Source organism: Streptomyces sp. S063, assembly GCF_002832675.1.
Taxonomy (GTDB): Bacteria; Actinomycetota; Actinomycetes; order Streptomycetales; family Streptomycetaceae; genus Streptomyces; species Streptomyces sindenensis.
Window position 1 is genome coordinate 228,286 of sequence record NZ_CP021707.1, and the last position, 54,384, is coordinate 282,669.

The 54,384-nt window shown below is 71.5% G+C and carries 49 protein-coding genes and 14 pseudogenes (1 of these 63 only partly in view); 28 read left to right on the top strand and 35 right to left on the bottom strand.

Annotated features, from left to right (window positions below):
* Positions 1-388 precede the first annotated feature (388 nt).
* The 13 genes and pseudogenes from CCZ36_RS35365 to CCZ36_RS01085 form a co-directional block, all read right to left on the bottom strand.
* A pseudogene (locus CCZ36_RS35365) lies at positions 389-1,204 on the bottom strand (DNA polymerase Y family protein); the annotation flags it as partial.
* A 5-nt stretch (positions 1,205-1,209) separates the two neighbouring features.
* Positions 1,210-4,707: pseudogene (dnaE, locus tag CCZ36_RS01020) on the bottom strand (DNA polymerase III subunit alpha).
* Between the two features lie 234 nt (positions 4,708-4,941).
* Entirely contained in the window at positions 4,942-5,421 is a 480-nt protein-coding gene (locus tag CCZ36_RS01025) for a hypothetical protein (protein ID WP_128816866.1), read from the bottom strand.
* 49 nt (positions 5,422-5,470) lie between these two features.
* A complete protein-coding gene (locus CCZ36_RS01030) occupies positions 5,471-5,881 on the bottom strand; it encodes a gas vesicle protein K (RefSeq protein ID WP_069741961.1) in 411 nt (136 codons plus the stop codon).
* Positions 5,882-5,936: 55 nt separating this feature from the next.
* On the bottom strand, positions 5,937-6,149 hold the full coding sequence (locus tag CCZ36_RS01035; RefSeq protein WP_128816867.1) for a gas vesicle protein: 213 nt from the start codon (positions 6,147-6,149) through the stop codon (positions 5,937-5,939).
* A pseudogene (locus CCZ36_RS36840) lies at positions 6,146-6,992 on the bottom strand (GvpL/GvpF family gas vesicle protein). The gene CCZ36_RS01035 and the pseudogene CCZ36_RS36840 overlap by 4 nt, the downstream one beginning before the upstream one ends.
* Entirely contained in the window at positions 6,989-7,441 is a 453-nt protein-coding gene (locus CCZ36_RS01055) for a gas vesicle protein (protein WP_069735140.1), read from the bottom strand. The pseudogene CCZ36_RS36840 and the gene CCZ36_RS01055 overlap by 4 nt, the downstream one beginning before the upstream one ends.
* A 53-nt stretch (positions 7,442-7,494) precedes the next feature.
* Entirely contained in the window at positions 7,495-8,688 is a 1,194-nt protein-coding gene (locus tag CCZ36_RS01060; RefSeq protein ID WP_128816870.1) for an SRPBCC family protein, read from the bottom strand.
* On the bottom strand, positions 8,681-9,250 hold the full coding sequence (locus tag CCZ36_RS01065; protein WP_069735142.1) for a hypothetical protein: 570 nt from the start codon (positions 9,248-9,250) through the stop codon (positions 8,681-8,683). The genes CCZ36_RS01060 and CCZ36_RS01065 overlap by 8 nt, the downstream gene beginning before the upstream one ends.
* 51 nt (positions 9,251-9,301) lie before the next feature.
* A complete protein-coding gene (locus CCZ36_RS01070) occupies positions 9,302-9,559 on the bottom strand; it encodes a gas vesicle protein GvpG (protein WP_128816871.1) in 258 nt (85 codons plus the stop codon).
* A gap of 53 nt (positions 9,560-9,612) precedes the next feature.
* Positions 9,613-10,323, bottom strand: coding sequence for a GvpL/GvpF family gas vesicle protein (locus CCZ36_RS01075; protein ID WP_128816872.1), 711 nt, complete (start codon positions 10,321-10,323; stop codon positions 9,613-9,615).
* A 2-nt stretch (positions 10,324-10,325) separates the two neighbouring features.
* Complete coding sequence (locus CCZ36_RS01080) at positions 10,326-10,760, bottom strand: gas vesicle structural protein GvpA (RefSeq protein ID WP_069735145.1); 435 nt, start codon at positions 10,758-10,760, stop codon at positions 10,326-10,328.
* A 57-nt stretch (positions 10,761-10,817) separates the two neighbouring features.
* Complete coding sequence (locus tag CCZ36_RS01085; protein ID WP_069735146.1) at positions 10,818-11,117, bottom strand: gas vesicle protein GvpO; 300 nt, start codon at positions 11,115-11,117, stop codon at positions 10,818-10,820.
* Positions 11,118-11,305: 188 nt separating this feature from the next.
* Here CCZ36_RS01085 and CCZ36_RS01090 point away from each other — a divergent pair, with 188 nt between their 5' ends.
* Positions 11,306-11,593: a GlsB/YeaQ/YmgE family stress response membrane protein gene (locus CCZ36_RS01090; RefSeq protein WP_069735147.1), complete on the top strand. Its 288-nt coding sequence runs from the start codon at positions 11,306-11,308 to the stop codon at positions 11,591-11,593.
* Positions 11,594-11,615: 22 nt separating this feature from the next.
* On the opposite strand, the gene CCZ36_RS01095 is transcribed toward CCZ36_RS01090, so the two are convergent.
* Complete coding sequence (locus tag CCZ36_RS01095; RefSeq protein ID WP_128816873.1) at positions 11,616-12,734, bottom strand: YihY/virulence factor BrkB family protein; 1,119 nt, start codon at positions 12,732-12,734, stop codon at positions 11,616-11,618.
* Between the two features lie 134 nt (positions 12,735-12,868).
* Between CCZ36_RS01095 and CCZ36_RS01100 the strand changes: the two genes are divergently transcribed.
* From CCZ36_RS01100 to CCZ36_RS01155, 12 genes are all read left to right on the top strand, one after another.
* The gene (locus tag CCZ36_RS01100) at positions 12,869-13,189 is read left to right on the top strand and encodes a gas vesicle protein GvpO (protein ID WP_069741967.1); all 321 of its coding nucleotides are present in this window, start codon (positions 12,869-12,871) and stop codon (positions 13,187-13,189) included.
* A gap of 37 nt (positions 13,190-13,226) precedes the next feature.
* A complete protein-coding gene (gene gvpJ / locus CCZ36_RS01105) occupies positions 13,227-13,682 on the top strand; it encodes a gas vesicle protein GvpJ (RefSeq protein ID WP_128816874.1) in 456 nt (151 codons plus the stop codon).
* Positions 13,683-13,684: 2 nt separating this feature from the next.
* On the top strand, positions 13,685-14,443 hold the full coding sequence (locus CCZ36_RS01110; protein ID WP_128816875.1) for a GvpL/GvpF family gas vesicle protein: 759 nt from the start codon (positions 13,685-13,687) through the stop codon (positions 14,441-14,443).
* 2 nt (positions 14,444-14,445) lie between these two features.
* Positions 14,446-14,700 (top strand): gas vesicle protein GvpG, encoded by a 255-nt coding sequence (locus CCZ36_RS01115; RefSeq protein ID WP_128816876.1) that lies wholly within the window; start codon positions 14,446-14,448, stop codon positions 14,698-14,700.
* 5 nt (positions 14,701-14,705) lie between these two features.
* Complete coding sequence (locus CCZ36_RS01120) at positions 14,706-15,578, top strand: histone protein (RefSeq protein ID WP_128816877.1); 873 nt, start codon at positions 14,706-14,708, stop codon at positions 15,576-15,578.
* 5 nt (positions 15,579-15,583) lie between these two features.
* Positions 15,584-16,645, top strand: a complete 1,062-nt coding sequence (locus CCZ36_RS01125) for an SRPBCC family protein (protein WP_128816878.1) — start codon at positions 15,584-15,586, stop codon at positions 16,643-16,645.
* Positions 16,642-16,989, top strand: coding sequence for a gas vesicle protein (locus tag CCZ36_RS01130; protein WP_128816879.1), 348 nt, complete (start codon positions 16,642-16,644; stop codon positions 16,987-16,989). The genes CCZ36_RS01125 and CCZ36_RS01130 overlap by 4 nt, the downstream gene beginning before the upstream one ends.
* Positions 16,986-17,816 (top strand): GvpL/GvpF family gas vesicle protein, encoded by an 831-nt coding sequence (locus CCZ36_RS01135; protein WP_069735151.1) that lies wholly within the window; start codon positions 16,986-16,988, stop codon positions 17,814-17,816. Before CCZ36_RS01130 ends, CCZ36_RS01135 begins: the two co-directional genes overlap by 4 nt.
* A gap of 2 nt (positions 17,817-17,818) precedes the next feature.
* Positions 17,819-18,046, top strand: a complete 228-nt coding sequence (locus tag CCZ36_RS01140) for a gas vesicle protein (protein WP_030084767.1) — start codon at positions 17,819-17,821, stop codon at positions 18,044-18,046.
* On the top strand, positions 18,043-18,321 hold the full coding sequence (locus CCZ36_RS01145) for a gas vesicle protein K (RefSeq protein ID WP_030807560.1): 279 nt from the start codon (positions 18,043-18,045) through the stop codon (positions 18,319-18,321). Before CCZ36_RS01140 ends, CCZ36_RS01145 begins: the two co-directional genes overlap by 4 nt.
* 129 nt (positions 18,322-18,450) lie before the next feature.
* Entirely contained in the window at positions 18,451-18,936 is a 486-nt protein-coding gene (locus tag CCZ36_RS01150; RefSeq protein ID WP_069735152.1) for an Asp23/Gls24 family envelope stress response protein, read from the top strand.
* A gap of 35 nt (positions 18,937-18,971) precedes the next feature.
* Positions 18,972-19,907 carry an SDR family oxidoreductase gene (locus tag CCZ36_RS01155; RefSeq protein ID WP_069735153.1) on the top strand — a complete coding sequence of 312 codons (936 nt, stop codon included), beginning with the start codon at positions 18,972-18,974 and terminating at the stop codon, positions 19,905-19,907.
* A gap of 44 nt (positions 19,908-19,951) precedes the next feature.
* Here CCZ36_RS01155 and CCZ36_RS01160 read toward each other — a convergent pair whose 3' ends face one another.
* The 3 genes from CCZ36_RS01160 to CCZ36_RS01170 form a co-directional block, all read right to left on the bottom strand.
* On the bottom strand, positions 19,952-21,598 hold the full coding sequence (locus CCZ36_RS01160) for a phytoene desaturase family protein (RefSeq protein WP_128816880.1): 1,647 nt from the start codon (positions 21,596-21,598) through the stop codon (positions 19,952-19,954).
* Positions 21,599-21,674: 76 nt separating this feature from the next.
* A complete protein-coding gene (locus tag CCZ36_RS01165) occupies positions 21,675-22,139 on the bottom strand; it encodes an SRPBCC family protein (RefSeq protein ID WP_069735155.1) in 465 nt (154 codons plus the stop codon).
* 67 nt (positions 22,140-22,206) lie between these two features.
* Positions 22,207-23,181 (bottom strand): TIGR03557 family F420-dependent LLM class oxidoreductase, encoded by a 975-nt coding sequence (locus tag CCZ36_RS01170; protein WP_069735156.1) that lies wholly within the window; start codon positions 23,179-23,181, stop codon positions 22,207-22,209.
* A gap of 369 nt (positions 23,182-23,550) precedes the next feature.
* Here CCZ36_RS01170 and CCZ36_RS01180 point away from each other — a divergent pair.
* Positions 23,551-24,287: pseudogene (locus CCZ36_RS01180) on the top strand (VOC family protein).
* Between the two features lie 430 nt (positions 24,288-24,717).
* Here the strand turns inward: CCZ36_RS01180 and CCZ36_RS34640 are convergent.
* Positions 24,718-24,873, bottom strand: coding sequence for a DUF6131 family protein (locus CCZ36_RS34640; RefSeq protein WP_164873468.1), 156 nt, complete (start codon positions 24,871-24,873; stop codon positions 24,718-24,720).
* Between the two features lie 198 nt (positions 24,874-25,071).
* Here CCZ36_RS34640 and CCZ36_RS01185 point away from each other — a divergent pair, with 198 nt between their 5' ends.
* Entirely contained in the window at positions 25,072-26,061 is a 990-nt protein-coding gene (locus CCZ36_RS01185; protein WP_128816881.1) for an SDR family NAD(P)-dependent oxidoreductase, read from the top strand.
* A gap of 385 nt (positions 26,062-26,446) precedes the next feature.
* Here the strand turns inward: CCZ36_RS01185 and snpA are convergent, their stop codons facing one another.
* The 3 genes from snpA to CCZ36_RS01200 form a co-directional block, all read right to left on the bottom strand.
* Positions 26,447-27,097, bottom strand: a complete 651-nt coding sequence (gene snpA / locus CCZ36_RS01190; protein ID WP_069735159.1) for a snapalysin — start codon at positions 27,095-27,097, stop codon at positions 26,447-26,449.
* A gap of 1,092 nt (positions 27,098-28,189) precedes the next feature.
* Complete coding sequence (locus tag CCZ36_RS35010; RefSeq protein ID WP_206515703.1) at positions 28,190-28,417, bottom strand: hypothetical protein; 228 nt, start codon at positions 28,415-28,417, stop codon at positions 28,190-28,192.
* Entirely contained in the window at positions 28,414-29,979 is a 1,566-nt protein-coding gene (locus CCZ36_RS01200) for an FAD-dependent oxidoreductase (RefSeq protein ID WP_069735161.1), read from the bottom strand. Before CCZ36_RS01200 ends, CCZ36_RS35010 begins: the two co-directional genes overlap by 4 nt.
* 188 nt (positions 29,980-30,167) lie before the next feature.
* Between CCZ36_RS01200 and CCZ36_RS01205 the strand changes: the two genes are divergently transcribed.
* Positions 30,168-30,368 (top strand): hypothetical protein, encoded by a 201-nt coding sequence (locus CCZ36_RS01205; protein ID WP_069735271.1) that lies wholly within the window; start codon positions 30,168-30,170, stop codon positions 30,366-30,368.
* A 565-nt stretch (positions 30,369-30,933) separates the two neighbouring features.
* Here the strand turns inward: CCZ36_RS01205 and CCZ36_RS01215 are convergent.
* The 6 genes and pseudogenes from CCZ36_RS01215 to CCZ36_RS01240 form a co-directional block, all read right to left on the bottom strand.
* Positions 30,934-31,743, bottom strand: coding sequence for an SDR family oxidoreductase (locus CCZ36_RS01215; protein ID WP_128816882.1), 810 nt, complete (start codon positions 31,741-31,743; stop codon positions 30,934-30,936).
* 75 nt (positions 31,744-31,818) lie between these two features.
* Positions 31,819-32,931 (bottom strand): FUSC family protein, encoded by a 1,113-nt coding sequence (locus CCZ36_RS01220; protein WP_128816883.1) that lies wholly within the window; start codon positions 32,929-32,931, stop codon positions 31,819-31,821.
* Between the two features lie 89 nt (positions 32,932-33,020).
* Positions 33,021-33,128 (bottom strand): annotated as a pseudogene (locus tag CCZ36_RS36845) (RNA polymerase sigma factor SigF); the annotation flags it as partial.
* Between the two features lie 258 nt (positions 33,129-33,386).
* A pseudogene (locus CCZ36_RS01230) lies at positions 33,387-34,522 on the bottom strand (amidinotransferase).
* Positions 34,523-34,864: 342 nt separating this feature from the next.
* On the bottom strand, positions 34,865-35,512 hold the full coding sequence (locus CCZ36_RS01235) for a class F sortase (protein WP_128816884.1): 648 nt from the start codon (positions 35,510-35,512) through the stop codon (positions 34,865-34,867).
* Between the two features lie 52 nt (positions 35,513-35,564).
* Positions 35,565-36,190: pseudogene (locus CCZ36_RS01240) on the bottom strand (hypothetical protein).
* A gap of 437 nt (positions 36,191-36,627) precedes the next feature.
* Between CCZ36_RS01240 and CCZ36_RS01250 the strand changes: the two are divergent.
* From CCZ36_RS01250 to ligD, 3 genes and pseudogenes are all read left to right on the top strand, one after another.
* Positions 36,628-36,717: a hypothetical protein gene (locus tag CCZ36_RS01250; RefSeq protein WP_237302567.1), complete on the top strand. Its 90-nt coding sequence runs from the start codon at positions 36,628-36,630 to the stop codon at positions 36,715-36,717.
* A 246-nt stretch (positions 36,718-36,963) separates the two neighbouring features.
* Positions 36,964-37,898 (top strand): annotated as a pseudogene (gene ku, locus CCZ36_RS01255) (non-homologous end joining protein Ku).
* A gap of 43 nt (positions 37,899-37,941) precedes the next feature.
* Positions 37,942-38,873 (top strand): annotated as a pseudogene (ligD, locus tag CCZ36_RS01260) (non-homologous end-joining DNA ligase).
* A 118-nt stretch (positions 38,874-38,991) separates the two neighbouring features.
* Here the strand turns inward: ligD and CCZ36_RS01265 are convergent.
* Positions 38,992-39,501, bottom strand: coding sequence for an SRPBCC family protein (locus tag CCZ36_RS01265; RefSeq protein ID WP_128816885.1), 510 nt, complete (start codon positions 39,499-39,501; stop codon positions 38,992-38,994).
* On the bottom strand, positions 39,498-39,875 hold the full coding sequence (locus CCZ36_RS01270) for an ArsR/SmtB family transcription factor (RefSeq protein ID WP_069735170.1): 378 nt from the start codon (positions 39,873-39,875) through the stop codon (positions 39,498-39,500). The genes CCZ36_RS01265 and CCZ36_RS01270 overlap by 4 nt, the downstream gene beginning before the upstream one ends.
* A gap of 322 nt (positions 39,876-40,197) precedes the next feature.
* On the opposite strand from CCZ36_RS01270, the pseudogene dhaK reads away from it, so the two are divergent.
* The 4 genes and pseudogenes from dhaK to CCZ36_RS01290 all read left to right on the top strand — a co-directional run bounded on the left by dhaK (position 40,198) and on the right by CCZ36_RS01290 (position 42,909).
* Positions 40,198-41,189 (top strand): annotated as a pseudogene (gene dhaK / locus CCZ36_RS01275) (dihydroxyacetone kinase subunit DhaK).
* A 42-nt stretch (positions 41,190-41,231) separates the two neighbouring features.
* Entirely contained in the window at positions 41,232-41,849 is a 618-nt protein-coding gene (dhaL, locus tag CCZ36_RS01280) for a dihydroxyacetone kinase subunit DhaL (RefSeq protein ID WP_069735171.1), read from the top strand.
* Complete coding sequence (locus CCZ36_RS01285) at positions 41,846-42,256, top strand: PTS-dependent dihydroxyacetone kinase phosphotransferase subunit DhaM (protein ID WP_010061674.1); 411 nt, start codon at positions 41,846-41,848, stop codon at positions 42,254-42,256. Before dhaL ends, CCZ36_RS01285 begins: the two co-directional genes overlap by 4 nt.
* A gap of 144 nt (positions 42,257-42,400) precedes the next feature.
* Positions 42,401-42,909 (top strand): annotated as a pseudogene (locus CCZ36_RS01290) (NUDIX domain-containing protein).
* Here CCZ36_RS01290 and abc-f read toward each other — a convergent pair.
* The 6 genes and pseudogenes from abc-f to CCZ36_RS01320 all read right to left on the bottom strand — a co-directional run.
* Complete coding sequence (gene abc-f, locus CCZ36_RS01295) at positions 42,873-44,609, bottom strand: ribosomal protection-like ABC-F family protein (protein ID WP_128816886.1); 1,737 nt, start codon at positions 44,607-44,609, stop codon at positions 42,873-42,875. The pseudogene CCZ36_RS01290 and the gene abc-f overlap by 37 nt on opposite strands.
* Before the next feature lie 355 nt (positions 44,610-44,964).
* A complete protein-coding gene (locus tag CCZ36_RS01300; RefSeq protein WP_128816887.1) occupies positions 44,965-46,005 on the bottom strand; it encodes an NAD(P)-dependent alcohol dehydrogenase in 1,041 nt (346 codons plus the stop codon).
* Between the two features lie 109 nt (positions 46,006-46,114).
* A pseudogene (locus tag CCZ36_RS01305) lies at positions 46,115-46,929 on the bottom strand (SDR family NAD(P)-dependent oxidoreductase).
* A complete protein-coding gene (locus CCZ36_RS01310; protein ID WP_128816888.1) occupies positions 46,926-47,585 on the bottom strand; it encodes a TetR family transcriptional regulator in 660 nt (219 codons plus the stop codon). Before CCZ36_RS01310 ends, CCZ36_RS01305 begins: the two are co-directional and overlap by 4 nt.
* 113 nt (positions 47,586-47,698) lie before the next feature.
* Entirely contained in the window at positions 47,699-48,883 is a 1,185-nt protein-coding gene (locus CCZ36_RS01315; RefSeq protein ID WP_128816889.1) for a PP2C family protein-serine/threonine phosphatase, read from the bottom strand.
* Positions 48,884-49,056: 173 nt separating this feature from the next.
* Positions 49,057-49,387, bottom strand: a pseudogene (locus CCZ36_RS01320) (GNAT family N-acetyltransferase); the annotation flags it as partial.
* 514 nt (positions 49,388-49,901) lie between these two features.
* On the opposite strand from CCZ36_RS01320, the gene CCZ36_RS01325 reads away from it, so the two are divergent.
* The 5 genes and pseudogenes from CCZ36_RS01325 to CCZ36_RS01345 all read left to right on the top strand — a co-directional run.
* The gene (locus tag CCZ36_RS01325) at positions 49,902-50,774 is read left to right on the top strand and encodes an RNA polymerase sigma factor SigF (protein WP_069735178.1); all 873 of its coding nucleotides are present in this window, start codon (positions 49,902-49,904) and stop codon (positions 50,772-50,774) included.
* 143 nt (positions 50,775-50,917) lie between these two features.
* A complete protein-coding gene (locus CCZ36_RS01330; protein WP_128816890.1) occupies positions 50,918-51,847 on the top strand; it encodes a TetR/AcrR family transcriptional regulator in 930 nt (309 codons plus the stop codon).
* Positions 51,848-51,925: 78 nt separating this feature from the next.
* Positions 51,926-52,818: pseudogene (locus tag CCZ36_RS01335) on the top strand (3-keto-5-aminohexanoate cleavage protein).
* Positions 52,819-52,919: 101 nt separating this feature from the next.
* On the top strand, positions 52,920-53,879 hold the full coding sequence (locus CCZ36_RS01340) for a 3-hydroxyacyl-CoA dehydrogenase NAD-binding domain-containing protein (RefSeq protein WP_128819380.1): 960 nt from the start codon (positions 52,920-52,922) through the stop codon (positions 53,877-53,879).
* On the top strand, positions 53,876-54,384 hold the 5' portion of the coding sequence (locus CCZ36_RS01345) for a thioesterase family protein (protein ID WP_443069782.1). Its footprint extends 61 nt past the window's final position; only the first 509 of its 570 coding nucleotides appear in the window; its start codon is at positions 53,876-53,878; its stop codon lies beyond the right edge, outside the window. Before CCZ36_RS01340 ends, CCZ36_RS01345 begins: the two co-directional genes overlap by 4 nt.

Genomic DNA, 54,384 nt, shown 5'->3' on the forward strand with positions numbered 1-54,384 from the left:
CCGGCGGGGCGGCCCTCACTCGGCGTCCAGGTCCCGGCGGCGGAAGCCCGCCTGTCCCGGCGCGATCGGTCCGGCCGCGACGGCGGTCGGGGCGAGCAGCGGGGCCCCGGCCAGGGGGGCGGCCGGGAGTTGGGGCACATGGCCGCAGGGTGACAGGTATCCCGTTGTCACCGGCCCCACGGACACCGCCGGTCCGGCATGGTGTGCCCGGACGCCTCCGCTCACCGCATCCCGCGGTACTGGCGGGCCGTACCGCGCCCGCCCCGAAGCGGGCCCGGGCGCGGTCGGCCGCGGCCTCGATGCGGTGGGCCCGGTCGTCGTCGGGGCCCAAGGTCAGCTGTCGGGAGGCGGAGGCGGCGTCGACGAGTTCGCCCGCGCGCAGGGCCAGCGAGCGGACCCGGGCGCGCTGGAGTCCCAGAGCGCCGTGCAGCGTGTGGGCCGTGGCGCGGAGTCGGGGGGTGTGTGCGGTGGCCTCGGACAGGGTGCGGCTGCGGGTGATCGACGCGTGCCCCGTACGGTCGGCGTACTGGACGGTCAGGGTCAGCACCCGGCAGGTCTGCCGCTCGTCGCGGAGGCGGGCGCCGAGCTGTTCGGTCAGGTGGGTCAGGGCGGCCTGCCGGCGGGCGGCGTCGGACTCGTCGCGTTCGAAGCGGTGTTCGGCGTCGACCGTGCGGGGCGGGGCGCCGGGAGCGACGCGGGTGAGGTCGATGCCGGCCGCGCGGTCGCGCAGTTCGCGCCCGGAGGCCGCGCCCAGGATGCGCTGGAGGGTGAGCAGCGGGGTGGCCGCGATCCGGTCGGCGGTGCGCAGTCCGTACGAGGCCAGGGTGCGGGCGGTGGCCGGGCCGACGCCGGGCAGCGCGGAGGCGGGGAGCCCGGCGAGGAACCGGGTGACGGCCTCGGGGTCGTCCGGGACCGTGCGGATGGCGCCGGGCTCCCCCCGGTGGGCGGCGAGCCGGGCGAGCAGCGGGTTGGGGCCGATGCCGACCGTCACGTCGAGGCCGTGGAGCGCGGCCGCGCGCATCCGGATCAGGGCCGCGAGCCCGGCGGCGTCGCGGTCGAAGTAGCGGGTGCTCCCCGACACGTCGGCGAGGGCCGCGTCCGGCGGCAGGGCCTGGGCGACGGGGGTGAACTCGCCGACCATGTCGAGGAGTCGGCGGTAGACGGGGTCCGGCTGCGGGTCGCCGAAGTGGAGGTAGAGGATCATCCCGGTCACCCCGCGCTTCCGGGGCTCGCGTGGTGGAAGGACCGCCCGTCGAGCGCGTCGAGGGCGGGCAGGCCGGCCGAGGCGGGTGCGCCGGGCGGCTGGAGGTCGGCCCAGGGGTGCAGGGCGTAGCCGTTCGGCTGGATGAGGGTGCGGCGGGGCGCGGATCGGCGCGGGGCGGAATCGGCGCGGGTGAGCCGGTCGGCGACGGCGGCGGGGCCGCCCTCTCGGTACAGGTCGATCAGCTCGGCCAGGTTCCAGGCGGCCGTGCCGGTGATGCTGAAGGCGCGGGGCGGACGGCGGGCAAGGGTGCCGCGTACGAGCAGCAGGCTGCTGTGGAACACCGTATGGGCGCAACGCCCGTGGCTGTCCTCGAAGAACGCCAGGTCGGACAGGCCGGTGGGGTCGTCCAGGGTGGCGAAGATGACCCGCTTGCCGGAGCGGATCGGCGGGTCTGGGTGGCGACCTTGACGCCGGCGACGAGCACGGTGGAACCGTGCCGGAGGCCCGCCAGATCGGCGGCGGGGGTCGCGCCGATGTCGGCGAGCAGGGAGCGGTGCTCGTCGAGGAGGTGGGGGAGATGTCCATGCCGAGGACGTCGAGTTCGGCGGCGAGCTGTTCGGACGCGTCCATGGCCGGCAGACCCGTGACGGCGTCGGCCGCGTTGTCGTCCTCCGCCCCGGGGGCGTTCTCCGCACTGCCCGCGTCCTGTGCACTCCCCACCTCCGCCATGGGGAGCTGACCGGCGGCGGATCCGCCCGCGCCGCGCCCCGCGCGGTGCAGCTCGGCGACCTTCAGCAACAGCTCGCGGCGGGTCCCGAACGCGCTCAACGCGCCGACCCGGGCGAGGCGTTCGGCCAGCGGGCGGCTGGGCCGGGCGCGCTGCCAGAAATCCTCGACCGAGGCGTACGGCTGCCCGGCCACGATGCGTCCGCTCTCGGCCTCGGTGATGCCGCGCACCTGCGCGAGACCGATCCGCACCCCCCATTTACCAGACACCAGTTCGATTATGTGTGCGACCTGGGAACGGTTGACGTCGGGCAGCAGCAACGGCACCCCGTGGCGCCGGGCGTCCGCCGCCAGGACCCGCTTGTGATACATCCCCGGGTCGTGCGTGAGCAGCCCCGCGAGCAGGGCCGCCATCCGGTGGGCCTTGAGCCAGCTCGACTGGTAGGCGGGCTGCGCGAAGGCAGCGGCGTGCGCCTTGGCGAAGCCGAAGCTGCCGAAGTTCTCCAGGGTCTTCCACACGTCCCGTACGACCTGGACCGAGTAGCCGCGCCCGCGCGCCCGGTCGGCGAACCAGGCGCGGACCCGGCCCTGCCGCTCGGGAACGGACAGGGCGCGGCGGGCCTCGTCCGCCATGCCCCGGTCGCAGCCGGTCATCGTCGCCATGATCTGGATCACCTGCTCGTGGTAGACCACCTGCCCCTCGGTCTCCGCCAGGATCTCCCGCAGGTCGCGGTGCGCGTAACGGGTTCCGCCCCCGCTTTCCCTGGCCTTGATCAACGGTTCCACCATGGCGGCCGCGACCGGTCCGGGCCGGAACAGGCTGATGTCGAGCGCCAGGTCGCCGAACGACCGCGGCCGCAGGTTCCGCACCAGCTCCCGCTGTCCGGGACTCTCCAGCTGGAAGGTGCCCAGAGTGTCCCCGGAGGAGATCAGGTCGTACGTGGCCGGGTCGTCCGGCGGCACCTGTGCGGGATCGTCCAGGTCGACGGGTTCACCGGTGACGCGTTCGATCTCGGCGGCCGCGTGGGCGAGCGCCGACTGCATCCGTACGCCGATGACATCGATCTTGGGGTGTCCGGTGTCCTCGATGTCCTCCTTGTCGAACTGGGACATGGCGATGTTCTCCACGGTGGTCGGCGCCATCGGGGTACGCCGCCCCAGCGCCGCGTCGGAGACGAGCAGCCCGCACGGGTGCATCGCCGCCTCGAACGGCAGCTCGTCGAGCGCCTCCACCAGCTCCCAGAGCCGGCCGTGGTCCTCGGCGGCGACCTCGCGCAGCTCCGGCAGCTCGGCGAGGGCGGCCCGCACGTCCTTGGCCCGGATGTGCGGGAACGCCTTGCCCAGCCGGGCCGCCCGGTCCGGGGCCATGCCGCGGGCGCGGGCCACGACCTCGATCGCCCCGCGTGCCCGGTACGTCTTGTAGACGGCGAGCGTCGCCACCCGGTCGGCCCCGAACCGCCCCCGTACCGCCTGGTAGACCTCCAGGCGGCGGGCCGACTCGACGTCCAGGTCGATATCGGGCAGGGCGGAGCGGTGCTCGGACAGGAAGCGCTCCATCACCAGGCCGTGCGCCACCGGGTCGACCGGGCTGATCCCCAGCAGATGCGTGACCAGCGAGCCCACGCCCGAGCCGCGCGCGGCCACCCGGATGCCGAGCCGCCGGGCCTGTGCCGCGACCTCGGCGACGGTCAGGAAGTATCCGGCGAAGCCGTGCCCGGCGATGATCCGCAACTCGTCCTCCAGCCGGTCCCAGCGCTCCCCCTCTCGGTGGTAGCCGCGGCCGAGCATGCCCGCCGCGCACCGGTCCGCGAGCGCCCGGTCCGCCGTATCGGCGCTCGCGCCGACGAGCTCGGGCTCGGGCAGGTTCAGCCGGCCGAGCCCGAACGCGCCGCCCGGATCGACCACGCAGGCCTCGGCCGTCTCCTCGGTGGCCGCGAGCAGCCGCCGCGCGTCCTCGCTCCGGCCGCCCGCGGCCTCCGCGATCCGCCCGGCGACCCGCTCCATCTCCCCGCTGTCCTTCAGCCACCGCTGCCCGGTGTCGAGCCGGGACGCGTCACGGGCGTCGATCGGTACCAGCAGACGGGCGGAGTCCAGGATGTCGGCGACCTCGCCCCGGTCCGGGTCGGCGTAGCGCACGGCGTTGGTGAGCACCGGGGTCACCTGCTGCTCGGTGGCGAAGCCCAGCATGCGCGCGGCCAGCCGCAGCGATCCCGGGCCGGTGCCGGACCGCCCGTGCCAGGACGTCGCGATGCGCAACGACCGGCCGAACCGGGTCCGCCAGGGGCCCAGCAGGGTCGCGGCCCGGTCCGGCCGCCCCGCGGCCAGCGCCTGCCCCACCTCGGAGTCCGCCCCCAGGAGGACGAACAGCTCGTCGTCCGGACAGGACAGGTCCTCCCAGGTGACGCCCTGGTCCGATGCCGCCGTCACCAGCCGGCACAGCTCGGCCCAGCCGCGTTCGGTGCGGGCCAGGAACACCGCGCGCTGCGGTGCCTCGGCGACGAACGCACCGCCCCGGAGGGAGCGGTCCGCTGCCGTTTCACCGGCCCGGGGTCGGACGCCGGCATGCCGGGCACCGCAAGATCGACGCCGAACAGCGGCCGGATCCCGGCCTCCGCACACGCCTTGGCGAAGCGCACCGCGCCCGCCAGGGAGTCCCGGTCGGTCAGCGCCAGGGCGTCGAGGCCCCGCTCGGCGGCCCGCTCGGCCAGTGCGGACGGGTGGCTGGCCCCGTACCGCAGCGAATAGCCGCTCGCAGCATGGAGGTGCGTAAACGACATACACACCTCCTGTTGCCCATGACCCCCCTTTACGGATCTCTGCCATCTCATCCGATTCATCAGGATGAGGAAGAAGCACTCTACCCCCATGTTCGCATATTCGTTCGAATCGAGGGCGTGGAGGCAGGGCGGACGGGAAAGGCAGGTGCCTGGACGTGGGGCGGGGCCGGAGAAGATCTTCTCCGGCCCCGCCCCACGTCCAGGCACCTGCCCGGCGTTCTTCCGTTTCCGCTGTCAGATCCGTCCGCGCGCCAGTCGGGTCAGGGGGCCCGTCGGAGGCTTCGCGGTCGAACGTCCGATGGCGAACGCCGCTCCGGCGACACCGGCCACACCCGCCGCGGCTCCGGCGGCGACCGCCTTCCGGTGCTTGACGACCGCCCAGGCCGTGGTGGCCGCACTCGCGGCCTTGGCCGCGTTGGCGGTCACGGCCTGCTGCCCGCTCTGGAGCCCGGCGGCCGCGGCACGGCCGACCCGCCGGGTGGTCTCGCCGGCCGACCGCGCGCTGTCCGAAGCCGCGTCCTTGGCGCTCCCGGCCGTGTCCTTGGCGCCCTCGGCCGCGGACAGCGCCTCGTCGGCCTTCGTGTCGGCCTGCTTGCCGGCCTTCTCCGCGGTGGCGCCGGCCGTCTTGCGGGCCGAGGCGGCCGACTTGCGGGCGGTGGCGGTCCTCCCCTTGCTCGGGGTGGAGTTCTTTGCGTCCTTGTCGTCAGTGGTCATGGCCTCCTCCTTGCCTTGCGTCGTGTGATGAAACCTGGGCCCGCGCCGTTCAGGCGCCGTTGTGCGGCAGCAGTGAACCGAGCGGCCCGAGGTCGAGATTGAGGTCGTCCATCGTGAGGTCGTAGCGGTCGCACAGTTCCGTCATGCGTTCGTGCAGGATCATCAGTGTCATCCCGATCCGCTCCTCCTGGAGCTCGCTCAGGTCGCCCTGGTCGACGCGGTGGATCGCGGTGCGCTCCATCAGCTGGCGGAGCAGCTCGACGATGGTGAGCACCAGCTTGACGAGGTCCCGCTCCACGGTGTCCGGATCGGTGTGCAGACGCTGGGCCGCCGCCGAGGTGTGGTGGTCGTCCGGCCGCGCGGGGCTGAGCCCGAACGCCTGCGCCGCGGCACGCGCCACCTCCTCGGCCGCGAGGGCAGGCACGCCCGCCGGGCCTCGCGCTCGGTCGTCCTCGGTCATCGGGTTCCCCTCCTCGCCGGGTTGCTTCGCTCGGGTGCGTAACCGGTGAACGGCCTCACCACGGCCCCGGCTCCTCACCGGTGATCGACCGGATCACCGCTCGCAGGTTGATGTGGACCAGGTCCACGTCGGCGATGGACAGGACGAGGTCCCCGGTGAGGACGGCCCCGCCGTTCAGCAGGCGGTCCAGGAGGTCGATCAGCGCGACGGGCGGGCCGCCCCGGGGCTCGCTCTCGCCGAGAACGCCGCCGATGAAGTCCGTGCTCACCGTGGGCCACCGCCGTCCGCACCCTCCGCCGTGACGGCGGTCGCGAAGGAGTAGGGCGCCCACGGTCCTGTCACCTCGACCGCCACCCCGGGTACGTCCTCGGCCAGTGCGGAGAGCTCCCGGCGGAACCGCTCCGTGTGCTCTCGGGGACGAGATAGGCCTCGTTGGCGACGTTCACCCCGGGCCGGGAGGCGAGTTGCCCCTGCTGCGGGCGGTGCACCGCCCGTGAGGCGGCCACTCCCTCCGCGAGTCGCGCGGCACGGGCTGCCAGTTCGGATGCCGCCCGGTAGGTGTCCTGGCTGTCGCGCTGTTGTGCCTGACGCTGCCGCAGATAGGCGCGGCCCGCCCCGGCACCCGACGGTGTCACCGCGGCCGGCGCCGGGGCGGCGGCCGCGCGGGGATCGGCGTAGACCTTCACCCCAGCTCCACGTGCCCCTCCAGGCGGCTCAACAGCTCCCGGAATTCGCTGCGTTGCCTGACCATCATGTCGGCCACCCGGGTGTCGTCCAGATAGACCGTGGCCAGCCGCATCGGCAGCACGGAGGTCTCCGCGAACGCGGCGTCCACCACCGCGTGGTGGGCCCGGGCCACCGCTTCGAGCCGGTCCAGGTCCTCCATCTGCGCGGTCAGGCCCTGCTGGCTGAACGTGTCCGACGGCACGCCGGAGACGAGGGCGCACAGCCCGCCCCCCTCGACAGGGCGCAGGGGCCGGCCGTCCACTCCCGGCAGCCGGGCGGCGAGTCCGTCCAGGGCGGGGCCCTCACGGCCGACCGCGTAGACGTAACTCATCTCCCCGGCGCCCCCGCCCGGGGCGCCGACAGGTGCGTCCCATTCGGTGTTCATCGTCGCTCCTCCTCGGCGGGGGCCGCCTGGGCGTCGGCCGCGGCGGAGCCCGGAAGCCCGGCGGCCGACCGCAGACGGGCCAGCTCGGCACGCAGTTGCTCGTTCTCCTCGGCCAGCGCGTCCCTTCCGGCGCCGGCCTCGGCCTCCCGCGCGGGGTGGCTCCCGGTCCCCTGCGCGGGGCGGGCCCGTGAGGAGAGGGAGGGGTCGTGCTCCCACCAGTCGATGCCCATCTCCTTGGCCTTGTCCACGGAGGCGACGAGCAGGCGGAGCTTGATGGTGAGCAGTTCGATGTCGAGCAGGTTGATCTGGATGTCACCGGCGATGACGATGCCCTTGTCCAGCACCCTTTCCAGGATGTCGGCGAGGTTGGCCGACGAGCCCTGCTGCCCGTATGCCGGGCCGGCCCCCCGGGGCGGGGCCGGCATACGGCCGGCGAGTGAATCGGACACGGTCTCTCACGCCTTTCCGTACGGTGTGGGTGCGGGTCTGTGCACGGGCCCGGTCACCGGTCGGCGCCGGCCGTACGGCGTCGGGAGCGGGGGGCCGGAGGCTCCTCCTCCGTCTCGTCGCCCGCCTCTTCGTCGTCGTACTCTTCCTCGGCGTCCTCGTCCGCGGGCTCCTCCAGCTCGTCCACCGGCTTGTCGTCCTCAAGGACCTCGGCGTCCTCGGCCCCGGGCTCGTCCTCGGCGTCCTCGTCGACGAACTCCTCGTCCTGCGGCTCTTCGTCCTCGTACGCGAGGTCGTCGTCCTCGGAATCGTCGCCCTCGGGGTCGTCGTCCTCGTCGCGGGGCTGCTCGTCCTCGTACGCGTCGTCGGGCGGGCCGTCGTCGGGCTCGGTGCCCTCGTCGTTCTGGGCCTCCTCCTCTTCGAGCGCCTCGTCGTGCCCGACGACGACCTCTCCGTCACGGATCTCGCCCCGCCAGCTGTCGGTCGCCTCGCCGCGCATCATGATGAACTTGCGGTAGAGCTTGAGGTCGAGCCGGGCGCGACGGCCCTGGGCCCGCCAGATGTTGCCGGTCTTCTCGAACAGCCCCTTGGGGAAGTACTCGAGGACCAGCAGGACGCGGGTCAGGTCGTCGGTGATCGCGTGGAAGGTGACCACGCCCTTGACGGTGCCCTTGGCGCCTTCGGTGGTCCAGGTGATGCGTTCGTCGGGCACCTGCTCGGTGACGTTCGCCTTCCAGCTGCGGGTCGACTTGGCGACCTTCACCTTCCAGTTGCTGGTGGTGTCGTCGGCCTTCTCCACGCTCACGACACCCTTGGCGAACGAGCTGAACTCCTGGAACTGGCTCCACTGGTCGTACGCCTCGCGGACCGGCACACCGACGTCGATGTCCTCGACGATGGTGACGCTCTTGGACTTCCCTCCGCCGGACTTGCGCCCCTTGCCGAACAATCCCTTGACCTTGTCCTTGACGGTGTCCTTGAGGTGGGAGGCACCCGCGCTCAGGGCCGCCTGTCCGGGGGATTTGCCTTCGCCGAGAGCCTGGCCGCCCTTGGCCAGGCCCTTGAGGGCGCCGCCCCCGCTGCCCGGCTCCGCGAGCTTGGACACCGAGTCGCCGAGACGGTGCCCCAGCTGGGTCACCGCGTGCTCGGCACGGGCCCGGACGTAGTTCTGCAGTTCTTCCTTGAGCCGGTCGGTGGCCGGGTTCTTGACCACGTCGTCCTTGAGACCGCCGAGTGTGGATTCAGGCATCGTCGCCTCCCCGGGCCTTGCGGCCGCCGGATGCGGCGGTCTTGCGTGCGGCACCGGTGCTCTTGCGCGCGGAGGCGGAGGTCTTGCCCGCTCCCCCGGACCGGCCGCCGCCCGACGAGGACCGGCTCTTCGAAGCGGGCTTGGAGCCGGACGCAGCGGTCTTGCGAGGGGCCCGCTTGCGCTTCTCGCCCTCGCCCGAATCCCCTTCGTCCCGGCCCGCCCCGGCTTCGTCGTCATCGTCCGGTTCCTCTTCGTCGGCCTCGGGGCCCGACTCGAGCGCCCGGGTGCGCTGCTGGAGCGAGTCGGCCAGGCTGCCGGCCCGCTGTGTGACGGCCTTGGTGGCCGCGGTCCTGGTGGCGTCCACCAGTTCCTTGCGCACCTGGTCGTTCAGGGACCCCAGGACCGGAGAGTTGGCCAGCGTCCTGCCGAGCTGCCGGGGGTCCAGATCGAACTTCTTGCCGACGAGGAACATCCCGAACCCCAGGGCGAGTTTGGCCTTCTTCGTGCGGCCCAGCAGGTATCCCCCCACCAGAGCGGCGCCTATCTTGGCGTTCTTCGTCATGTGCGATGCACCTCTGATCTTCCCCCGGACACGTGTGGTTGCGGCTGATGGTCACGGCGCCTGCCGTGCGTTCTGTCGGTACTCCTCGATCTCGTCGAGCCGGTCGAGCAACTCGTCCTCGTGGCGGTCGAACTCCTCGGCGTCGATGAGGCCGTTGTTCAGGTCCTGCTCCAGCTGCGCGAGCCGGGCTCGTACCGGCTCGGGGTCGTAGTACTCCTCCTCGGCGGCGTGCACGACCTGTTCAAGGACCCAGACCGTTCCCCGTACGGGGGCCAGTGGCAAGGTCAGAAGGTCGCTGATGAGGCCCATGGCCGGGTCACCTCCGCTCCGTGAGTCCTCGGCGTGAGTCCTCGGCCCGGCGGTCAGACGAAGCTGTACGGCGGCAGCGGCCCCGTCAGGGTGAAGGAGTACGCGTCGCCGCGCTCCTCCGCCTCGCGCTGGACCGCGGCCACGAAGGCGTCGGTCTCCGCCCGAGGCACGAGAAAGGACAGGTTGAGGAACTGCTGCGGGGCGGGCTCGGCGTGCGAGCTGTGGGTGGCGGCGTCTGCCAGCCGGGCGGCGACGTCCTCCGCCTCGCGCTGACCGCGAGCGGTCACCTCGCGCGCCACCAGCTCCCCCAGGGCGACCCGGTCGTCGTGGCTGCCCTGGGCGCGCGTCCGTTCGTTGAGCTGCCGGATCTCGTCGGACTCGGTCATGATCTCCCGGAGGAGGTCGTCCTCGTCGCGGCCGGCCTTGAGGTTGTACTCCACCCGGCCGTCCAGTTGTGCGAGCCGCTCCCGGTACGCGTCCGCCTCACGGTCCAGGGCTGCGATGACCTCGTCGTCACCGGGGCCCACCAGACCGAACCTCATGGGCAGGGTCGCACCGCCCGCCATCAGCGCCTCCAGGACGTTCTGATGGGCCATGACATCGCGTCGCTTGGCACGGAGCCCGTCAGGCGCCTCGCTGACCACCGCGGCCAGCAGGTCGGTGCGCAGGGTGCGCAGCTCCGAGGGCGGGTCCCCCACGCCGTGCAGTCCGTTGAGGGGCAGCGGGTGGTCAGCGCCGGTGATGGCGTAGATGTAGGTGGGCACCGTTACTCCTCGCCTCGCTGGGACTGCCGACTGGACGTCGACTTACGGGCCGGGCGCTTGCGGGGCTCCTCCTCGGGCTCCTCGCGCTTGCCCTGCAACGACTCGCTGAAAGCCTCGACGGCACCGGTGAGCGCACCCTTGGACTTGCCCTTGGCACCGTTCTCCGTCATGTCACCGACCAGATCGGTGAGCTGACTCGGCGCCTTGCGGCCGGACTCCAGATCGAGCCGGTTGCAGGCCTCGGCGAATCGCAGATAGGTGTCGACACTGGCGACGACCACCCGCACATCGATTTTGAGAATTTCGATACCGACCAGGGAGACGCGAACGAACGCGTCGATGACGAGCCCTCGGTCGAGTATGAGTTCAAGAACGTCGTAGAGATTTCCCGAGCCGCTCCCACCGGACGTCGCATTGCTCTGCTGGACGAGTGTCATGGGGAACTCCTTTCGGTGATCTTCGTTGCGTCTGACGAGTTACGTCGACGACGGAATTCAGCGACGATCGATCTGGCCCCTGGCATAGCGGCGCAGCCGCTCGTAGGACAACAGCTTTCCCTGTGGGTCGAGTTGAACCCGGTAGGAGGCCATCACGCTCATGGTGTCCGGCACCCTCTCCAGCTCGACCACTTCCACGTCCGCCGACCAGCCGTCGTCGGTGGCCTTCATCGCGGAAACAGATCCCGGCTCGCACTGGAGCAATTCCGTGAGCTGCGCAGAGGCCTGCCGCATGGCGGTAGGAACGTCGACGCGCTTTCCGTCGTGCTCTTCATCGGTCTTCTTCTCTGTGCTCATCCTTCACCTGTCACCGGGGAAAACCGCTTGCTGATCGGTCTCCGTCGTCCATGGCTGACATTCGCCTGCCCCTGCGATCCGGACGTATGCGCGAACGGAGCGGTCAATGGTGGCGACGCGCACGTCGGGCACCGCATTTCGGGGTACGCGGAGCGGACACGTCCGCCACGAACACGAAGGAGTCGGCCATGGAAATCTCCGGACTCGTCAGCGCCCTGGTCATCGGGTCGGCGGTCGGCCTGCTGGGGCGCCTCGTCCTGCCCGGCCGGCAGCACATCGGCGTCCTGTGGACGCTTGTCGTCGGCATGGCCGCGGCGCTTCTGGGCTCGCTGCTGGCATCCGTACTGGGGGTGGGCGCCACGGGCGGCGTCGACTGGATCGAGTGGCTCATCCAGATCGTCCTGGCCTGCCTGGGCGTGGCCGCCCTGGACCGCGCCCTGGCAGGGACCGAACGCCGCCCGTGGAGGCGCGCCTGACGCCCACGGGCGCGTCGCGCGTTCAGTCGGTCCGCAGGTCGCTGGCGGGGCCTGTCCCACCCATGGCCCTACGGTCCTCGTCGGTCCACGCACGGGTGTCGCGAGGTTCGACGTAGGGCTCCTCGAACGGCGGGTGGCCGCCCAGGATGGCGCGCTCGCGGGCCATCTCCGCGTCGAACTCCAGACCCAGCAGGATCGCCAGGTTGGTGATCCACAGCCAGACCAGGAAGACGATGACGCCGGCCAGCGCTCCGTACGTCTTGTTGTACGAGCCGAAGTTGGCGACGTAGAACGCGAACCCGGTGGAGGCGGCCATCCAGATCAGCAGCGCCAGAGCACTGCCCAGGGAGCCGAAGGCGAAGCCACGCCCCTTGGCGTTCGGGGCCGCCCAGTACAGGACCGCCAGTATGACGGCCACGCAGACGACGAGGGCGGGCCACTTGGCGATCGACCAGATCAGGAGTGCCGTGTCGCCGATGCCCAGCAGGGCGCCGAGCTCACGGGCGATTCCCCCGGTCAGCACCACCATCAGAGCGCAGGCGCAGGCAAGGATCATGAGCACCAGGGTGAGCCCGACGCGTACCGGCAACACCTTCCACAGCGGGCGGCCCTCGGGCAGGTCGTAGACCGAGTTCGCCGCACGCATGAAGGCCGCCACATAGCCCGAGGCGACCCACAGCGCCCCCAGCAGGCCGACGATCGCCAGCACCGAACCGGTGCCGCCGCTGCCCTCCAACTGGGTGATGGCGCTCGTCATCACGTCCTTGGCGGCTCCCGGCGCCAGCTTCTCGACGTTGTCCAGCGCCTTCCGCGTGGTCGACTCCCCCGCGATCCCGAGGAGCGAGACCAGCACCAGGAGAGCCGGGAAGAGCGACAGAATTCCGTAGTACGTGAGCCCCGCGGCCCGGTCGGTCAGCTCGTCGCGCTGAAACTCCTTCGCCGTCCGTTTGAGGACCGCCCACCACGACGCCCTGCCCAGTTCGGTCGGCGCGTCCGGCGCGTCGCGCTCCACCTGGGCCTCTGGCCCGTTCGGCTCGTTCGACCCACTCCTGTCCCCTTCCTCCGTCGGCTCCGTCCCCCCGCGGCCGCCCGGGGCCGGCCCGTGCGGGGAATCCTGCTCACTGCGCTGTTCGTCGGCCATGGACGGCGGCTACCCCCGACAGCGTCGTTATGCAGGCTCGCCGGGCTTTCCGCCGGGAACAGGCCCTGCGGCACGTGTCACGACACCGGTCCGCCCAAGATGCGGCGCGGGCGAATGTGACGAGACTGGGCGCTATGGCAGACCAACGTTCGGCGCGGGCGACCAGCCCGACCAGGGCCCGGAAGAAGACCGCGCCCAAGAAGGGGCCCGAGCACGCTGCTCGCGCCGCCTGCCAGAGCCTGGAGGGGCTGATCGGCCATCGCGCCGAAGGCGTCTCCGCGGTCCGGCGTTCGGACGACGACGGCTGGTGCGTGGTCGTGGACGTTCTCGAGGTGCCCCGGATCCCGGACACGACGAGCCTGCTCGCCTCCTACGAGGTGCAGCTGGACAAGGCCGGAGAGCTCCAGGAGTACCGCCGGATCCGTCGCTACCGGCGCGGTGCCGCAGACGAGTGATCCGAGACCGTCCGAACAGCTGGAAGGACCCACCCCCATGGCAACGACCACCACGACCTACGCCGACGAGGTCGCTCCGTGCCCGCCCCGGGCCGGCACCTTGTACGACGTGCTGGAGCTCATTCTCGACCGGGGCATGGTGATCGACGTATTCGTCCGGGTCTCCCTGGTCGGCATCGAGATCATCAAGATCGATGCCCGCATAGTCGTGGCCAGCGTGGACACCTACCTCCGCTTCGCCGAGGCGTGCAACCGGCTCGACCTCGAACGGGACTCCGGCAGCACGACCGTCCCCGAGCTGCTCAGCGGCGGTGTGGCGAAGTCCGTCGGCAAGCGCAAGGTGCGCAAGGCCGCGGAGTCGATGGGCGATTCCCTGCGCAAGGCGGTGGGACACGACGACGAGGCGGACGAAGAGGACGAGCGCCCGAAGAAGCGTCGCGCCCCGGCCCGCAGCGGCAGCGGCGCAAGCCGGCGCCGCCGAGCGGAGGCCTGAGCATGGACGGCGACGGACTGTACGTCTACGCGGTGGTCGGCGAGGGAATCGAGCTCCCCGCAGGGGCGGGCGGCGTGGGCGATCCCCCCGCCGTCCTGCGCGTCATCGGTACGGGGAGGATCGCCGCGGTCGTCAGTGACGCCCCGGCCCGGCTGCGCGCACGGCGACGGGATCTGCTGGCGCACCAGGACCTGCTGATGGATCTGGCGGACAGCGGCCCCGTTCTGCCGATGCGTTTCGGCATGGTGGCGCCGGACGAGGACGCTCTCCTCGCCCAGCTGGCCCTGGCGGAGACGAGTCACCTCGCCACCCTGAAGAACCTCGACGGGCACGTCGAGGTCAACGTCAAGGCCCTGCCCGCACAGGACTCCCTCGCCGACGTGGTGGCCGAGGACGCCGCCGTACGGCGGTTGCGTGACGCGGCACGCAGACGACCCGGTTATGAGGCCAGCGTCCGGCTGGGCGAGGCAGTGGCCTCCGCCCTGGCGCGACGTGCGGCCGAAGCGGGCAAAGCGGTGTTGCGCGAGCTCGCTCCGCTGGCTCGCGCGGTCGCTGCGGGGCCCGACGTCCAGGGGTGTGCGCTGAACACGTCCTTCCTCGTCCCGCGCGGCCACAGCGAACGGTTCCGTACGACGGCAGAACGGCTCGCCGGTGCACGCCGGAGCCATGTCGACATCCGTATCGCGGGTCCGCTGCCCTGCTACAGCTTCGTCGGTGACTCGGGCGCCCCGCACCGGCGGGCAGCGATGACCGGAGGCTGACGATGGGACTGATCTCCGGGCTCCTGCTCCTGCCGCTCGCTCCGGCGCGCGGCGTGGTGTGGATCGCGGAGAAGCTCCAGGAGACCGCCGAGCGCGAGTTGTACGACCCCGGCGTGATCCGTGCGCAGCTCGCCGAACTCAACCGCGATCTCGACGACGAACTCATCGATCTCGAAGAGTTCGAAGCGGCGGAGGAGAAGCTGCTCGACCGGCTCCACGCCGCTCAGAAGCGCTGCGACGTCGACGACAGAAGGTGACAGACATGGATGACCAGGCCAAGGTGGCGCTGGCAGCCGCCGTAGTGGGCGGGTACGTGCTGGGCCGGACGAAGAAGGGCCGGCTCGCGCTGAGCGTCGCGACCTATCTGGCGGGACGGCGATTCGGGCTCGAACCCCGGCAGCTGGCGGCCGAGGGGATGCGCCGGCTCGGAGAGGTGCCCCAGTTCGCGGAGTTGCAGGAACAACTGAGGGGCGAGGTTCTGGACGCCGGACGCCAGGCCGTGACCGCTGCCGCCAACCGGGGCATGAGCTCGCTCGCGGACGCCATCGGCGACCGCACGCTGCGCCTCGGTCAGGCCCCCGAGGAGGACGAGGCCGACGAGGCCGAGCTTGAGGGGGAGTACGAGAGGGAAGAGGGCGAGCCGGAGGGCGAGGAAGAAGAGTTCGAGGACGAGGAGTACGAGGAGGAGCCGGAAGAGGAGGACGAGCCCGAAGAGGAGGAAGAGGAAGAGGAACAGGACGAGGACGAGGACGAGCAAGAGGACGAGGGCCAGGACGACACGGAGGAGGAAGCCACGGCTCCGCGAGCGCGCCGCAAGAAGGCGTCTGCCGCCTCCGCCAAGAAGACCTCGCCCCGGAAGTCCGCTCCGGCGAAGAAGACCGCGACCAAGAAGACCGCCCCCGCCAAGAAGTCCGCCCCGGCAAGGAAGACCGCGACCAAGAAGACCGCCTCCGCCAAGAAGTCCGCCCCGGCGAAGAAGACCGCGGCCAAGAAGACCGCCTCCGCCAAGAAGTCCGCCCCGGCGAAGAAGACGGCGGCGAAATCGACCGCCAGGAAGTCGACGGCGAAGAAGGGGTCCTCCAAGGAGGGCTCGTCGAAGCGGACACCGTCCAAGCGCTCCGGTAGCGGGAGGTAGACGTCATGGTGAAGTCGGACAGAACCGAGCCGGAAGAAGCTCAGGAGTCGGGTGTCGACCGTCTGAAGGACGAGCTGTCGAAGTACGCGAGCGCGCAGGTGCAGAAGATCGCCGAGAAGGCCGGCGACAAACTCACCGACCTCACCGGCCAGTTGAGTGATGTCGCGGAGAACGGCGGCTCACTGCCCGCGATCGGCTCACGTGTGCTCCAGGGCGACTCCCCGCTGAAGGCCTTCGTGTCGGAGAAGGCCAAGGGAGCGAAGGACACGGTGGTGGACAAGGCCAAGGAAGCCCTCGGCGGTGGGGGGAAGAGCAAGCGTAAGTCCAGTGGCAGCAAGATCACGAACATCATCGAGGTCCTCGATGTGGGCGTGCCTCTGCGTACGGCCTACGACGCCTGGACGCAGTACGAGGAGTTCAGCAGCTTCGCGAAGGGCGTCCGCGACGTCTCGAAGAGCGACGAGACGGAGAGCGACTGGAAGGTGAAGGTCGGCCCCTCGTCCCGCAGCTTCAAGGCCACGGTTCTGGAGCAGGTGCCGGACGACAGGATCGTGTGGTCGTCGGAGGGCGCCAAGGGAACGACCAGCGGAGCGGTCAGCTTCCACGAGCTCGGGCCCACCCTGACCCGGATCATCCTGGTCGTGGAGTACTACCCTTCCGGGTTCTTCGAGAAGACGGGCAACCTCTGGCGCGCCCAAGGGCGCCGCATGCGGCTCGACTTCAAGCACTTCCAACGCTACGTCACCCTCACCGAGGAGGAGCCGGAAGGCTGGCGCGGCGAGATCCGCGACGGTGAGGTCGTCGTCTCCCACGAGGAGGCCGTCGAACGGGAAGAGGCGGAGGAGCAGGAGCGGGAGGACGACGAGCCTGAGGACGAGGAGTTCGAGGACGGCGCGGAGGACGAGGGGGACGAGGGGGACGAGGGGGAGTACGAGGACGAGGGGGACGAGGAGGAGCCGGAAGAGGACGACGAGGACGACGAGGACGAGGATGACGAGGATGACGAGGAAGAGGACGAGCCGCCCTCTCCGAGGCGCCGTAGGCGTCGCGCGAAGGAGTCGCGGTGACCGACCTCGACTTCCGGCAGGGCGATCAGCCGATCCCCGGGCCTCAGACCAACAACCTCGCCGACATCCTCGAACGCGTCCTGGACAAGGGCATCGTCATCGCCGGCGACATCAAGATCGACCTTCTGGACATCGAGTTGCTCACCATCCGTCTCCGTCTGTTCGTCGCCTCGGTCGACACCGCGAAGAAGGCGGGCATCGACTGGTGGGAGACCGATCCCGCCCTGAGTTCCAAGGCGTCGCGCAACGCCTTGGAGGACGAGAACCGTGAGCTGAGGGAGCGTCTCCGGGCGCTCGAACCGTCCGCCGGCACCGACCAGGAGATGGAGAGCGAACAGAGATGACACAGCCCTCGGACTCACGGGTGGCGTCTTCGTCCGCGGACGCGGTGGCCACGTATGTGTTCGCCGTCTGCCGCAGCACACGTGCCACGAGCGCGTTGGATGTCACGGGCGTGGCCGGCCTGCCGGGCGGAGAAGCGGTCCGGCTGCTTCCGTCGGGTCTGCTGACCGCAGTGGTGCAGACCGTCCCCGCCGCCGACTTCACGGACGAGGTCTGGCAGCGTCGGCTGTCCGACCGGGAGGAGATCGAGCGGTACGCGCGGGCCCACCACGCGGTGGTGTCGGCCGTGGCCACGCACGGGCCCGTCGTCCCTCTGCCTCTCGCCACGCTGTACCACGACGACGACCGGGCCAGAAGCCTCCTGGCCGACGAGGCGGACCGCTTCCACAGCGCGCTGAAACGCGTCGCGCACCACGCCGAGTGGGGGGTGAAGGTGTACCGGCCCCTGGCACCCGAACCGGGCCCGGCGGTCGACGCGCCGGGCCCTGGGGCGACGGGTGGCCGTGCCCCCGGGGCGGGCCTCGCTTATCTGAACCGGAAGCGGGGCGCCCAGGCGCGGCGGGAGAAGCTCCGGGAACAGGCGCTGGACGTCGCCGAGTCCGTGGACGCCGAACTGCGCGGGCTTGCCGCGGCATCGCGCCGGTTGCGTACGCACGGTGCGGCGCTGTCGGGCGATCAGCGGGTGCACGTGCTCAATGCCACGTACCTCGTCGCCGACGAACGGGCGCACGAAGTCGGCCCGCTGGTGGCGGCGTTGGGCGAACGTACGGACGCGCAGATCGAGCTGTCGGGCCCCTGGGTGCCGTATTCCTTCGTCGGAGAGGCGTGACCGTGGCGCACGACGTGGTGCCCTGGGACAGCCCGGAACCCTTGAGCGGTCCTCTGGGGGTGCCGCTCGTCGATCTGCTGGACCGTGTTCTGGCGACCGGTGTGGTGGTGAGCGGCGACGTGGTCATCGCGATCGCCGACGTACCTCTCGTACGACTGTCGCTGCACGCGCTGTTGTCGTCGGTCAACGAGCGGGTTCCCTCGCCGTGGAGCGACGGGGGGCCGCTGTGACCGGCCCGCGCGTCGATCTGGACTCCGAGCAGATGGGGCGGGACCTGGTGGCCCTGGTCCTGACGGTGGTGGAACTGCTGCGGCAGCTGATGGAGAGACAGGCCATCCGCCGGGTGGAGCAGGGCGATCTGAGCGACGAGCAGGTCGAGGAGATCGGCACCACGCTGATGCTGCTCGACCAGCGGATGAAGGAACTCTGCGAGCAGCACGGTGTGCGGCCGGAGGACCTGAACCTCGACCTGGGCCCTCTGGGGACCCTGCTGCCCCGCGACTGAGAGCCCGCGTCGCGTCCCTCCGCCCCACTCGAATGGCGTATGCGGTCGAGCAGGCGCAGAGTGAGTGAGGGGGCCGCACGGGCCGGGAGGGGACAGGCTCGTGGCAATGACTCTCTCTGTGAGGCAGACATGGCCGACACCGAAACGCTGGGCACAGGAACCGCCACCGACCGTCGCTCGGAGGGATCCCGTGGCCGCGGCAGGACGACGATCGCCGACAACGTCGTCGCCGCCATCGCCGGCATCGCGATACGGGAGACCGACGGCGTCCACTCGATAGGCCGCGGAGCGTCGAAGGCGCTGGGGGCCGTCACCGGGCGTATGTCCGGCTCGTCCGGCTCATCCGCCGCGGGGCGCGCCGTCAAGGTGGAGGTGGGCGAGAAGCAGGCCGCGATCGACGTCGACGTCAAGGTGGAGTACGGCACGACGATCCACGAGCTCGCCGACCGGATCCGGTCCAACGTCACCGACGCCGTGGAGACGATGACGGGCCTGGAGGTCGTCGAGATCAACATCGTCGTCTTCGACGTCCACATCCCCGGCGACGATGATGACGACGATTCCGACGATCAGGGCGGGTCCCGCTCGGGCGGGAGCTCTCCTCGCGTCCGGTGAGGGGCGTTCACGGTTGACCGAAGGCAGGAGAGAACATGCCCCACAGTCCGGGCGGACGCCGGATCCGCCGTGCTCCCGCCCGTCCTCTGCGCGGGCGGACCGCCGTCGTCACCGGCGCCGCCCGGGGCATCGGCGAAGCGCTCGCCCACAGCCTCTCCCATGCCGGTATGCGCGTCGCCCTGCTGGGGCGGGAGAGGACGGCCCTGGAGCGGACGGCCGAGTCCCTCCCCGGCCCGAGCGTGTGTGTCGAGTGCGACGTCTCCGACCGCACGGCGCTCACGGAGGCAGCACGCCGCGTGGCGGCCGAACTCGGGCCCGCCGACGTGGTCGTGGCCAACGCCGGCATCGCGGTGAGCGGCCCGTTCGACCGGACCTCCGGTGAACTCTGGCAACGTGTCATCGACGTCAACCTCATCGGCTCCGCCAACACGGCCCGCGCCTTCCTGCCCCAGCTCACCGCCACCCGCGGATACTTCCTCCAGATCGCCTCGACCGCCGCTTTCGGCGCGGCGCCCATGATGAGCGCCTACTGCGCCTCCAAGGCCGGAGCGGAGTCGTTCGCCCTCGCCCTGCGCGGCGAGGTCGAACCGGACGGCGTCCAGGTCGGCATCGCCTATCTGCACTGGACCGGCACCGACATGCTCACCGGTATCGACGACCACCCCGTCCTTGCAGCGCTGCGCCGCAATCAGCCCGGCCCCGCGCGCCGGGTCCACTCCCCCGCCCAGGTCGCCCGTTGGCTCACCCGGGGCGTCACCCACCGCACCCCGAACATCTACGCCCCGCCCTGGCTCCGTTGGTGCCAGCCTCTGCGCCCCCTGTTCCCCGCGCTCGTCGCACGGGCCACCCGCCGCGAACTACGGAACCTTCCCCGGGAGGAGTCCTCCCCCGCCGAGGTCCTGGGTGCCGGAGGCCGTGCCGACTGGAACGCCTCCCGGGCGTCGCGCCCCGCTGCCCGACGCGACCGGTAGACCGGACCGCCGCGTTCCGGCGGAGTGGCGGAGGGACGCGACGATCACGTCCCTTCACCCCGTACGCGGGTGGTCTCGCCGGTCCGGCCCCGGTGGGCCAGCAGTCGCTGGACGGCGGAGAGCGCGGCCGTGGTGGCGCTGGTGGAGCGGAGGGCGGCGCGGGCGGCATTGGCACCCGGCGCCCCATGCACCCCGCCGCCGGGGTGCGCGGACGCGGAAGCCAGGTAGAGCCCCTTCACGGGCGTCTCGGGGCGGCCCGTTCCCGGCACGGGCCGGAAAATCAGCTGCTGGTGCATCGAGGCCGTGCCCCCGTTGATGGCGCCGTTGTGCAGGTTGGCGTCCGCCGCCTGCAGGGACGCCGGGGCGAGAATCCGCCGGGCCCGGATCCGGCTGCGGAAGCCGGGGGCGTACCGCTCGACCCGTGCCTCCATCCGGTCGGCCATCCGCTGCTGTTCCCCGGCCCCCCACCGGCCGGTCAGCCCGTCCGGGCCCGCGTCCGCCTTCACCGTGTGGGGCACATGGGTGTAGGCCCAGGCCGACTGGGTGTCCAGCGGGGACCGGGTGGGGTCGGCGGTGGTCATCTGTCCCATCAGGAGGAACGGGCGGTCCGGCACCAGGCCGCGGGCGATCTGGGAGGCGCACCGGGTCAGTTCGTCGACGCCTTCCGCCAGGTGCACGGTCCCGGCGTGGGCGGCGGGCGCGCTGCTCCACGGGACAGGGCCGCTGAGCGCCCAGTCCACCTTGAAGGTCGCGAAGTCCCACTGGAACCGGCGCATGTCCTCCAGGAGCCGGCCCGGCAGGTGCTCGGCGGCGACCAGCGATCCGTAGAGGCTCGGGGCGGAGACGCCCGCCAGGACGGCCCTGCGGGCGGGTACCTCCGCCCCGGCCTCCGTACGGACGCCCACGGCACGACCCCGGCGCACGACGACCTCGGTCACCCGCTGCCCGCACCGCACGCTTCCCCCACGGCTCCGCAACCGCCCGACCAGTGCGGCGGTGAGGGCCCCGGCGCCACCGACGGGAACGGGGAAGCCGTGGAACTGCCCCAGCATGGACATCAGCCAGCCGAAGCCGCCGCTGCCCGCCGCCTCGGGGGCCAGATCGGCGTGCAGGGCGTTCCCGGCCAGCAACAGCCGTCCGCCCTCACCGGCGAACTCTTCCTCGCCCAGTCTGCGGACGGGGAGGATCAGGCTGCGGGCCAGCCGCAGCCCGCCCGCCGCCCTGAGGCGCGCCGCCAGCACGGTGCCGGCCCGGACGGGAGGAAAGGGCGAGAAGAGGGCGTCGACGATGCCGTCGCCCACGCGGTCCCAGATGTCGCAGAGGCCGAGCCAGCCGTCTCCGTCGCCGGGTGCGAACCGGTCGAGGCCCGCAGCGGTCGCCGAACGGTCGCGGTCCAGCACGGCGCACCGGCCGTCGAGCAGCGGATGTGCGAGCACCTGGGGTGCGTGGCTCCAGCGGAGCCCCTGCCGGTGCAGCTCCAGCCGGGCCAGCACCGGGGAGGCCCCGGCCAGCGGATAGAACGAGCTCAACAGGTCGTTGACGTACTCGGGGTGGACCCCGCGGTCGCTGCGGACCGCGCCGCCCGGCTCGTCCTGCGCCTCCAGCACCTCCACCGACCAGCCCGCGTCGGCGAGCAGATTGGCGGCGACCAGACCGTTCGGTCCACTGCCGATCACCACTGCGTCGACCATGGGAGTGCCACCCTCCGTTTCAGCGGCCGAGCCCCCTGCTCGGCTGTACTCGATGTCGGCCGGTCGACCGGCGCGCCTATGTGTGCGGGCCCTCGCCCGTCCGGGCGGGCGTCCGGCTTTCGGTGAGCCGGGCGAGGCGCGCCAGCATGGTGCGGTGGCGGATCTGGATCAGCGAGTCCAGCAGAACGTTGTGGAGCGTGCCGCCCACGCCGCGCAGCGGGTGTTCGTCGACGGTCACGAGGGTCTTGTCGCCCCAGGGCCGGATGTCCAGGGCGATGCGTGCCGACCCCAGCGGACCGGCCTCGGCCTCCAGCTCCAGCGTCCGGGGCCTCTCGATGCGCCGCACCACCGTGCGGCCGGTGAACTCCTTGGGCCCCAGCCGCACGCTGTAGGCGATCGACGAGCCCAGCTCGGGCCAGTCACCCTGCTCGCGGCGGGACTCGGAGGTCCCCACCACCCAGGTGCCGTACAGCCGTTCGTCCTCCAGAACCGCCCACACGGCGGACGGAGCGCGGTCGATGAGGTGGTGCCGGGCGGCCATGTTCTTCCTCGCTTCGTCGGGTTCGTAGGTTCGTCGCTCGGGCGTCCCGGACGCCTGAGCCTTCAGGTCACGGACGGTTCGGTTCGAGCTGTCGGATACGTCCGTCGAGTTCGCGGCGGTAGAAATCGATGAAGCCGTCGGGGTCAGGGCCCGCGTTCTGCATGACCAGCCGGTCGAATCCCGCGTCGACGAACCCCTGGGCCACCTCGATGTACCGTCCGGGGTCCGCTCCGCAGGCGAACTTCTCCAGGATGTCCTCCTCGCGGACCGTGGCGGTCGCGGCGTCGAAGTTGACCGGGTTGGGCAGCTCGCTCATTACCTTCCATCCGGTCAGCGCCCACCGCGAGGTCTCGAGCGCGGCGCGCGCGGCGGTGTGTGCGTCGGGGGCCCAGGCCATCGGGACCTCCCCGTAGCACGGGCCGGTGCCACCGGCGTCGCGGTAGTGCCGGACGATGCTCGGCTTGTCCTCCGTGGCGAACAGGCCGTCGCCCAGCTCGGCGGCGATCCGGGTCGATTCCGGGCCGCTGGCGGCCACCGCGATCAGCGGCAGCTCGTCGGGGAGGTCGAAGACCCGGGCGTCCTGGAGTCGCAGATGCTTGCCCTCGTAGGACTGGTAGCCCCCGCTCCACAGCAGCCGGATGATCTCCAGCGCCTCCCGCAGCAGGTCGTGACGGGGCTTGACCGCCTCGGGGAAGCCCGGGCCGACGACGTGTTCGTTGAGCCGCTCCCCCGAGCCGACACCCAGGACGAAGCGGCCTTCCGAGAGCAGGGCGAGGGTCGCGGCCGCCTGGGCGATGACGGCGGGGTGGTAGCGCACGGTGGGGCATGTCACCCCGGTCGCCAGACCGATGCGCGAAGTCCGGGCCGCGATGGTCCCCAGCACCGTCCAGGCGAACGGCGAGTGCCCCTGGTTGTCGAGCCAGGGGTGGTAGTGATCGCTGATCTCCACGAAGTCGAATCCCGCCTCCTCGGCGAGCACGGCCTGCCTGACCAGCTCCGCCGGGCCGAACGCCTCCGCCGCCAGCTTGTATCCCACCTGCATGTGATCCTCGTTCCGTGTGCGTCGCGGCTGTTTTGTCCGCCGTTGCTTCCTTCACGTCGTTTCGTACGCACAGGGGTACCCCTTGACGCAGACGCGTAACGCCTGGCTGCCCCGCCCGGGTGTGGTGCGGGTTGTCATGCGCAGCTTCCCCGAAAGGACGGAGGGGGCGCACAAAGCGCATCGGTGGACTGCTGACGTGCTGCGGACGGGCCATCTCGACGGCCGGACCAAGTTGCGCACCGTACACGAAAGGGAGATCGACGAAAGCCCGCGCGGCGTACCGCGTGAAGAGCGCGCAGGCCGCCAGGTCGGCCACGTCCGCTCCCCCGGTGAACTCCGGGAGCCGGCCGGGCTCCTAGGATCTGCGGCATGGCGACACGACTCGTGCAGATCAACATGAAGGCCCAGGACGACGCCGCGCTCGGGCGGTTCTGGGCGGAGGCGCTCGGCTGGGGTATCGACAGCGAGGGGCCCGGGGTGACCAACCTCGAACCCTTGGGCTTCAGCTACCCCGACCCCGTGGCCGTCTGCATCGACATCATCGCCCGCCCGGAACCCAAAACGGTCAAGAACCGTGTGCACCTCGACCTGGCCACCACCTCGACCGCCCATCAGCAGGAGCTGGTCGCCCGCCTGAAGAGCCTCGGTGCGACGCCCGTCGACGTGGGACAGGGCGATGTCCCCTGGACGGTGATGGCCGACCCGGAGGGCAACGAGTTCTGCGTCCTGGAGCCCCGCCCGGTCTACCGGGACACCGGGCCGATCGCCGCGGTGGTGGTCGACTGCACCGATCCTCGAGAAATGGCCCGGTTCTGGGCGGGGCGATGGACTGGACGCTGCACGAGGTCACCGACGACTGCGCGACCATGCGCTCCGCCAAGGGCGTCGGACCCTACTTGGAGTTCATCCGCACCCCCGACACCAAGAGCGGGTGGAACCGCGTCCACCTCGACGTCCGCCCCTACCCCGGTGACGACCCCGCCGCCGAGGCGGCCCGGCTGCGCGCCCTGGGCGCCGCCGACCCCGGTATCGACCAGTCCACGATCCACTGGACCGTCCTGGCCGACCCGGAAGGCAATGAGTTCTGCCTCCTCGCACCTGCCTGACCTGAAGCACCGGCCCAGGGTGATGCCGAGACCGGAGACGGTGCCCGTCACCGGGCCGAAAACCCCAGAGACCTGAGGTCAGGGCAGGACCGTCGACCGATGGGTCAGGAGACCGGTCACGGCGCAGGAGTGTGCCGAATGGTGGGGGCGCAGTCAGTCCGCCGCCCTGCTGATCCGCGCCATGGGTTCGGGATGCCGCGATCGGCATCGCCGTGACGGCCGCGAGGGACCGCTCGATCCGGCAAGCGGCGACCGCTTGCCGGGTCGTGGCCGATCTCGGCGACGCGGTGCTCTTCGGTACGCAACTCCCCGATCCGGCCGCCCGCCGCAAAGCCGCGGCGGGCGCAGGGGCTGGGGCGCACTCTGCGCGGTGGCCGGCCTGACGTGTCACCGCCTGGTCGAACGCCACCTTCCCCTTGGCGGAACACGGTCACCAGTAGTGCCGACGTCCTCCTACCGCGTGCCCCACAGCTCCGAGAACCCAGAGCACCGCGCCGATAGCGACCAGGATGATTCCGATGGTCCACAGAATGCCGATACCGGCGATCAAGCCGATGATGAGAAGAATGAGGCCGAGGATGATCATGATGCCTCCGATCAGACGCACCCCCCGCGTATAACAGTCTGACGTCGAAGGGACCAGCCCACAACAGGGGCGGTGCGATCACCCCACAGCCTTGGTTCGCAGCGGGGCGTTACGGGCGGCGGGGTATGGGCACTCGAGGCACATCCGCTCCACGGCGTCGGCCCTCACCCGCCGAGCGCACGGCAGAAGGGCAATGAGATGACCATCCGCACCCGCCTTCCTCAGCGGACCAAGGGCCCGGGGGCCCTGGTCACCGGCGGCTCCCGGGGCCTCGGGCTGTTCATGGCCCGGCAGCTGGCGGAGCGGGGGTGCGTCGTGACCATCGCCGCCCGGGACGCCGGCGAACTGGAGCGAGCGGCGGCGCAGCTGCGCGAGGAGACCGGGGCTGCCGTGCGTACCGCTGTGTGCGACGTGCGTGACCGTGTTGCCGTACGTGACCTGGTGCGGGAGGTCCATCGGCGTGACGGCCTCGACCTCGTGATCGCCAACGCCGGGGTCATCCAGGTCGCGCCCGTCAAGGCGGTGGGCGCGGCGGAGTTCGGTGACGCCATGGACACCATGTTCTACGGCGCTCTGCACACCTCGCTGGAGGCGCTGCCGTACCTCAAGGAGACCCGGGGCCGTCTCGGCCTCGTCGGGTCGGTCGGCGGTCTGCTCGGCGTTCCGCATCTGCTGCCCTACTCGTGCGCCAAGGCCGCGGTCGGGGCGCTCGCGGAGGGGTTGCACGCCGAGGCGGCCGCCTCCGGCGTGAGCGTCACCGCCGTCCATCCGGGACTGATGCGGACCGGATCGCACCGGCAGGCCGAGTTCGGCGGAGACACGGCTGCCGAGTTCGGCTGGTTCAGCACGGCGGCGGGCGCTCCGCTGCTGTCGATGGACGCCGAGCGGGCCGCCCGCAGAATCGTCGACGCGGTCATCCAGCGGCGTGCCCGGCTGGTACTCACCGCGCCCGCCAAGGCAGCCCAGCTCGCGCACGGCGTGGCGCCCGCCCTGACGACCCGGCTCAGCGGCGTCGCGGCCCGGCTCCTGCCGTCCGCGTCGGGTCCGGGCGCCCTGCGCCAGGGCGCCGAAGCCGGAGAGCCGCGCAGCCCGATCGCGAAAATCGTCCGCGCCTGGGGCAGCGCGCGCAACGACCGGGCGGTGCGCCGGGCCAACCAGCACGAGCCCGGGCCGCGCACCAGCTCGTAGACGGGCCTTCGTTCACCCGACCCTGCGGCAGATGCGGGTGCAGGAATACCAGGCAAGCGGCGGTGAGGCGGGAATCGGTCGACTCCCGCCCGAGCGCGTACTGCCAGTCGATCCGGGAGCGCACCGCGTGAGCGGCCTGACGGTCCGACATGCCTTCGTAAAGACCGCACCAGCCACCCCGACCGTCTCCTCCGGCGCCTCGCCAGGCACACCAGGACACAACGACATCCCCCACCCCGAACACAACGTCGGCCTGAGCCACCAACGAGATGGATCAGGCCGACGTCACGACGCAGGGACATTCGCCGGCAGCGTCCGCGTCGGAACGTCCCCTCGTGCAGGTGAAGCAGTCAGCTTGCGCCGGTCGGTGTGCCGACTCGGCCGGTCAGGAGGCGGGCCGTGCGAGGGCGGCGGCGAAGCCGTACTGCCAGAGCTGGTTCACGCGGGCTCGCTCCCTGGCGTCCGGCTGGGCGTTGGTGCAGGACGGTCCGGGGCCGCCGCCGGACATCAGCTGGCTGCACGGGCCGGAATAGGTGTCCGGCAGACCGAGCACGTGCCCGGTCTCGTGTGTGGTGACGCGGGTCGAGTTGTACTGCTGGTTCTGCCGGTAGTCCAGAAAGATGAAGCCCCGGCCGTGTCCGTCGGTCGAGGCGTACGAACCGCGCGGATCGTTGCCCTCGCGGTAGGTGAAGTCGGCTCTGGAGCCTTCCTGGAGCCGGACGTTGGATACCGAGCTGTTCCAGATGCGCGTGCTGTTGGCTATCTGGGTGCGGAAGCTGGGCGCGGAGGCCGCGCTGTAGGTGACGGTGACGGCCTGGGCCCCCGGGTTGGCGGCCCGCTTCTCGGCGACCGACTTCATCACGGCGTCGAAGAACGCCTGGTTCGCGGCGGCGTTCTCACCCGACCCGTTGTACGCGGCGATGGTGGTGGAGGGGGCAGGAGCAGGAGCGGCGGAGACCGCGGGAGCCGCGACTAATGCGGCGAGAAGCCCGAGACCGGCAAGGGCGCGGGCGGTGGCGGTCGAGACGTGTTTCATGGGGGATTTCTCCTACTGTCCGGTGAACCCGCGTCCTGGGGTCTGTCCGCTCAGCGGACGGGGCGCGGGGCGGTACGGGGAGAGTGTGAGGGTGCGGACGGCCGCCGGGAATGATGCCAACTCGCGATTGCGCAGCCCTATCACCCGCCCCGGCCGGAACGGACCGGCCCCGATATCGGCCTGACCGGCGCCCGGCCTTTGCGGTGGCGTCGACGACGAGCCGCGCAGCGAATTCCAGCGGTTGCAGCCCGCGTTGGGGTCGGCCGGTTCCCCGACCCGTGCTGCGTACCGGTCCTACATCCCGGCGAGGAAGGAGGAAACCACGCCCACCGCGCGCGAGATCACGACCAGCGGTACCGCATGCGCAGGCGCGAACGAGAACGTCCTGGACGCCGCGAGGAAGAGGGGAAAACCGTCGTCGGCACCCTCCCGACCCGCGGAACGGACAACTGGCTCCAGGGCGTGCTGACCGGCCGGGACAGCGTGATCAAGGTCCTGGGTGCGGGCAAACACATGCGGCTCGGCGTCCGCGACGCACCGCCCGGAACCCCCGACCCGCCGTCGCCGACCGATCACGCGCAGGGCGGGCGTCGCGGCGGCGCCTACGGTGCCCGGGGCAGTCTGCGCCCATCGTGCTGCCCACGCCCAGCTCCCGGGCCAGTGGCGCGCAGGCCGGCCAGCGGTGCTGAACGGTGGTCATGTCGATGGTCCGGAAGACCTGTTCCCCGAGCAACGGCGCTCGGCGTCGAACAGAGGCCCTCCAAGGTCCTCCCCCAACCGTTCCCGCAACCGGTCGTTGTCGACGACCAGCTGGTCCCTGGCCGCCGGAGGCAGCCGTACCCGAGGCCGCCCTCGCAGTGTCCCGGAGATGCGCCCGTCTCCCTCGCCCGACCGCCGCGCGGAGGCTCGCCCTCGGCGGATCTGCGTACGTCGCGGTCGGCGTGCCCGGCGGAACCAGCAGCCGGTCGTGCCGGTGGGCCTCCTCGTGCTCCGCATCGCACAGCAGGGGGCCGGTCATGCCGAAATGCCGTCCCCAGCCGAGCCGTATCACGGCCGAGGGAAGCTCCAGTTCGTCAAGCAGGTCGCGCAGGCTCAGGGCTGCTGCGCGGTGCCGAAGCCGTCCGACGGGTCGAGGACGAACACCGTTCGCTCGGGGTGGTGCGGCCGGTCCGCCCGGGATCGGAAGCGGTACGGGGTGATGCACGCCTGTCCGGCGGGGCGGCAGTAGTCCGCCGGGGCCGATGTGGTGATCCCGGCGGTCGGGATCACCACCTTGCCGGGGCGGGTGACGACAACCCTCGCGGAGACGCTCGCACTCATGCGGTCTCCTCCCCCGGTTCACCGGTGACGTCCAGCTGCTCCAGGGGCCGTGTCGCCGGCCCCTGGAGCACCGCACCGTCGGTGGCGAACCGGGATCCGTGGCACGGACACTCCCAGGTCGTTTCCGCATCGTTGAAGGAGAGCAGGCAGCCGAGGTGAGTGCACCGCGCGGATACCGCCCGCAGCGTCCCGTCCTGGCTCCGGTGAACGGCGCAGCGCCGCCCCTTGACCCGTACGACCGCGCCTGTACCCGGCGGGATCTCGTCGACCGAGTCGACGTGCGTCACCCGCATCCGGTCGCCCACGAAGTGCTTGGCCACGTCGGTCTGCTGCCGCAGGAGGGCGGGGGCCTCGCGGAGCACGTCCGCGATGCGCCGCGGGTCGTACAGCTCCGCCCAGGCAGCAGAGGCGCCGGAGCCGGTGATCAGGGACGCGAGCAATCGGCCGGCGAGGATGCCGCCTGTCATGCCCCAGCCTCCGAAACCGGTCGCCACGTACGTATGCCGGGCCCCGACGTGGAAGGGGCCCACGAGGGGCACCGTATCGCTGGGGTCGTTGTCCTGGGCAGCCCACCGGTACGCCGTGGGGCCCACCGGGAAGCGGTCCCGCATCCAGGCGTCGAGACGCTCGAAGCCCTCCTGCGGATCGCCGGTTCCGGGCGTGAAGCTCTCCCCGGTGACGATCAGCAGGCGCCGGCCCTCGTCGAGCGGTGCCGTACGCACCGAACGCTTTCCCTCGTCCTCGGTGATGTACATGCCTCGCGGGGCCTCGTCTGCGGCGATCGGGGCGGCCACCACCAGTTCCCGCCGGGGCGAGAGCCGCGCGAAGAGCAGGGCGCGGTCGAAGACCGGGTAGTGCGTGGCGATGACCACGTCGCGGGCGACCACCTGCCGCCCCTCCTCCGTGGTCAGCCGGCACGGCCGTCCCTCGGAAAGGCCGGTGACCCGGGTGCGTTCGTGAATGACGCCGCCCCGTTCCAACAGGTCCTCGGCCAGTGCGGCGAGGTATTTGCGTGGGTGGAACTGGGCCTGGCCGTCGAGCCGGACCGCGCCCCCGACCGGGAAGGGAAGCTCCGTCCGGGTGACGAACGAGACGTCCAGGCCCGCATCGGCGGCCGCCCGGGCCTCCGCCTCCACGGCATCGCGCGAGGCGGGCCCGGCCGCGTAGGAGTAGGCGCTCACCCGTTCCAGATCGCAGTCGATGTCCAGCTCGTCGGCGATCGCCACCAGTCGCTCCACCGCGTCCAGCTGCGACCTCGCGTAGAGCCGTGCCGCCTCGGCGCCCCGGGTCCGCCGCAGGCGGTCGTACACGAGCGAGTGCAGCGCCGACACCTTCGCCGTGGTGTAGCCGGTGACCCCGGAAGCGATGCGGTCGGCCTCCAGCACGGCGACGCTCCGCCCTGCCCGGGCCAGCTCCCAAGCCGTACTCAGGCCCGCGATACCGCCGCCCACCACGGCGACGTCCACCTCGATGTCCTCGGTGAGGCGCGGGTGGTCGGGGAAAGGCGCGGTCTCCATCCAGTAGGACTCCTCGAGCCCCGAGAAGGAACGGGGGACGGCCATGATGAGTTCTCCCCACCTAGGGTGCGCGAGCTGTTCTGCTGTCGCCGGGTACCACGGCTGCCGAGCGCCAAACGCCCCGGCCGACAGGCGGGCCGGCGGGCGGCGAAGGGGTCACGGCAGTGGTGTTTGGCGCAGGGCCTCCCGGGGACCCGGAGGGTGCACCGAACCATCGTTAGGGAGTGATCGCGATGTCGAACCCGCAGCAGCCGGAACAGCGGCGCAGTGACAAGGGCGGGGCAACACCGCAGGACAGCGCCGAGATGAAGGCACGGCAGCCGGAGACCCGCAGCGGACCCGGAGCACGCGCGCACGGGACGGACAAGGACGGCAGCAAGGGCGGGGGCCCCGGAGGCGGAGTTCCGCCGGAGGAGCGTCCGGACCACCCGTAGCGGCTCAGGCGGGGTGCTGGTTCTCGGCGCGGCGGTAGTCCAGGGGCGCGGCCCACGAATCCGCTGCGCGGGGCCGTCGGGACGCGCTCGAGCGGAATCCGCAGGTCCTGCTCGGGAACCTCGTACGCCGCCCGCGCCAGGAACCGGGCAACCGTCGCCAGGACGGCCACGATCACGTCCTCACCGGGGCAGCGGTGGCCGTCCACCGGCCCACCGCCCTGCGGGACCAGCGCGTCGGCGGGGTAGGGCCGGACAGGAAGCGCGACGGGTCGAAGCGATAGGGCTCGGGCCCCAGGTCCGGGTCGTGAGCGAGTCCGTACAGGTCGAGCAGCGCCATCGTGCCGGGGGCGCGGTGCGCCCGGCCCACTCCAGCCGTTCGGCCGCCAGGCCCTCACGAAGGGGGCGAACGGATAGAACCGGCGCACCTCCTGGGCGAACGCCCACCCGAAGCCCGGCCCGTCGTCCGCCGCCAGGGCCGCCCGGTGGTCGGGGTGGCGGTGCAGCGCGTGGGCGGCGAACACGGCGCAGACCGGTGAACACGGAAGCGGGTCGTCCGGTCGCGAGGTCAGGGACGACGCCACGCGTCGGAGCACAGGTGGGACCCTGCCTGAGGGCCCATCCGCAGCATTCCGCCGTCCACCGCCCAGGAGGCGCCGGTGGTGTACGAGGACTCGGACCCGGCGAGAAAGGCGACCACGGAGGCGACCTCGCGGGCGTCGCCGGGGCGTCCGAGCGGGATGCCCGGCCGGTCCACGCTTCCCACGTCCGTGTCCTCCTGGCCCGTCATGGGTGTGGCGATCTCGCCGGGAGCGACGGCGTTCACCGTGATGCCGTACTCGGCCAGTTCCAAGGCCATCACCTGCGTCAACAGGCCGAGGCCGCCCTTCGCGGCGCAGTAGGGGGCGGCGCCCACGCGCGGTTGGTGCTCGTGCACCGAGGTGATGTTCACGATGCGCCCACCGTCTCCCTGGGCGATCATGCGGCGGGCCGCACGCTGCGAGCAGAGGAACGGGCCGATGAGGTCCACGTCGATCACCCGCTGGACCGTGGCGTGGTCCAGGTCGAGGAACCGGGTGGACGTGCCGGTGCCCGCACAGTTGACGAGGACGTCGAGCCTGCCCAGCTCGTCCGCCAGGGCGTCCACCACATCGGCGGCGCCCGGCAGCTCGGTGAGGTCCAGCCGGGCGAGGGCGGCACGCCGGCCGGCGCCGCGGGCTTCGGCGGCGGTGTCCTCGCCGCCCTGCCGGTCGCGGTGGTAGGTGATGCCCACGTCCATGCCCTGCTGCGCGAGCTTCACGGCGACCGCTCTGCCGATACCGGAGTCCGCCCCGGTGACCAGTGCGACGGGGGTGCTCAGCCCGGTGGCGTCGGACATTTCTCCTCCAAAGGCGGTACGGGGACGGGGGCGGGGCCGGACCGGCCGTGCTGGGGGTACCGCGGATACCCGGTGTCAAACGTGCTGTTCACCGGTTTCGGCGTCTCCCCCGTCGGGCGTGAGGTCGTCCAGCAGGGCGTGGCAGTCGGCGATCAGGCTGCCGAGTGCGGCTCCGGCGTCGGGGCCCTGGCCGTGCAGGTGCCTCTTCACGGCGACCAGGGCCTGCCGGGCGTCGGCCAGTGCGGAGTCCCGCCGGTCGCGCTGCGCCTGGTCCGTGCCGTCGGCCATGAGGGACTCGTACGCTTCGCACACCTCCGCCGCTGCCGACAGGAGCCGGCCGATGTCTTCCCGGGCTCGGCCCAGGGGGCGGGGCAGTCCGCGGTCCTCGGAGGCGGTCTCCCAGAGCGTGAGGGTGAGGGCGAGCAGCCGGTTCGCCACCTGGGCCCAGAGGATGTCCCAGTCGGAGGACGGAGCGGGGGTCCAGCGGCGGAGGCGTCGGCCGGGGTTGAGCCGGGAGCTCTCGGAGTCCCACCCTCGTCCGACGTACAGCTCCGACAGCGCGGCGAGCAGGTCCCGGGCGCTGCGGTGCCACTGTTCGGCCCGCGGTGCGTCGTAGTCCACCATGCCGTCGGCCATGTCCCGCAGCAGGTGTGCGCTGTCGCGCGGGAGGGCGGACGCCAGTCCGCGGACGTGTTGGGCGTGGACCGGCGGCAGCACGAGGGCGTTCACGGCGATGCCCACGGCGGCCCCCACCAGGGTCTCCAGGAGCCGGTGCCCGACGGCCGGCCAGGAGTAGGAGCCGTACGCGAGGACGAAGAGGGCGGTGGTCGGGGCGTACAGGCCCTGCCCGCCGACGGGGGCCAGATTGCCGAGCAATGTCGCGAGCGGGAGAGCGACGACCACGGCGAGCATCGTGTTGCCGGTGAACGCGGCGGCACCGGCGGCGAGCAGCGTGCCGGCCGTGATCATGAGGACGATCTGGACGGCGGTGCGCAGGGACCGGTAAACGGTCCCCTGGACCAGCGCGACAGCCGCCCAGGGAGCCATCAGGGCCATGGGCGCCTGCAGCCACCACCCGGTCAGGGCCCAGGCGATGATGGCCGCGGCGGCCGCCTTCAAGGACTGCACCACCTGATAGCGGTCGGGCCGGTGCAGACGAGGCGCGAGGCGGGCGAGCGCGGCCCTCATGACCGAGGGAGGGGTGGTGACGGGTGCGGCACGCTGAACTTCCCTCCGCCGGTCGGACGATGTGGTCGGTGATGTGGCATTCACGCCGCCTGGATCAGGCCGCGTCGGGTCGTCCGTACCCGGTCGCGCAGATCGTGAATGCGGCGCGGTACGTCTATGTCCCAGGTGTGGTCCCGCACGTGCCGCTTCAGGTCGCCGGCTTCCCGTTCGCGGCCGGGAGGCGGTTTCCGCAGCTTTCGGAATCCCTGCTGCGGGGGCGATGGGGCCATGCCCGGGCGTTGTTCGTGGCCGGGTGCGGCCTGCATACGCGTTCACTCCTCGTCGGCGATGCGCGGGACCGCCGTCGGAGCCCCGGGCGCCGGTCGGACAGGGCCGCCCGCGACTCCCGCGGGCGCGCCTCCTGTCCGAGCACATCGCCCGGCTACCCGTGCCCATGGTGCGTAAACGCGGGTGTCTCACTCGAAATAGGACTCCAGTCCGCCCCGCCGTCGGATATCGAGGGTCGCGCAGTGGAAAGAGCCTCCGAAGGGCGCGTAGTGCAGCAGATCGCAGGGGACCGGGTCGAACCCCCACTTCTCCAGCGCACGCAGCATGGCGGTGTGGTGGCGCTCCGCGATGACGCGCTTTTCGTCGATCATGAGGACGTTCATGCTGAGCCACTTTCCGCACAGGGAAGTGACGCGCAACAGGGGATCGCGGATGGGGTCCGGCGGGGGCGCGATCAGAATGTCCCATGTTCTCAGAATGTCGGGCAGACGGTCCACGTCGATGTATTCGGGTTGACGAGAACCTTCCCCGGGGCGAGCAGCATGAAAGTAGTGTCGATGTGCATGGGCGTGCGGCATCGGCTCTCGATCTCATGAATGCGGTATCCCGGACCGAGGTGACGTCTTACCCACTCGATGCCCAGCCGGTTGGTGACATTGCTGCGCGTGACGAACAGGTCGCGGCCTGCCCGGACGAAATCAGCGGCGTCGAAGACGGGTTCGAACTCGGTCAGGATGTAGCGCACCGGCTCGCCGGGGCCGGGGGGCCGGTAGCCGGGGTCGTACAGCTCATCGGTGAGCTGCGGCTTCGGTGCGGCGGTCCAGCGGGCGCCCCGGCGAAAATAGTCCTTGAGCAGTGCCCGGTAGGAGTGGGTCTCGAAATATCTGGACGGCCAGGCCATCGGCGTTTCGATGATCTCGTCGCCGATCACCAGCATGCTGTCCCTGGGGCAGGTGTTGCAGAATCCGCGTGACGACCAGTCGGGGGTGGAAAATCGCCGCCGATGGTCGACGGGATCGGGCCGGGTGACCGAGATGCCGAGGGACTGGAGTAGGGCGACGAATTGATCCAGCTCCTCCTGGGCCGGCCCGATCATGGCTCGCGGATATCTCAGTCCTGCGGCAAGCCGCTGTACCCGGGCGGCCCGCGGCGGTACGTTGCAGGAGACTACCCGGTGCCGCGAGGGAGTCGTGGCGCCGTCGAGACGGCCGACGAGAACTTCCTCCAGCGGGTCCCATTCGTTGTGCGAACTGACGGGTGAATGAGGAAATTCCGCGTTCTCACCGGCTCTGTCCTCGTTCGTCGCTGTGATCGGATCGCTCATATGTACACCTCGCGCATCCCCGGTCGGACCGAGGGGTGAAAAGCGCCCTGCAGTGGGCACGGGAAACCGGGGTGCCCACAACCGGCCGCTTCTAACACCGCGCCGCACCGGGTTTCCTTCGGCGCGCCGCTCACCGCAGGCGCGGTGTACGCCCCGTGGACGGATCCCTCCACGCACCGTGTGCGCACAACGAAGCAGGCGCGAACGGTTCAGACGCCGGCGCCGACTGCGGAGGAGCGGAAACCGCCCGGGCCGCACCGGCCCGGACCGGCCGTCCGCAGAGAGCATGAGGCCGGCCGGCGCCTTTGTCCCCGAGGCACCGGCCGGCCCTGCGCGCGGCGGTCAGGCCGCCTTCTTCAGGGAGGTGAGGTGGGCGAAGACCACCACGTTCGCGGAGTATCCGGCCTTCTCGTCGAAGCGGCCGCCGCAGGTCAGCAGCCGGAGTTCGGGCCGCCCGGTCTCCCCGTAGACCTTGTCGTCGGGGAACTTGTCCTTCGTGTACGTCTTCACCGCGTCCACCGTGAACACCGCGGTCTTGCGGTCCGCGCGCACCACGTTGACCTTGTCTCCCCGGCGCAGTGCGTTGAGATTCAAGAAGATGGCAGGGCCTGTTTTGGTGTCGCGGTGGCCCACGAGCAGGGCCGTTCCGTCCTCACCGGGTGACGGTCCCTCCTTGTACCAGCCCGTCAGCTTGGGCTTGCTCAGCGGCGGGGCTCCGAGCCTGCCTTTGGCGTCCAGGCCGAGTCCGGTGACCGCAGCCTCGATGTAGATGGCGGGAATGGCGACCTTCAGTGGTCGCGAGGGCGCCAGTGGAGCGTGCGAGGCGGGCACATGGCGATCCGGTTTGTGCGGTGCCCGTCGGAACGGCTCCCGCCCGCCGCCCGCGGAGTCACCGCCGCGGGCGGCTGTGGCCGACATCGTGTCCTCGGAAGTGTCCGAGGACACCCAGACGATGCCGGCCACCAGAGAGAACGTCACGCTCAGCGTCATCGTGAGACGGCATGCGCGCGTCGGCCCTCGTCGTCGCCCTCGGCAGCGAGAGTTACGCCTCGCCACGGGCACGGCGCCGTGCGGACCGGCGCATCATGATCAGGCCTGCGGCGCCCGCAGCCCCGGCAGCCAGCACCGCGCCGGCGGTTCCGGCGTTCGAGTCGCTCTCGGAGCCGACAGGCTCCATGCCCGGGACGCCGCCGCCGCCCGGGGGACACCGCCGATGGGCTGCTGCGGCTTGTGCGGCTTGCTGCCGTGGTTACCGCGGTCGCACTCGACCTTGAAGCTCCGCTGCTTCGGGCCCGCGGGGACGACCCACACGAGCTGGTAGGTGCCTTCCGGGAGCAGGTACGCCTCGCTGCGCGCACTGCCGTTGATGAGCGGAAGCGTGTCCATCAGGGTGGTCCCCGGCGGCACGGTCGGAGGCTGCTCGGTGATGGTCCAGGGGACCGAGGGGAACGACTCGAAGTTGCTCGCCGACAGCACGAACTTGCAGACCTCGACCCCGCCGCGGCTCGAGTGCCAGCTGACCGAGCGGACGTCGATGTTGCCGCTGTCGCCGGGTGCGGCGTACGCGGCGGGCGCTCCGGCCAGGGAGGCGCCCGCGACCGCGACCGCGACGGCCACCTTGGCTCCGGTGCGAACGCTGCGGGGACGGACGGAACTGGAGATGCGCATGGAGGCTCCTTCAAGTCGAGATGATTGTCGTACTGATCACCTGATCACCTAAGAAATGACATGAAAAAATACTAAAAGTCCGATAAGACACGAACATGCGCCAAAAGTTCCCTGATCGGCCGATAGCCCACGAGGGGAACCAACGCACGGAGCGGCCCACCAGTACGTGGCCGGGCCCGCACAACCCGACCGCTGCCCCCGAGAGAGGGCGACCTTCCGGCACCACCGGCGCGACGAGGGGCTCGACCCCGGGGCGGTCTGACCGGAGTCCGGGTTCCCTCCGCCACACCGCGGCCGACGGCGGGATCCGCATCCGCTCCGGTGCAGGGCCCGGCGGCTTCTCCCCGTACCGGTCAGCAGGTGCCGCCAGGCGTAGTGGGCGCTGCCGGTGGTGATCCGCGTTCCGAGACGAGCCCGTCGAGCACCCCGGCCAGATCGTGAGCGAGGGCGACGAGATCACCGTACGGATCGTCGAGGTCGACCTCGTGCGCCGCCGCCTCACCTTGTCCGCCAGAAATCTGCCGTAGGACGGGAAACGATCTCCCGGGGCCCTGTGCCGCACCAGGTCACCTCCCCCGGCGGCCTCCCGGACGGCAACCTCTGCGCCCGCTATCTGGGCAGCTCCCGCACGGCGTGCCCGCCCATGGTGGGGATGCGGACGTCCCTGCTCCGCGTGAGGATCAGGAGTACGACGTTGCAGCCCGGGCGCTTCGACCGTGGCCCCCGGCTTCTCCCTCGCTGCACAGCGGCGCAGGGTCCTGGAGGTGGAAGAGATGCCGCGACCGTTGTGGGCCGGTGCGATCAGTTTCGGGCTGGTGACAATTCCGGTGAAGATCGTGTCCGCGACCGAGGATCATGATGTCCACTTCCACCGGGTGCACCTGGCGGACATGGGGCGGGTGCGGACGAGGAAGGTCTGCGAGCTCGACGGCGAGGTGGTGTCCCAGGATGAGATCGGCAAGGGCTACGAGATCGCGAAGGATCAGACGGTCTCGGTGACGGACGAGGAACTGGAGCAGATGCCGTTGCCGACGGCGAAGGCGATCGAGATCGTCGCGTTCGTCGACGCCGGCACGATCGATCCGGTCCGCATCAGCGCCTCCTACTACCTGGCCGCCGACGGGCAGGTCGCCGCCAAGCCCTACACCCTGCTCCGCAAGGCCCTGGAGCGGTCCTCGAAAGTGGCGGTGGCGAAGTTCGCGTGGCACGGCCGCGAGCGCCTGGGCCTGCTCCGGATCCGCGAAGGAGCGATCGTGCTGCACTCCATGAAGTGGCCCGACGAGGTCCGCAGCCCCGACGAGCTGGCCCCGCGCGAGGTCGAGGTCGGAGAGCAGGAGATCGAGCAGGCCCTGCAACTGGCCGAGCGGATGACGATCGAGGACCTGTCCGGCTTCCACGACGAGTACCGCGAGGCCCTGGAGAACATCATCGCCGCGAAGGCCGACGGCAAACCCCTCCGGCCCCGGCCGACGACGGGAAGCAGGACAAGGGCGAGGTCGTAGACCTGATGGCAGCCCTGAACGCCTCCGTGGAGGCCGCGAAGGAATCGCGCGGCGACGACGGCAAGGACGCCACCGTGCACGAGATGCGGCCATCCAAGAAGACCGCCAGGAAAACTCCGGCGAAGAAGACGGCCGCGTCGAAGAAGTCGACGACGTCCAGGAAGACGTCGAAGAAGGCGGCCGCGAAGAAGCGCAGTGCCTCCTGACCCTCCTGCTGTTGCGGGTGCCGGGCTGCCGAGGATCGAGCCGATGCTCGCGACGCCCGGCCCGCTGCCGTCCGCGACTGTGGAGGACCGCTGGGCGTTCGAGGTGAAGCAGGACGGCCAGCGGGCCATGATCTACCTGCCGGGCAACGGCACCATCCTCGTACGCGCTCGTTCGGGCACGGACATCACCGCCGCCTACACCGAACTCCTCCCCCTCGCCGACGCCCTCGGCTCGCGCAGCGCCGTACTGGACGGAGAGATCGTCGCCCTCGACGATCAGGGCCGAAGCGACTTCGAACGCCTCCAACAGCGCATGGGTCTCGCCGGCTCCCCCGCCAAGGCCGCGCGGATGGCGAACCAGGTGCCCGCGCACCTGATGCTCTTCGACGTCGTCCACCTGGAGGGCCGACTCCTGACGGGGCTGCCGTACGCGGAGCGGCGGGAAGTGCTGGAAGGTCTCGGGCTGGCCGGGCCCGCCTGGTCGACACCCTCGGCGATGACCGGGCACGGCGCCGAGGCGTGGGAGATGGCCCGGGAGGCCGGGCTGGAGGGGCTGATCGCGAAACGGCTCACCTCCCGGTACGAGGCCGGGGCACGGTCGAAGACCTGGGTGAAGATCAAGGTCCACCGCATCGCCGACGTCGTGGTCGGTGGGTGGGTCCCGGACGCGGACGGTTGACCGGTCTGCCCGGGGCCGTCCTGGTCGGCGAGCGGCACGACGGGCTGCTGCACTACGCGGGCAGCGTCGGCACCGGCTGGAGCCATACCGAACGCACCCGCCTCGCCGAGCTCCTCCAGGCCGCGGCCACCGACACCTGCCCCTTCACGCCGGTACCACCGGTGGTCGGGGCCAGGTGGGTCCTCCCCCGGCTCGTCGGTGAGGTCCGCTACACCTCCCGCACCCGAGCCGGCCGCCTGCGCCACCCCTCCTGGCACCGGCTACGCCCCGACCTCGCTCCCGGCGGTCTGGCCTGAGAGTGCGCCGGGCGGGTGTTCCAGGCGGGCGGAAGCAGCAGGACGCTCTGTGCTCCCTGCTGCACGACCGCCTGGCCACCCGGCGAACGTCCGGCTGGTGCAGCGCGGCTCGTCGGGCTCAGCTGAACATGTCGAGGTAGTGCTGTTGGTGGACCGGGTGGTAGTCGCCGAAGTCGACGGATGCCGGGTCACCGCCGGTCTCGGCGGCGACGAGTCGGTCGAGGTAGTAGTCCCAGCCGGGGCCGACTCCGCCTGCCATCGCCGGGTCGTCGCCGACGGACTGGGTGAAGGTGAGGGTCGTGGTGCCCTCGTGCTCGACGAGCGTGAGCGTCATGTGCCAGACGAGTTCCTCACCGGGCACCCGCGAGATGAGGACCAGACGGCGGGGGGCCTGGCACTCCTGGACGGTGAGGACCTCGGCCTGGTGCTCGTCGCCCTCGTAGAGCATCCGGAAGTCGACCGAGCCGGTCGACGGGTCGCCGGTCCATTCGCCGATCCATCGGGCCAGACGGTCCGACTCGGTGACCGCCGCCCACACGTCCTCGATGCCGGCCCGGAAGGTGCGGTCGAAGGCGATGCTGTCCAGGCCGTCGATGGTCACGCGACGCCCGGTGGGGGTGCTGGTCATGCGGATTCCTCCTGAGGTCTTCCGGTGCCGGGAGCGGCGTCGGTGCCGGCCCGGCGGTCATGGACGGTTCTGCGGACCTCCAGGTCGAGGGCGTCGAAGGCGCTCTCGGGGATCGGGGGCCGGTGCCCGGCGAGCTCGTCGAGCAGGGCGCGGACCGGGGCGAGACCCGGGCGGGCGAGCATGTAGTGGCGCTCACGCCCACGGTCCTCGGCCGTGACCAGCCCTGCCTCGGCGAGCACGCGCAGATGCTTGCTCACCGCGGGCCGGCTGATCGGATGCCGCGCCGCGAGGTCGACCACCCGGGCCGGGCCGGAGGCGAGTGCGCACAGCAGGTCACGACGTACGGGGTCAGCCAGGGCGACGAACGGGTCCACCCCACATTGGTAACCCTTAGGTTTCCAATAAGCAAGTCCTCAACCCTTGACCCCGGATTCCCGAAGCGGCCTTTGCGGTGGCATCGGACGCGCCACGTTGGCATCATCACGTTGGAGCGCCCAGAATCCGCACCTCAGAATAAAAAAGCGCCGCGCCAGCACCGTGACGATCAGTCAGGACTCAGCAAGCAGTCAGCATCAGTACCGCCAGAAGGCGCGGCCGGCCGCCGCGGACCGCCAAGATCCACAACTGGCTACACCCTTGGTGACCTGCAAAAACCCAGGTCACCAAGTTCTTCGCCACGCACACCTGGAGACCGGCATGAAGATGCTCATCAACGTTCCCGAGACCGTGGTCGCCGATGCTCTGCGGGGCATCGCAGCCGCGCACCCCGAGCTCACCGTCGATGTGGAGAACCGGGTCGTCGCCCGGCGGGACGCGCCCGTGGCGGGGAAGGTGGGGCTTGTCTCCGGGGGTGGTTCCGGGCATGAGCCGCTGCATGCCGGGTTCGTCGGGCCGGAATGCTGTCGGCCGCCTGCCCCGGGGAGGTGTTCACCTCGCCCGTGCCGGACCAGATGGTGCGGGCGGCCGCGGCCGTCGACAGTGGGGCGGGGGTGCTGTTCGTCGTCAAGAACTACACGGGTGACGTGCTGAACTTCGAGATGGCCGCCGAGCTCGCCGAGGACGAGGGGGTCCAGGTCGCCCAGGTGGTGGTGGACGACGACGTGGCCGTGAGCGACAGTACGTTCACCGCCGGGCGGCGCGGCACGGGAGCGACGCTGTTCGTCGAGAAGATCGCCGGAGCGCTGGCTGACGAGGGCGCGCCGCTGGACCGGGTGGCCGCGGTGGCGCGGCAGGTGAACGGGGCCTCGCGCAGCTTCGGGGTGGCGCTCGGTGCCGTCACCACTCCGGCGAAGGGCAGCCCCACCTTCGACCTGCCCTCCGGAGAGCTGGAGTTGGGCATCGGCATTCACGGTGAGCCGGGGCGTGAGCGGCGCCCGATGATGACGTCCGGGGAGATCGCCGACTTCGCCGTGAACGCGATCCTGGAGGACCTGCGCCCCACCGGTCCCGTGCTGGCGCTGGTGAACGGCATGGGGGCGACACCGCTGCTGGAGCTGTACGGCTTCAACGCGGAGGTCCACCGTGTGCTGTCCGAGCGGGGCGTCCCGGTGGCTCGTACGCTCGTGGGGAACTACGTGACGTCGCTCGACATGGCAGGCTGCTCGGTGACGCTGTGCCAGGTCGACGAGGAGCTGTTGCGGCTGTGGGACGCGCCCGTGCGGACGGCCGCGCTCCGCTGGGGCCGCTGAACCGCCGACGGGGCCGTGACCGGTAGAGGAACAGGAGATCATGTGCTCGACACCGACTTCTTCCGTCGCTGGATGACCGCTGCCGCGGCGTCCGTGGAGCGTGAGGCGAACCATCTGACCGAGCTGGACTCCGCGATCGGGGACGCCGATCACGGCAGCAACCTCCAGCGCGGGTTCGCGGCGGTGACGGAGGTGCTGGAGAAGGACGCCCCCGCCACCCCCGGTGCGGTGCTCACCCTGGCGGGGCGCCGGCTCATCTCCACCGTCGGCGGGGCCTCGGGCCCGCTGTACGGGACGCTGCTGCGCCGTACGGGCAAGGCGCTCGGTGACGACGACGAGGTGACGCGGACACAGTTCGCCCAGGCGTTCGCGGCCGGGGTGGCCGCGGTGGGGCAGCTGGGCGGCGCCCAGGCCGGGGACAAGACGATGCTCGACGCCCTGCTGCCCGCGGCGGAGGCCCTCGCCGTCTCGTTCGACGGGGCGGTGGACGCGGCCCGGGCGGGCGCGGAGGCAACGGTGCCGATGCAGGCGCGCAAGGGCCGGGCCAGTTATCTCGGCGAGCGCAGCATCGGGCATCAGGACCCGGGCGCCACTTCGGCGGCGCTGCTCGTCGAGGCCCTGGCCGCTGCGGCCACGGCGACGGACGGAGTGGACGCGTGAGCGACGAGCAGCAGGTGGGCATCGTGCTGGTCTCCCACAGCGGTCCGGTCGCCGAGTCCGTCGCCGAGCTGGCCCGGGGTCTCGCCGCCGGAGGGGTGACCGCACCTGTCGCCCCGGCCGGCGGGCTGCCCAACGGCGGGCTCGGGACGAGCGCGGAGCTGATCGGGCGGGCCGCCGCGTCGGTGGACCGGGGCGCGGGCGTCGCGGTCCTGGTGGACTTGGGAAGCGCGGTCCTCACGGTGAAGTCCATGCTGGCCGAGGGCGACGAACTGCCCGAGAACACCCGGCTCGTGGACGCTCCGTTCGTGGAGGGCGCGGTGGCCGCCGTGGTGACGGCCTCGGCGGGTGGTGACCTCGCGGCCGTGGAGGCGGCGGCCTCGGAGGCATACGGCTACCGCAAGACGTAACCCCCCCTCGTGGCGCTCCGCCCCAGGGAAAACGCCCCCGCGTGTCGCCTCGCCCCCCGGGGAAACGCCTCCGCGTGGTGCCTCGCCCCCGGGGAAAGCGCCCCCGCGTGGCGCTTCGCACTCCGTCGCCACAGACTTGACGACATGTCGACGGGCAGACGCAGTGCGGGGCTCCTTCTCTTCCGGGTCACGGCGGGCGGGACGCCGGCGAGCGGGATGTCGAGGTGCTGATCGGGCATATGGGCGGGCCGTTCTGGGCGGGGCGGGAGGCGGCGGCGTGGTCGGTGCCGAAGGGCGAGTACGGGCCGGACGAGGGTCCGGAGGAGGCCGCCCGACGCGAGTTCACGGAAGAGCTGGGGGTGCCCGTCCCGCCGGGTGAGTGGATCGCGCTGGGCGAGTCACGGCAGCGCAGCGGCAAGACGGTGGCCGTGTGGGCCCTGGAGGCCGAACTGGACCTCGCATCCGTTGTGCCCGGGACGTTCACGATGGAGTGGCCGCGCGGGTCCGGCGTGCAGCAGGAGTTCCCGGAGATGGACCGGTTCGCCTGGTGCACGCCGGAGCAGGCCGCCGAGCGGCTCATCGCCGGTCAGCGGGTGTTCGTCGACCGGCTGCGCGCTCAGGTGCGCGGGGCGGCCGCCTCCCCCGACGCGTAGGCGGGGGCCGAGGCGGGATCCGTGCGCACCTCGCGGCCTGCCCGCAGTTCCAGGACGTCGCCGGTGAAGCGGGCCCGGAAGCTGCGGTCGTGCGAGACGACGACGACCGCGCCCCGGTACTGGTCGAGAGCCTGCTCCAGCTCCTCGACCAGGCTCAGCGCGATGTGGTTCGTCGGCTCGTCCAGCACCAGCAGATCCGCCGGCCGGGTCACCAGACGTGCCAGGGCCAGCCTGCGTTGCTGGCCGACCGAGAGGGACGCGACGGGCACGTCGAGGTCCTCGGGGCGGAACAGACCGAGGGCCAGGAGGTCGTCGGTGTACTCGTCGGGGAAGCCGGGCCGGCCCGCCGCGAAGGTGGCGAGCAGGGTGCGCCGGGTCGGGTGTGCGGGCAGTTCCTGCGGCAGGTAGCCGATGCGGGCGTGGCGGGTGACCGTTCCCGTGTCGGGGGTCAGGTCGCCCGCGAGGACCCGCAGCAAGGTGGTCTTTCCGGCCCCGTTCTCACCGGTGACCAGGAGCCGGGCTCCCGAGGTCACGCGCAGGGAGGGGAGGTGCAGCCGGTCCCCCACGGAGACGGATTCCAGCTCCACGAGGGTCCTCGCTCGGCTCGCGGGGCCGCCTGTCGTGTCGCTGGTCCCGCCGGCCTTCGAGGCGACGGACGGGCGGCCGTTGAAGGTGAGCGGGCGGGGCGGGGGCGGTACGGGCACCCTGCGCAGGGCGTCCAGCCGGGTCCGGGCCGCCCTGACCCGGCCGGCCAGTTTGGCCTCGTGTGAACGGCGGTGCTTGCCGAAGCCCTCTTTCGGGTCGCCCCCGGTGACCGCGAGCCGTGCTCCCGCCGCCTCGACCAGTTCCTCGGTACGGGTCAGGTCCGCCAGGTACTCCTCGTGCTCCTGGGCCCAGCGGCGGCGGGCGGCGGCCCTGGCGGTGCGGTAGCCGTCCCAGCCGTCCCCGTACCGGGTGACCGTGCGCAGGTCCCGGTCGACCTCCAGGATCACCGAGGTGACCCGTTCCAGGAACGCACGGTCGTGGGTGATCGCCACGACGGTGCCCCGGTGGGCGCGCAGGTGATCCTCCAGCCAGCCGACGGCGCGGGCGTCGAGGTGGTTGGTCGGCTCGTCGAGCAGCAGCAGTTCGGGGGCGGCGGCCAGCACGCAGGCGAGGGCCAGCCGGGACTGCTCGCCGCCGGACAGCGTGCCGAGCGGGCGGTCGCGGGTGAGGTGGGCGAGGCCGAGACCGTGCAGAGCCGCTTCGGTACGGGCCTCGGCCCGGTAGCCGTCGCGGTCCTCGTAGGCGGTGAGGAGATCCCCGTACGCGGCGAGTTCCGCGTCGGTGGGTTCCGGGTCGCCGGGCTTCCGCTCCGAGAGGCCGGCCTCCGCCCCGCGGATACGGTGTTCGAGGTCGCGCAGTTCGGCGAGGGCCGCGTCGACGGCGTCCTGCACGGTGGCGGTCGGGTCGAGGTCGAGCGTCTGGGCGAGGTAACCGGTACCGCCGGGGAACCGGACGGTGATCTCACCGGTGTCCGGGGCTTCGGCCCCGGCCAGCAGGCGGAGCAGGGTGGACTTTCCGGAGCCGTTCTCGCCGATGACGGCGGCCTTCTCACCGGGCCGGACGGTGAGGGTCACCTGGTCGAGTACGGAGCGGTCCCCGTACGCCTTGGAGACGTCTTTCACGGCCAGTTGAGCTCGGTCGCGCTGGAGGTGCATGGGTGCCTTTTCCCTGGGTGGCGGCCCGCGGCGGCGCGCACGGCAGCGCGACGAGGGCGGGGCGTGGATGCCGGACGGCGGAGGGACGGCGGAGGGCGCGCGGGGTGACGTCGACGTCACCGGGGCCTCATCGCGAGTCACGCGTCACGTCACGAGCACGCGTCACGACGCACGAGGGACTTGGCACCGGGGCGTCTCAGTGGGACGCGCGGTGCGGCGCGCCGCGGCCGTCCGGGCCGGGAATCAGCGGAAGAAGTAGAAGCGGTACGAACCCATGTCGGCCAGTCTAGCGGCGGGCGGCCTCCCCCTGCCGGGGTTTTCCCCTGCCGGGAATCCGGCCGCCCCCGCTCGTGGGTCAGCCGTTGGGCAGGATGACGGCCCGGCCGTTGATCCTGCCGTCGTGGAGGCGCTCGTACGCCAGCGGGGCCTCGTCGAGGGAGTACGTCTCCACGTGGACGTCCACCGCTCCGGCGTGGGCCAGGTCGAGGACCTCGGCCAGTTCCTTGCGCGAGCCCCAGTAGGGGGCGCAGACATTGGCCCCGTACGGGAGCGTCCCGAAGCCGACCGGGAGCGCGCCGCCGCCGATGCCCACGATGGTGACGTCGCCGTCCACGCGGGCGACGGCTCCGGCGGTCTGCACGGTGGGCGGCGCTCCGACGAAGTCGAGGACCACATGGGCGCCGAGTCCGCCGGTCAGTTCCCTCACCCGGGCGGCCGCCTTCTCGTCGGAGAGGACCGCTTCGTGGGCGCCGACGGTCCTGGCCAGCGCGAGCTTGTCCTCGGTGACGTCGAGGGCGATCACCCGGGCGGCCGTCATGGCGCGCAGCAGCTGGATCGCGACGTGGCCGAGGCCGCCGGTGCCGATGACGACGGCGGTGGAACCGGGCACGAGCTTCGCCAGTGAGCGCACGATCGCGTGGTAGGGGGTGAGTCCGGCGTCGGTGAGGGGCACCGTCTTCACCGGGTCCAGGTCGCCGATCGGGACGAGGTGGCGAGGGTTGTCGACGATCATGTACTCGGCCATCGCGCCCGGGGCGCCGAGGCCGGGCGGCATGATGCCGAGCTCCCCGGCACGCAGGCAGTAGTTCTCCTTGCCCTCCGCGCAGTTCACACAGGTGCCGCAGCCCCAGGGGCCGTACACCGCGACGGAGTCTCCGACCGCGAAGGCGTCGACACCGTCACCGAGGGCGGCGACCGTGCCGACACCCTCGTGGCCCAGGGTGAGGGGCAGGGGGAAGGGGATCTGGTCGGCCGGCCAGCTCATCACGGCGATGTCGGAGTGGCAGACGCCGGCGGCGGTGACCTTCAGCAGGACCTGGCCGGGGCCGGGCTCGGGATCCGGGACCGTGACCGCCTCGGGGGCGGCGCCGACGGCTCGGTACTGAACGGCTTTCATGGGTCTCCTCGCTTCTTCCTTGCTTCTTGCTCGGTCTCGCCGGCCCCCCGTTCTTCTCTCTGCTCTCTTTGTCGCCCCCGTGTCCCCCGCCCGCCACTCGGGCCCTCGCTCACGGGGCGGAGTAGCCGCCGTCCACCAGGTGGTAGCTGCCGTGGATGAAGGAGGCCTTGTCGGAGAGCAGGAAGGCGGCGAGTTCGGCGACCTCCTCGGCGGTGCCGAGGCGCCCGGCCGGGTGCAGGGAGATCAGGTGCTCGCGGGCCGCCGGGTCGGCGTTCCGCAGGAGCGGGGTGTCGATGAAGCCGGGCCGACCGCGTTGATCCGGACGTTCCGGGAGGCGTATTCGAGCGCCGCGGTCTTGGTGAGGCCGACGACGCCGTGCTTGGCCGCGACGTAGGCGGGCGATCCCGCGAAGCCGTTGGTGCCGAGGATGGACGACATGTTCACGATCGCGCCGCCTCCCGCCGCGACGATGGCGGGCAGTTCGTAGCGCATCGAGTGGAAGACACCGCTGAGGTTGGTGGCGACGACACGGTTCCAGTCCTCGACCGGGTACTCACCCGTGGGGCCGCTGGGGCCCGCGATACCGGCGTTGTTCACGGCCAGGTGGAGGGCGCCGAAGGTGTCCACCGCGAACCGCACGCCCGCCTCGACGGAGGCCGGGTCGGTGACGTCCATCGCGACGGCGGCGGCCCTGGCTCCGGTGCTCTCCAGCTCGGCGGCGGTCTTGTGCGCGTTCTCCTCGTCGTAGTCGGCGACGACGACCGCCGCGCCACCCGCGGCGAGCCGCCGGGCCAGGGCGAGGCCGATGCCGGAGGCCCCGCCGGTGACGAGAGCCGTGCGGCCCGCGAACTCGGCCGAGGGCGCGCCCGTGCCTGTTTCCGCGGAGGTGGAGAAGGAGCTGGAGCTGTGTTCGGTGCTGCTCATGGGGTTGCCTCTACTTCTGCTGTTTCTGTTGTTTCTGTCGCTTCTCCGGCTGTTTCTGCCAGTGCGTCGAAGGCCTCGACGACCCGTTCGGGCAGGGCGTCCGGACGGCCCCCGCGCACCCAGGCGGCCTGGGCGGCGAGCAGCGCGCCCGCTCCGGCGGCGACGGTCACGGCGGGCCGGATGTCATGCCGGGGATCGACGCCGAGCCGGTCCGCGACGATGGCGATCGAGTCCTCCTGGGCGTCCACCCGGATGTGGTGGAAGACGGCGTAGAGCGTCGGTTCCTCCTCGGCGACCACCAGCAGCTCGAAGATGCGGGGGCGGCGGTGCCAGGCCTCCGCCTCCGGATCGGCGAGCCAGTCGAGGACGGCCCGCCGGTAGGCGAGGAGCGGGGGTTCCGGGGCCGGGCGGGCGCGCAGGGCCGCGTTGATGCGGTCGCCGTCGCCCCGCAGGGAGTCGAGGGCGGCGGCCTCCTTGCTCGGAAAGTACCGGCTGAACGTACGGCGGTCGACGTCCGCGGATTCCGCGATCTCCTCAACCGTCACGTTCCGCAGCCCCCGGTCGAGCACGAGCTCGAACGCGGCCTGCGCCAGGGTGTCGCGGGTGCGGCGCGCCTTACGGCTGCGCCGCTCCGGGATCTTCTGTTCCGGAGTCATACATGCACCGTACACCTGAAAATGTCCCCACGCGACATTCGTCTCATGGGGACATCAGGAGGGCGCATCAACGCATCGGATGGCATCAGATGCAGAGGAGGTATTCGGACGTATCAGCGGGTGACCGCGGGGGCGCGGCGCAGCGCCAGGGCGGCGACGTCGTCGCGCCGGATGCCGCCGGAGAACTCCTCCAGGTCGACATGGAGCGCGTCGAGCAGCTCGCGCGGGCCGTGGCCGGCCCAGGCCGCTACCCGCTGGTCCAGCGGGTAGAAGGCACCCGTGGCGTCGCGGGCCTCGGTCACCCCGTCGGTGACGACGAGGAGCGTCGCGTCCGGCGGGAAGTCGAAGGACTCGGCCCCACGGGCCTCCCGGCTGAGTCCGGCGAGGCCGAGGGGGACGGAGGTCCGGTGCAGGGTGACGGCCGAGGTCCGGCCGTCACACAGCAGGCGGGGCGGCAGGTGACCGCAGTTCACGGCCTCCACCCGGCCGCTCTCGTCGAACCCGAGCACGAGCGCGGTCACGAAGCGTTCGGCCTCGCCGGTCTGGGCGGAGAACTCGTTGTGCCGGACGACCGCGTCCTCCAGCGCCTGGACCACTCCGGTGAGCGTGGGTTCACGGATGGCCGCCTCGCGGAACGCGGCGATGGCCGCGAATCCGGCGCCGATGGCCGCGAGCCCCTTGCCCTGGACGTCCCCGATGATCACCCTGGTCCCGTAGGGCGACTCGACGACCTCGTAGATGTCTCCGCCGACGAAGCGGTCCTCCTCGATCGGCTCGTAGAGCCCGTGCGCGAAGACGTGGTCGGTCACGACGGGCAGCGGGCGCAGGATCTGGCGCTGCAGGGTGACGACGGCGGATCGCAGCCGCGCCATCTCGGTGGCGTGCCGGATACGCGCCGCGCAGGCGGCGACCCCGAGGGCGCAGGCGAGTACGGCGAAGCCGATACCGAAGACGAAGTCCCAGAAGGTTCCGTCCGCCCCGGCCCGGAAACCGACGACGACCGTGGTGATCCACACCGCGACCCAGATGGTCTGGCGGAGGCTGCAGTAGACGGAGGCGAGGGCCGGGACGACCACGAGCAGCGGCACGACCCGCAGCTCGTTACCTGCTCTGACGTCGAGGAAGACGGCCAGCAGGGTCAGCAGGGCGAGCCCTCCGACCAGCGCCCAGTTGCCGATGCGGCCCTCGGACACCGCCGCGATGCCCGCGTCCGGGCTCTGTACGGCACCCTCCCGGTGCCGTACACCGCTCCGCCTCTTCGGCGTCTGGGGTTTGCGTGCCCTGTCCAGCAACGTCATGGGCACGGCCTGTCCTCCCGTTGGTGCATCGGCGCCGCCCGCGGTTTCGGTCGGTCCCTTCCAGTTGACCGGGAGGAGGGCGTCCGCGCAGGAGGCCTTAGGGCCCTGAGGGGTGCCGAAGGTCCCGTCCGGGACTTCCGGCCCGGGACCTCGGCCCCGGACCAGCGGGTGCCTCTGGTCTCGTGGGCCGAGGGGAACGTGGCGGGGACGAGGGCCGAGAGGAATTCCGTACGCCGGCGGAGCCGGAAGCCCAGGGACTCGTAGAGCCGGATGGCGCCCGTGTTGGAGGCGGACGCGTGCAGGAACGGCGTCTCGCCGCGCGCTCGGATCTCGTGCGCGACCGCCAGGACCAGCCGGCTCGCCAGCCGCTGCCCCCCGTACGGACTCATCCGTGCAGACGCCGCTGATCTCGGTCCGGCCGGGCGGGTGCAGCCACTCCCCCGCCATCGTCACCAGGTCCAGCATCTCCGGCACGTCTTCCGGGCCGAGCGGGACCGCCTCCGGGTGACGTCGTCGGGATGGCGCAGAGCCCGGCCACGGCTCTCGGCGAAGTGGGCAGTAGGTGCTGCGGGTGTTCCGCGAGGCAGATCTGTTCATGGCCCCGCGGTCATCGGGAGGTGTGCGGGAGGTGCGAAGGGGCGTCGCGGCGCGTGCCCGCACGCGGACGAGCGGCGAAAACGACTCATCCGTAGGCCAATACGTGCCGGTGCGGTCCCAACGGCCGCCCGCCTGTGGCACTCTGGTGGCGACCGCCCCACCGGGCTCCCCCGTACCGGTGGGGCGGTTCTTCGTGCCTCCACGGCTCACGCCCCTCTCGTGCGCTCCGCAAGGCGCGCCCGTCACCCGTGTCTCCGACCCCCGTGCGTGACGGCTCCTCAGGACCGAATCAGGCTTGCTTCCGGCCAATTCGATCCGTATGGCCAGATCAACTCCCTCCGCGACGCATGAGAGCCGTACCCCCGGGAAGGCGAACAGGCCTCAGGGCCTACGAACCAGAAACCAGGGAGCGTGACGCGACATGACCGTGCAGACCTCGCAGACCGCCGGCACGGAGCGGACAGGCACAACCGAAGAGCTTCCGTGGATCGAGGATGCCGGGAAGGTCGCTCCGCTGGACGCGCGCCGCCTCTCACGCCTCTTCTTCGACCGCCTCCAGGTCCTGGAGGAGGGCACCCACGAGTACCAGTACGCGCGCAACACCCTCATCGAGATGAACCTGTCCCTCGTCCGCTTCGCCGCCAACCGCTTCCGCAACCGGGGCAGCGGCGACATGGAGGACATCGTCCAGGTCGGCACCATCGGGCTGATCAAGGCGATCGATCGCTTCGATCTCTCCCGGGAGGTCGAGTTCACCTCGTTCGCGGTGCCGTACATCGTCGGGGAGATCAAGCGGTTCTTCCGCGACACGAGCTGGGCCGTGCACGTGCCGCGACGTCTCCAGGAGCTGCGGGTCGATCTCGCCAAGGCGAAGGAGGCCCTGGCCGGCGAACTCGACCGGGACCCCACGCCGAAGGAGCTGGCGGAGTACCTGGGGATCGAGGAGTCCGAGGTCACGGAGGGGATCGTCGCCTCCAACGGCTATACGGCGGGCTCCCTGGACATGCCGACCGACACCGCGGAGGCCGGACCCGGCCAGACCGCCGGGCGGACCTTCGCCGACGTGCTGGGCGATCCGGACCCCGCCATGGAGACCGTGGAGAATCTTCATGCCCTCGCGCCCCTGCTGGATGAACTGGACGAGCGGGAGCGCCGGATCATCGACATGCGCTTCGGCCAGGAGATGACCCAGGCGCAGATCGGCGCGGAGCTCGGGATATCGCAGATGCACGTGTCGCGTCTGCTGAGCCGGATGCTGGGCAAGCTGCGGAGCGGGATGCTCGTCCAGGAGTGACCGCCGCCGGGGCGAACAGCCCGGAGGAGGGGTGTTGCGGTTCTGACTGATGCATCAGTCAGAACCGCAACACCCCTCTTCTTTCGTGGTCGACAGCATATTCGTGTTGAGATTTTCTCAACACGTCGTTACGGTGGCTGACCATGCAGCAGCAGGACGAGGTGGCCGCACGGGTCCGGCAGGTGATCGACGCGGCGGGTGTGAGCGCGCGGGAGTTCGCGCGGCGGATCGTCATCGATCCGTCGAAGCTGTCCCGGTCCCTCAACGGCACGCGCCGCTTCACCGCCGCCGAACTGGCCCGGATCGCGGACATCGGTGGTGTGGACGTGGGCCGGCTGCTCGGGTCGGCGGCCGATGCGGCGGCGGGCGCGGACGTGGCAGGCCGTACAGCGGCCGGTGCGGCGGCGACGCCGTCGACCGCACGCTCTTCGTCGGCCCCTCGCCCGCCGCTGGCCTCGCCGGAGGGCGGCAGGCCTCTCCAGATCGTGCGCGAAACCGTCCGGCTCATCGCCGAACGCGGATTCCACGCCGTGCGGGTCGCGGACATCGCCGCGGCCTGCCACACCAGCACGGCGGCGATCCACTACCACTTCCCCGGCCGTGACGAACTGCTCGAAGCCGCGGTCCGCTGGTGCATGGACGAGGACACCCGTCGCCGCGCCGACGCCACGGCCGGTACGCGGCACGCCGGGGACGAACTGCGCCTGCTGATCGAACTCCAGACGCCCCGCACCGAGCAGCAACGGCGGCAGTGGTGCGTCTGGCTCGACCTCTGGGCCGAGGCCGCCCGGTCCACCACGGTCGGGCGGCTCCACGTGGAGTACTACCGCCAGTGGCGGGGAACGGTCGCCGACGTGATCCGGCGCGGCATCGAGCAGGGTGTGTTCCGTCCGGTCGACGCCGACAGCGCGGCCCTCGCCCTCACCGCACTCATCGACGGCCTGGCCTCCCAGGTCCTGGCCACCGAACCGGACGGCCAGGTCGACGGAGTCCCGGGCACCGGCGCACAGGCCATGCACGACACGCTGATCGCCCACGTGGACGCCTGCCTGACAGCCCTCAGGGCCGACTGACCCCCGTACGACGACGAGCAGCCCTCACCACCCCCAGCTCCCCAGCCCTGTCAGCTCCCCCGGAGGAGATGTTTCCGCATGCCCGTGAACCAAGACGTCATCATCACCTGCGCCCTCACCGGAGCCGGCGACACCGTCGGCCGCAGCCCCCATGTCCCGGTGACGCCCGAGCAGATCGCCGCCTCCGCCGTCGAGGCCGCCGGGGCGGGCGCGGCCGTGGTCCACATCCACGTCCGCGAGCCGGAGACCGGCGCACCCTCCCGCGACCCCCGGCTCTACCGGGAGGTCGTGGAGCGGATCCGGGAGACCGGCACCGACGTCGTCATCAACCTGACCGCAGGCATGGGCGGTGACCTGGTCATCGACCCGGACGCCCCGCTCCGTCAGCTCCCGGGCACCGATCTGGTCAGCGGGCTGGACCGGCTGCCGCACGTGGAGGAGCTGTTGCCGGACATCTGCACCCTCGACTGCGGTTCGCTCAACTTCGGCGACGGCAGCAACCTCTACGTCTCCACCCCGACATGCTGCGCACCGGTGCGAAGCGCATCCAGGAACTCGGCGTCAGGCCCGAGTTGGAGATCTTCGACACCGGGCAGCTGTGGTTCGCCAAGCAGCTCCTCGCCGAGGGACTGCTCGACGACCCCACGGTCTTCCAGCTCTGCATGGGCATCCCGTGGGGCGCGCCCGCCGACCCGGGGGTCCTCCAGTCGATGGTCAACATGCTTCCCCAGGGCGCCCAGTGGGCGAGCTTCGCGCTCGGCCGGATGCAGATGCCCTGGGTCGCGCAGTCGATCCTGCTCGGCGGACACGTACGGGTCGGCCTGGAGGACAACCTCTATCTGGGCAAGGGCGTCAAGGCGACCAACGGCCAGCTGGTGGAGCGCGCCGTGCGGATCACCGAGTCCCTGGGCTCCCGGGTCGCCACACCCGACGAGGCCCGCGAGAAGCTCGGCCTGCGCCCACGCACCTGATCTCCCCGATCTCCCAACTCCTCTTCCTCTCACCGTCTTTCCGGAGTGCCGCCCATGACCGTCATCCCCTCCCCCACCCCGCCCCCCGGGCCCTTCTCCTCCTGCGCCCCGAGGACGTACGCCGCGTGGCCTGCGTCGGCGCCGGGGTGATCGGCGGTGGCTGGGCCGCCCACTTCCTCGCTCGCGGTTACGACGTCACCGCCTGGGACCCGGCCCCCGACGCGGCCGTCCGGCTGCACCGCCTCATCGCCGCCGCCTGGCCCGCGCTGGAACGGCTCGGCCTGGCCGACGGGGCCTCGCAGGACCGGCTGACCGTCACCGCGACCCTCGAAGAGGCCGTGACCGAGGCCCAGTTCGTCCAGGAGAGCGCCCCCGAGAAGCTCGACCTCAAGCGCGGCCTGCTGGCCCGGCTGGACGCCGCCGCCCCCGCCGGTACGGTGATCGCCTCGTCGACCTCCGGCTATCCGATGACGGACATGCAGACGCAGGCCGCCGACCCCGGGCGCCTCGTCGTCGGGCATCCCTTCAACCCGCCCTACCTCATCCCCCTGGTGGAGGTCGTCGGCGGTGAACGCACCGACCCCGCCGCGGTGGAGTGGGCTTCGCGCTTCTACGAGGTCGCGGGGAAGTCCGTGATCACCATGGACCGCGAGGTACCCGGCTTCATAGCCAACCGGCTCCAGGAGGCCCTGTGGCGCGAGGCGCTGCACATGGTCGCCAACGGCGAGGCCACGGTCGCGGAGATCGATGCGTCGATCACCGAGGGGCCGGGGCTCCGCTGGGCCGTGATGGGGCCGATGCTCACGTTCGCGCTCGCGGGCGGCGAGGGCGGGATGGCCCATATGCTCGACCACTTCGGCCCGTCGCTGAAGTCACCCTGGACCCGGCTCGAAGCACCCGAACTGGACCGGGCCCTGTACGAGGCGGTGGTGGCCGGCTGCGACGAGGCAGCGGACGGCCGGAGCATCGCCGACCTGGTCGCCGAACGCGACCGGGGCGTCATCGACATCCTGCGGGCGACGGGCCGCCTGCCCCGTACCGCCGAGGAGGCGACCCGATGAGCGAGCAGCACCCGCACGAGCGGACGGCCGCGATCGGACAGCCGGCCGAGACCGAGCAGACCGCCGTGGCCGACGACGACGCCTCGCTCCCGCTCTTCCACCGGACCGTACGGCCCGAGTGGATCGACTACAACGGCCATATGAGCGAGGCGTTCTACGTCCTGGTCTTCGGGTACGCCACCGACGCGATGATGATCGAGACCGGGCTGCACGCCGGATACCGGGAGAGCACCCGCTGCTCGCTCTACACCGCCGAGTCGCATGTGCGCTATCTCCGTGAAGTGGCCGAGGGGGCCCATCTCACCGTCCGTACCCGGCTGTTGGGCGTGGACGCGAAGAAGGCGCGCTTCTGCCACGAGCTGTACGTGGTCGACGCCCCCGACGACGCACCGGGGCCGGAGGCCGCGCCGGTGGCGACGACCGAACTGCTGGCGCTCCACGTGGACCAACGGGCGGGCCGCACCGTTCCGTTCCCGGATACCGTACGGGAACGGCTGGCCTCGCT

What these genes read in the sequence shown, in the direction of transcription:
- CCZ36_RS01235 (WP_128816884.1), bottom strand. Translation starts at nt 35,512, where the DNA reads ATGACGCTGAGCGTGACGTTCTCTCTGGTGGCCGGCATCGTCTGGGTG.
- CCZ36_RS01160 (WP_128816880.1), bottom strand. Translation starts at nt 21,598, where the DNA reads ATGGTCGACGCAGTGGTGATCGGCAGTGGACCGAACGGTCTGGTCGCC.
- CCZ36_RS01315 (WP_128816889.1), bottom strand. Translation starts at nt 48,883, where the DNA reads ATGACGTTGCTGGACAGGGCACGCAAACCCCAGACGCCGAAGAGGCGG.
- CCZ36_RS01060 (WP_128816870.1), bottom strand. Translation starts at nt 8,688, where the DNA reads ATGCCTGAATCCACACTCGGCGGTCTCAAGGACGACGTGGTCAAGAAC.
- abc-f (WP_128816886.1), bottom strand. Translation starts at nt 44,609, where the DNA reads ATGCACCTCCAGCGCGACCGAGCTCAACTGGCCGTGAAAGACGTCTCC.
- CCZ36_RS01085 (WP_069735146.1), bottom strand. Translation starts at nt 11,117, where the DNA reads ATGAGCACAGAGAAGAAGACCGATGAAGAGCACGACGGAAAGCGCGTC.
- CCZ36_RS01120 (WP_128816877.1), top strand. Translation starts at nt 14,706, where the DNA reads ATGGATGACCAGGCCAAGGTGGCGCTGGCAGCCGCCGTAGTGGGCGGG.
- CCZ36_RS01150 (WP_069735152.1), top strand. Translation starts at nt 18,451, where the DNA reads ATGGCCGACACCGAAACGCTGGGCACAGGAACCGCCACCGACCGTCGC.
- CCZ36_RS01215 (WP_128816882.1), bottom strand. Translation starts at nt 31,743, where the DNA reads ATGTCCGACGCCACCGGGCTGAGCACCCCCGTCGCACTGGTCACCGGG.
- CCZ36_RS01265 (WP_128816885.1), bottom strand. Translation starts at nt 39,501, where the DNA reads ATGACCAGCACCCCCACCGGGCGTCGCGTGACCATCGACGGCCTGGAC.
- CCZ36_RS01185 (WP_128816881.1), top strand. Translation starts at nt 25,072, where the DNA reads ATGACCATCCGCACCCGCCTTCCTCAGCGGACCAAGGGCCCGGGGGCC.
- CCZ36_RS01095 (WP_128816873.1), bottom strand. Translation starts at nt 12,734, where the DNA reads ATGGCCGACGAACAGCGCAGTGAGCAGGATTCCCCGCACGGGCCGGCC.
- CCZ36_RS01110 (WP_128816875.1), top strand. Translation starts at nt 13,685, where the DNA reads ATGGACGGCGACGGACTGTACGTCTACGCGGTGGTCGGCGAGGGAATC.
- CCZ36_RS35010 (WP_206515703.1), bottom strand. Translation starts at nt 28,417, where the DNA reads ATGAGTGCGAGCGTCTCCGCGAGGGTTGTCGTCACCCGCCCCGGCAAG.
- CCZ36_RS01125 (WP_128816878.1), top strand. Translation starts at nt 15,584, where the DNA reads ATGGTGAAGTCGGACAGAACCGAGCCGGAAGAAGCTCAGGAGTCGGGT.
- gvpJ (WP_128816874.1), top strand. Translation starts at nt 13,227, where the DNA reads ATGGCAACGACCACCACGACCTACGCCGACGAGGTCGCTCCGTGCCCG.
- snpA (WP_069735159.1), bottom strand. Translation starts at nt 27,097, where the DNA reads ATGAAACACGTCTCGACCGCCACCGCCCGCGCCCTTGCCGGTCTCGGG.
- CCZ36_RS01030 (WP_069741961.1), bottom strand. Translation starts at nt 5,881, where the DNA reads ATGACCGAGGACGACCGAGCGCGAGGCCCGGCGGGCGTGCCTGCCCTC.
- CCZ36_RS01100 (WP_069741967.1), top strand. Translation starts at nt 12,869, where the DNA reads ATGGCAGACCAACGTTCGGCGCGGGCGACCAGCCCGACCAGGGCCCGG.
- CCZ36_RS01080 (WP_069735145.1), bottom strand. Translation starts at nt 10,760, where the DNA reads ATGACACTCGTCCAGCAGAGCAATGCGACGTCCGGTGGGAGCGGCTCG.
- CCZ36_RS01310 (WP_128816888.1), bottom strand. Translation starts at nt 47,585, where the DNA reads ATGACTCCGGAACAGAAGATCCCGGAGCGGCGCAGCCGTAAGGCGCGC.
- CCZ36_RS01170 (WP_069735156.1), bottom strand. Translation starts at nt 23,181, where the DNA reads ATGCAGGTGGGATACAAGCTGGCGGCGGAGGCGTTCGGCCCGGCGGAG.
- CCZ36_RS01070 (WP_128816871.1), bottom strand. Translation starts at nt 9,559, where the DNA reads ATGGGCCTCATCAGCGACCTTCTGACCTTGCCACTGGCCCCCGTACGG.
- CCZ36_RS01090 (WP_069735147.1), top strand. Translation starts at nt 11,306, where the DNA reads ATGGAAATCTCCGGACTCGTCAGCGCCCTGGTCATCGGGTCGGCGGTC.
- CCZ36_RS01220 (WP_128816883.1), bottom strand. Translation starts at nt 32,931, where the DNA reads ATGAGGGCCGCGCTCGCCCGCCTCGCGCCTCGTCTGCACCGGCCCGAC.
- CCZ36_RS01325 (WP_069735178.1), top strand. Translation starts at nt 49,902, where the DNA reads ATGACCGTGCAGACCTCGCAGACCGCCGGCACGGAGCGGACAGGCACA.
- CCZ36_RS01155 (WP_069735153.1), top strand. Translation starts at nt 18,972, where the DNA reads ATGCCCCACAGTCCGGGCGGACGCCGGATCCGCCGTGCTCCCGCCCGT.
- CCZ36_RS01300 (WP_128816887.1), bottom strand. Translation starts at nt 46,005, where the DNA reads ATGAAAGCCGTTCAGTACCGAGCCGTCGGCGCCGCCCCCGAGGCGGTC.
- CCZ36_RS01135 (WP_069735151.1), top strand. Translation starts at nt 16,986, where the DNA reads ATGACACAGCCCTCGGACTCACGGGTGGCGTCTTCGTCCGCGGACGCG.
- CCZ36_RS01115 (WP_128816876.1), top strand. Translation starts at nt 14,446, where the DNA reads ATGGGACTGATCTCCGGGCTCCTGCTCCTGCCGCTCGCTCCGGCGCGC.
- CCZ36_RS01165 (WP_069735155.1), bottom strand. Translation starts at nt 22,139, where the DNA reads ATGGCCGCCCGGCACCACCTCATCGACCGCGCTCCGTCCGCCGTGTGG.
- CCZ36_RS01025 (WP_128816866.1), bottom strand. Translation starts at nt 5,421, where the DNA reads ATGACCACTGACGACAAGGACGCAAAGAACTCCACCCCGAGCAAGGGG.
- CCZ36_RS01205 (WP_069735271.1), top strand. Translation starts at nt 30,168, where the DNA reads ATGTCGAACCCGCAGCAGCCGGAACAGCGGCGCAGTGACAAGGGCGGG.
- CCZ36_RS01065 (WP_069735142.1), bottom strand. Translation starts at nt 9,250, where the DNA reads ATGACGAAGAACGCCAAGATAGGCGCCGCTCTGGTGGGGGGATACCTG.
- CCZ36_RS34640 (WP_164873468.1), bottom strand. Translation starts at nt 24,873, where the DNA reads ATGATCATCCTCGGCCTCATTCTTCTCATCATCGGCTTGATCGCCGGT.
- CCZ36_RS01330 (WP_128816890.1), top strand. Translation starts at nt 50,918, where the DNA reads ATGCAGCAGCAGGACGAGGTGGCCGCACGGGTCCGGCAGGTGATCGAC.
- CCZ36_RS01200 (WP_069735161.1), bottom strand. Translation starts at nt 29,979, where the DNA reads ATGGCCGTCCCCCGTTCCTTCTCGGGGCTCGAGGAGTCCTACTGGATG.